Annotated in this window: 57 protein-coding genes and 1 tRNA gene; 29 read left to right on the top strand and 29 right to left on the bottom strand. The window is 72.4% G+C overall.

Annotation, left to right across the window (positions count from 1 at the left end):
- The first annotated feature begins 24 nt into the window (after positions 1-24).
- From AC162C_RS07870 to AC162C_RS07860, 3 genes are read left to right on the top strand one after another with little or no spacing between them, the layout of a single operon-like run.
- Positions 25-423: a SixA phosphatase family protein gene (locus AC162C_RS07870; RefSeq protein WP_484097069.1), complete on the top strand. Its 399-nt coding sequence runs from the start codon at positions 25-27 to the stop codon at positions 421-423.
- Between the two features lie 2 nt (positions 424-425).
- On the top strand, positions 426-1,289 hold the full coding sequence (locus AC162C_RS07865) for an ABC transporter ATP-binding protein (RefSeq protein ID WP_484097068.1): 864 nt from the start codon (positions 426-428) through the stop codon (positions 1,287-1,289).
- The gene (locus AC162C_RS07860) at positions 1,286-2,089 is read left to right on the top strand and encodes an ABC transporter permease (protein ID WP_484097067.1); all 804 of its coding nucleotides are present in this window, start codon (positions 1,286-1,288) and stop codon (positions 2,087-2,089) included. Before AC162C_RS07865 ends, AC162C_RS07860 begins: the two co-directional genes overlap by 4 nt.
- Before the next feature lie 21 nt (positions 2,090-2,110).
- Here AC162C_RS07860 and AC162C_RS07855 read toward each other — a convergent pair whose 3' ends face one another.
- A complete protein-coding gene (locus tag AC162C_RS07855) occupies positions 2,111-3,370 on the bottom strand; it encodes an MFS transporter (RefSeq protein WP_484097066.1) in 1,260 nt (419 codons plus the stop codon).
- Between the two features lie 133 nt (positions 3,371-3,503).
- Between AC162C_RS07855 and AC162C_RS07850 the strand changes: the two genes are divergently transcribed.
- Positions 3,504-3,788, top strand: a complete 285-nt coding sequence (locus AC162C_RS07850) for a GYD domain-containing protein (RefSeq protein WP_484097065.1) — start codon at positions 3,504-3,506, stop codon at positions 3,786-3,788.
- A 66-nt stretch (positions 3,789-3,854) separates the two neighbouring features.
- Here the strand turns inward: AC162C_RS07850 and AC162C_RS07845 are convergent.
- Positions 3,855-3,927 (bottom strand) — tRNA-Arg (locus AC162C_RS07845).
- Between the two features lie 124 nt (positions 3,928-4,051).
- Here AC162C_RS07845 and AC162C_RS07840 point away from each other — a divergent pair.
- The 4 genes from AC162C_RS07840 (at position 4,052) to AC162C_RS07825 (ending at position 8,762) form a co-directional block, all read left to right on the top strand.
- A complete protein-coding gene (locus tag AC162C_RS07840; RefSeq protein WP_484097064.1) occupies positions 4,052-4,927 on the top strand; it encodes an FAD binding domain-containing protein in 876 nt (291 codons plus the stop codon).
- Between the two features lie 5 nt (positions 4,928-4,932).
- Positions 4,933-5,439: a (2Fe-2S)-binding protein gene (locus AC162C_RS07835; protein WP_462974764.1), complete on the top strand. Its 507-nt coding sequence runs from the start codon at positions 4,933-4,935 to the stop codon at positions 5,437-5,439.
- Between the two features lie 4 nt (positions 5,440-5,443).
- The gene (locus AC162C_RS07830; protein WP_484097063.1) at positions 5,444-7,792 is read left to right on the top strand and encodes an aerobic carbon-monoxide dehydrogenase large subunit; all 2,349 of its coding nucleotides are present in this window, start codon (positions 5,444-5,446) and stop codon (positions 7,790-7,792) included.
- Positions 7,793-7,877: 85 nt separating this feature from the next.
- Positions 7,878-8,762, top strand: coding sequence for an XdhC family protein (locus tag AC162C_RS07825; protein ID WP_484097062.1), 885 nt, complete (start codon positions 7,878-7,880; stop codon positions 8,760-8,762).
- Here AC162C_RS07825 and AC162C_RS07820 read toward each other — a convergent pair.
- Both AC162C_RS07820 and AC162C_RS07815 read right to left on the bottom strand, forming a co-directional pair.
- Positions 8,759-9,457 carry an ABC transporter ATP-binding protein gene (locus tag AC162C_RS07820; protein WP_484097061.1) on the bottom strand — a complete coding sequence of 233 codons (699 nt, stop codon included), beginning with the start codon at positions 9,455-9,457 and terminating at the stop codon, positions 8,759-8,761. The two genes, AC162C_RS07825 and AC162C_RS07820, sit on opposite strands and share 4 nt — an antisense overlap.
- Positions 9,454-10,644, bottom strand: coding sequence for an ABC transporter permease (locus AC162C_RS07815; protein WP_484097060.1), 1,191 nt, complete (start codon positions 10,642-10,644; stop codon positions 9,454-9,456). The genes AC162C_RS07820 and AC162C_RS07815 overlap by 4 nt, the downstream gene beginning before the upstream one ends.
- A gap of 233 nt (positions 10,645-10,877) precedes the next feature.
- On the opposite strand from AC162C_RS07815, the gene AC162C_RS07810 reads away from it, so the two are divergent.
- Positions 10,878-11,240, top strand: a complete 363-nt coding sequence (locus tag AC162C_RS07810; RefSeq protein WP_484097059.1) for a putative quinol monooxygenase — start codon at positions 10,878-10,880, stop codon at positions 11,238-11,240.
- Here the strand turns inward: AC162C_RS07810 and AC162C_RS07805 are convergent.
- Positions 11,237-12,019 (bottom strand): CheR family methyltransferase, encoded by a 783-nt coding sequence (locus AC162C_RS07805; protein ID WP_484097058.1) that lies wholly within the window; start codon positions 12,017-12,019, stop codon positions 11,237-11,239. The genes AC162C_RS07810 and AC162C_RS07805 overlap by 4 nt on opposite strands.
- A gap of 79 nt (positions 12,020-12,098) precedes the next feature.
- On the opposite strand from AC162C_RS07805, the gene AC162C_RS07800 reads away from it, so the two are divergent.
- The gene (locus AC162C_RS07800) at positions 12,099-12,773 is read left to right on the top strand and encodes an endonuclease V (RefSeq protein WP_484097057.1); all 675 of its coding nucleotides are present in this window, start codon (positions 12,099-12,101) and stop codon (positions 12,771-12,773) included.
- A gap of 80 nt (positions 12,774-12,853) precedes the next feature.
- Positions 12,854-13,294, top strand: coding sequence for a YbhB/YbcL family Raf kinase inhibitor-like protein (locus AC162C_RS07795; protein WP_484097056.1), 441 nt, complete (start codon positions 12,854-12,856; stop codon positions 13,292-13,294).
- Positions 13,295-13,337: 43 nt separating this feature from the next.
- On the opposite strand, the gene AC162C_RS07790 is transcribed toward AC162C_RS07795, so the two are convergent.
- The 4 genes from AC162C_RS07790 to AC162C_RS07775 all read right to left on the bottom strand — a co-directional run bounded on the left by AC162C_RS07790 (position 13,338) and on the right by AC162C_RS07775 (position 16,415).
- The gene (locus AC162C_RS07790; RefSeq protein ID WP_484097055.1) at positions 13,338-13,820 is read right to left on the bottom strand and encodes a hypothetical protein; all 483 of its coding nucleotides are present in this window, start codon (positions 13,818-13,820) and stop codon (positions 13,338-13,340) included.
- A gap of 130 nt (positions 13,821-13,950) precedes the next feature.
- Positions 13,951-14,613, bottom strand: a complete 663-nt coding sequence (locus tag AC162C_RS07785; protein ID WP_484097054.1) for a response regulator — start codon at positions 14,611-14,613, stop codon at positions 13,951-13,953.
- The gene (locus AC162C_RS07780) at positions 14,594-15,946 is read right to left on the bottom strand and encodes a GAF domain-containing sensor histidine kinase (protein ID WP_484097053.1); all 1,353 of its coding nucleotides are present in this window, start codon (positions 15,944-15,946) and stop codon (positions 14,594-14,596) included. Before AC162C_RS07780 ends, AC162C_RS07785 begins: the two co-directional genes overlap by 20 nt.
- A 226-nt stretch (positions 15,947-16,172) precedes the next feature.
- Positions 16,173-16,415: a 4a-hydroxytetrahydrobiopterin dehydratase gene (locus AC162C_RS07775; protein ID WP_462972216.1), complete on the bottom strand. Its 243-nt coding sequence runs from the start codon at positions 16,413-16,415 to the stop codon at positions 16,173-16,175.
- 37 nt (positions 16,416-16,452) lie between these two features.
- On the opposite strand from AC162C_RS07775, the gene AC162C_RS07770 reads away from it, so the two are divergent.
- The 3 genes from AC162C_RS07770 (at position 16,453) to folE (ending at position 18,807) form a co-directional block, all read left to right on the top strand.
- Positions 16,453-17,334: a CDP-alcohol phosphatidyltransferase family protein gene (locus AC162C_RS07770; protein WP_484097052.1), complete on the top strand. Its 882-nt coding sequence runs from the start codon at positions 16,453-16,455 to the stop codon at positions 17,332-17,334.
- On the top strand, positions 17,331-18,047 hold the full coding sequence (gene tmpR / locus AC162C_RS07765; protein WP_484097051.1) for a bifunctional dihydropteridine reductase/dihydrofolate reductase TmpR: 717 nt from the start codon (positions 17,331-17,333) through the stop codon (positions 18,045-18,047). Before AC162C_RS07770 ends, tmpR begins: the two co-directional genes overlap by 4 nt.
- 109 nt (positions 18,048-18,156) lie before the next feature.
- On the top strand, positions 18,157-18,807 hold the full coding sequence (folE, locus tag AC162C_RS07760; RefSeq protein ID WP_484097050.1) for a GTP cyclohydrolase I FolE: 651 nt from the start codon (positions 18,157-18,159) through the stop codon (positions 18,805-18,807).
- Positions 18,808-18,825: 18 nt separating this feature from the next.
- Here the strand turns inward: folE and AC162C_RS07755 are convergent, their stop codons facing one another.
- Positions 18,826-19,548, bottom strand: a complete 723-nt coding sequence (locus tag AC162C_RS07755) for an SDR family NAD(P)-dependent oxidoreductase (protein WP_462972220.1) — start codon at positions 19,546-19,548, stop codon at positions 18,826-18,828.
- 155 nt (positions 19,549-19,703) lie between these two features.
- Here AC162C_RS07755 and AC162C_RS07750 point away from each other — a divergent pair, with 155 nt between their 5' ends.
- Positions 19,704-20,126, top strand: coding sequence for a DUF4234 domain-containing protein (locus AC162C_RS07750; protein WP_484097049.1), 423 nt, complete (start codon positions 19,704-19,706; stop codon positions 20,124-20,126).
- Between the two features lie 64 nt (positions 20,127-20,190).
- On the opposite strand, the gene panB is transcribed toward AC162C_RS07750, so the two are convergent.
- From panB to AC162C_RS07725, 5 genes are all read right to left on the bottom strand, one after another.
- The gene (gene panB, locus AC162C_RS07745; protein WP_484097048.1) at positions 20,191-21,054 is read right to left on the bottom strand and encodes a 3-methyl-2-oxobutanoate hydroxymethyltransferase; all 864 of its coding nucleotides are present in this window, start codon (positions 21,052-21,054) and stop codon (positions 20,191-20,193) included.
- Between the two features lie 217 nt (positions 21,055-21,271).
- Positions 21,272-22,504: an MFS transporter gene (locus AC162C_RS07740; RefSeq protein WP_484097047.1), complete on the bottom strand. Its 1,233-nt coding sequence runs from the start codon at positions 22,502-22,504 to the stop codon at positions 21,272-21,274.
- Complete coding sequence (locus AC162C_RS07735) at positions 22,501-23,649, bottom strand: NAD(P)/FAD-dependent oxidoreductase (protein WP_484097046.1); 1,149 nt, start codon at positions 23,647-23,649, stop codon at positions 22,501-22,503. Before AC162C_RS07735 ends, AC162C_RS07740 begins: the two co-directional genes overlap by 4 nt.
- A 39-nt stretch (positions 23,650-23,688) precedes the next feature.
- Positions 23,689-24,342 (bottom strand): potassium channel family protein, encoded by a 654-nt coding sequence (locus tag AC162C_RS07730; RefSeq protein WP_484097045.1) that lies wholly within the window; start codon positions 24,340-24,342, stop codon positions 23,689-23,691.
- A complete protein-coding gene (locus AC162C_RS07725) occupies positions 24,335-25,666 on the bottom strand; it encodes a TrkH family potassium uptake protein (RefSeq protein ID WP_484097044.1) in 1,332 nt (443 codons plus the stop codon). Before AC162C_RS07725 ends, AC162C_RS07730 begins: the two co-directional genes overlap by 8 nt.
- Before the next feature lie 86 nt (positions 25,667-25,752).
- Between AC162C_RS07725 and AC162C_RS07720 the strand changes: the two genes are divergently transcribed.
- The 4 genes from AC162C_RS07720 to AC162C_RS07705 all read left to right on the top strand — a co-directional run bounded on the left by AC162C_RS07720 (position 25,753) and on the right by AC162C_RS07705 (position 30,727).
- The gene (locus AC162C_RS07720) at positions 25,753-25,944 is read left to right on the top strand and encodes a hypothetical protein (protein ID WP_484097043.1); all 192 of its coding nucleotides are present in this window, start codon (positions 25,753-25,755) and stop codon (positions 25,942-25,944) included.
- A 2-nt stretch (positions 25,945-25,946) separates the two neighbouring features.
- Positions 25,947-27,191 (top strand): cation:proton antiporter, encoded by a 1,245-nt coding sequence (locus tag AC162C_RS07715; protein ID WP_484097042.1) that lies wholly within the window; start codon positions 25,947-25,949, stop codon positions 27,189-27,191.
- A gap of 396 nt (positions 27,192-27,587) precedes the next feature.
- Positions 27,588-27,962, top strand: a complete 375-nt coding sequence (locus tag AC162C_RS07710) for a hypothetical protein (RefSeq protein ID WP_484097041.1) — start codon at positions 27,588-27,590, stop codon at positions 27,960-27,962.
- Positions 27,959-30,727, top strand: coding sequence for an HYR domain-containing protein (locus AC162C_RS07705; RefSeq protein ID WP_484097040.1), 2,769 nt, complete (start codon positions 27,959-27,961; stop codon positions 30,725-30,727). The genes AC162C_RS07710 and AC162C_RS07705 overlap by 4 nt, the downstream gene beginning before the upstream one ends.
- On the opposite strand, the gene AC162C_RS07700 is transcribed toward AC162C_RS07705, so the two are convergent.
- Genes AC162C_RS07700 through AC162C_RS07685 form a run of 4 tightly spaced genes read right to left on the bottom strand, consistent with a single transcriptional unit; the run spans position 30,724 to position 33,850 of the window.
- Positions 30,724-31,176 (bottom strand): universal stress protein, encoded by a 453-nt coding sequence (locus tag AC162C_RS07700; RefSeq protein ID WP_484097039.1) that lies wholly within the window; start codon positions 31,174-31,176, stop codon positions 30,724-30,726. The two genes, AC162C_RS07705 and AC162C_RS07700, sit on opposite strands and share 4 nt — an antisense overlap.
- A gap of 46 nt (positions 31,177-31,222) precedes the next feature.
- Entirely contained in the window at positions 31,223-32,011 is a 789-nt protein-coding gene (locus tag AC162C_RS07695; RefSeq protein ID WP_484097038.1) for an ABC transporter permease, read from the bottom strand.
- Positions 32,008-32,814, bottom strand: coding sequence for an ABC transporter permease (locus tag AC162C_RS07690; RefSeq protein WP_484097037.1), 807 nt, complete (start codon positions 32,812-32,814; stop codon positions 32,008-32,010). The genes AC162C_RS07695 and AC162C_RS07690 overlap by 4 nt, the downstream gene beginning before the upstream one ends.
- Positions 32,815-32,854: 40 nt before the next feature.
- Complete coding sequence (locus AC162C_RS07685) at positions 32,855-33,850, bottom strand: ATP-binding cassette domain-containing protein (RefSeq protein ID WP_484097036.1); 996 nt, start codon at positions 33,848-33,850, stop codon at positions 32,855-32,857.
- Positions 33,851-34,075: 225 nt separating this feature from the next.
- Between AC162C_RS07685 and AC162C_RS07680 the strand changes: the two genes are divergently transcribed.
- Positions 34,076-34,366, top strand: coding sequence for a hypothetical protein (locus tag AC162C_RS07680; protein ID WP_484097035.1), 291 nt, complete (start codon positions 34,076-34,078; stop codon positions 34,364-34,366).
- 26 nt (positions 34,367-34,392) lie between these two features.
- Complete coding sequence (locus AC162C_RS07675) at positions 34,393-35,547, top strand: 4-alpha-glucanotransferase (RefSeq protein ID WP_484097034.1); 1,155 nt, start codon at positions 34,393-34,395, stop codon at positions 35,545-35,547.
- Positions 35,548-35,589: 42 nt separating this feature from the next.
- Here the strand turns inward: AC162C_RS07675 and AC162C_RS07670 are convergent, their stop codons facing one another.
- Positions 35,590-35,916 (bottom strand): hypothetical protein, encoded by a 327-nt coding sequence (locus tag AC162C_RS07670; RefSeq protein WP_484097033.1) that lies wholly within the window; start codon positions 35,914-35,916, stop codon positions 35,590-35,592.
- Positions 35,917-35,931: 15 nt separating this feature from the next.
- Between AC162C_RS07670 and coxB the strand changes: the two genes are divergently transcribed.
- The 4 genes from coxB (at position 35,932) to AC162C_RS07650 (ending at position 41,811) form a co-directional block, all read left to right on the top strand.
- Complete coding sequence (gene coxB, locus AC162C_RS07665; protein WP_484097032.1) at positions 35,932-36,939, top strand: cytochrome c oxidase subunit II; 1,008 nt, start codon at positions 35,932-35,934, stop codon at positions 36,937-36,939.
- Positions 36,923-38,560, top strand: coding sequence for a cytochrome c oxidase subunit I (gene ctaD, locus AC162C_RS07660; RefSeq protein WP_484097031.1), 1,638 nt, complete (start codon positions 36,923-36,925; stop codon positions 38,558-38,560). The genes coxB and ctaD overlap by 17 nt, the downstream gene beginning before the upstream one ends.
- Positions 38,550-39,782 (top strand): heme o synthase, encoded by a 1,233-nt coding sequence (locus AC162C_RS07655; protein WP_484097030.1) that lies wholly within the window; start codon positions 38,550-38,552, stop codon positions 39,780-39,782. Before ctaD ends, AC162C_RS07655 begins: the two co-directional genes overlap by 11 nt.
- A gap of 241 nt (positions 39,783-40,023) precedes the next feature.
- Positions 40,024-41,811, top strand: coding sequence for a hypothetical protein (locus AC162C_RS07650; RefSeq protein ID WP_484097029.1), 1,788 nt, complete (start codon positions 40,024-40,026; stop codon positions 41,809-41,811).
- Between the two features lie 65 nt (positions 41,812-41,876).
- On the opposite strand, the gene AC162C_RS07645 is transcribed toward AC162C_RS07650, so the two are convergent.
- Genes AC162C_RS07645 through AC162C_RS07625 form a run of 5 tightly spaced genes read right to left on the bottom strand, consistent with a single transcriptional unit; the run spans position 41,877 to position 47,032 of the window.
- Complete coding sequence (locus AC162C_RS07645; protein WP_484097028.1) at positions 41,877-42,989, bottom strand: ABC transporter ATP-binding protein; 1,113 nt, start codon at positions 42,987-42,989, stop codon at positions 41,877-41,879.
- On the bottom strand, positions 42,986-43,777 hold the full coding sequence (locus tag AC162C_RS07640; RefSeq protein WP_484097027.1) for an ABC transporter permease: 792 nt from the start codon (positions 43,775-43,777) through the stop codon (positions 42,986-42,988). Before AC162C_RS07640 ends, AC162C_RS07645 begins: the two co-directional genes overlap by 4 nt.
- Entirely contained in the window at positions 43,761-44,627 is an 867-nt protein-coding gene (locus AC162C_RS07635; RefSeq protein WP_484097026.1) for an ABC transporter permease, read from the bottom strand. The genes AC162C_RS07640 and AC162C_RS07635 overlap by 17 nt, the downstream gene beginning before the upstream one ends.
- Before the next feature lie 6 nt (positions 44,628-44,633).
- The gene (locus AC162C_RS07630) at positions 44,634-45,704 is read right to left on the bottom strand and encodes a polyamine ABC transporter substrate-binding protein (RefSeq protein WP_484097025.1); all 1,071 of its coding nucleotides are present in this window, start codon (positions 45,702-45,704) and stop codon (positions 44,634-44,636) included.
- Between the two features lie 35 nt (positions 45,705-45,739).
- Complete coding sequence (locus AC162C_RS07625) at positions 45,740-47,032, bottom strand: glycosyltransferase (RefSeq protein ID WP_484097024.1); 1,293 nt, start codon at positions 47,030-47,032, stop codon at positions 45,740-45,742.
- Between the two features lie 35 nt (positions 47,033-47,067).
- On the opposite strand from AC162C_RS07625, the gene AC162C_RS07620 reads away from it, so the two are divergent.
- Genes AC162C_RS07620 through AC162C_RS07610 form a run of 3 tightly spaced genes read left to right on the top strand, consistent with a single transcriptional unit; the run spans position 47,068 to position 50,186 of the window.
- Complete coding sequence (locus AC162C_RS07620; RefSeq protein ID WP_484097023.1) at positions 47,068-48,414, top strand: maltokinase N-terminal cap-like domain-containing protein; 1,347 nt, start codon at positions 47,068-47,070, stop codon at positions 48,412-48,414.
- A complete protein-coding gene (locus AC162C_RS07615; RefSeq protein WP_484097022.1) occupies positions 48,411-49,409 on the top strand; it encodes an SIS domain-containing protein in 999 nt (332 codons plus the stop codon). Before AC162C_RS07620 ends, AC162C_RS07615 begins: the two co-directional genes overlap by 4 nt.
- A 36-nt stretch (positions 49,410-49,445) precedes the next feature.
- The gene (locus tag AC162C_RS07610) at positions 49,446-50,186 is read left to right on the top strand and encodes an inositol monophosphatase family protein (protein WP_462972249.1); all 741 of its coding nucleotides are present in this window, start codon (positions 49,446-49,448) and stop codon (positions 50,184-50,186) included.
- 36 nt (positions 50,187-50,222) lie between these two features.
- On the opposite strand, the gene AC162C_RS07605 is transcribed toward AC162C_RS07610, so the two are convergent.
- Genes AC162C_RS07605 through tkt form a run of 4 tightly spaced genes read right to left on the bottom strand, consistent with a single transcriptional unit; the run spans position 50,223 to position 55,716 of the window.
- Entirely contained in the window at positions 50,223-51,065 is an 843-nt protein-coding gene (locus AC162C_RS07605; protein WP_484097021.1) for a glucose-6-phosphate dehydrogenase assembly protein OpcA, read from the bottom strand.
- Between the two features lie 16 nt (positions 51,066-51,081).
- Positions 51,082-52,590, bottom strand: coding sequence for a glucose-6-phosphate dehydrogenase (gene zwf, locus AC162C_RS07600; protein WP_484097020.1), 1,509 nt, complete (start codon positions 52,588-52,590; stop codon positions 51,082-51,084).
- Positions 52,587-53,693 (bottom strand): transaldolase, encoded by a 1,107-nt coding sequence (gene tal, locus AC162C_RS07595; RefSeq protein ID WP_484097019.1) that lies wholly within the window; start codon positions 53,691-53,693, stop codon positions 52,587-52,589. The genes zwf and tal overlap by 4 nt, the downstream gene beginning before the upstream one ends.
- Positions 53,694-53,709: 16 nt before the next feature.
- Positions 53,710-55,716 carry a transketolase gene (gene tkt / locus AC162C_RS07590; RefSeq protein WP_484097018.1) on the bottom strand — a complete coding sequence of 669 codons (2,007 nt, stop codon included), beginning with the start codon at positions 55,714-55,716 and terminating at the stop codon, positions 53,710-53,712.
- 165 nt (positions 55,717-55,881) lie between these two features.
- On the opposite strand from tkt, the gene AC162C_RS07585 reads away from it, so the two are divergent.
- Positions 55,882-56,156 (top strand): ATP-binding cassette domain-containing protein (locus AC162C_RS07585; protein WP_484097017.1); only part of this gene is annotated, 275 nt, incomplete at its 3' end.

Raw genomic sequence — 56,156 nt, 5'->3', positions numbered from 1 at the left:
GGCCCCCCGACTATGCTCGGGCGCGTGCGTCTCTACGTCTGCCGCCACGCGCACGCCGGACCGGGTGACCCCGACGACCTCCGCGAGCTCACGTCACGGGGCCGCGCGGAGGCCCGCGAGCTCGCCACCCGGCTCGGTGGCGAGCGTCGGCCGCCCGCGCTCGTGCTCACGAGCCCACTGCTCCGCGCACGCCAGACCGCGGCCGTGGTCGCCGACGCGCTGCGCGCGGAGCTGCGCGTCGAACCGCGCCTCGCGCCGGGTGCGACGGCATCCGACGTGACGGCAGTGCTCGCCGCGACCGCCGTGGACACGGTCGCGACGATCGGCCACCAGCCGGACTGCTCGGGGATCGCGCTCTCCTTCGCCGGTCGCGACCCCGGGTTTCCGACGGGCGGGATGCTGGCGCTCGACCTGGAGTCGTGAGCATGGCCCCGGCGATCAGCGTGGTCGGCCTCCGCAAGGCGTACGACGACACGGAGGCCGTCCGCGGGATCGACTTCACGGTGGAGACGGGTGAGATCTTCGGGCTCCTCGGCCCGAACGGCGCGGGGAAGACGACGACCGTCGAGGTGCTGGAGGGGTACCGACGCCGCGACGCCGGCAGCGTCGAGGTGCTCGGCTTCGACCCCGGCGCCGCGGGACGGGCGTTCAGGGAGCGAATCGGCGTCGTCCTCCAGCACGCGGAGCTGTGGCCGATGCTGACCGTGCGCGAGGTGCTGCGGACGTTCGCGGGCTACTTCCGCGAGCCACGGAGCGTCGACGAGGTCGTCGAGCTCGTCGGGCTCGGCGAGAAGGCGGGCGCACGCGTGAAGACGCTCTCCGGCGGCCAGAAGCGACGACTCGACCTCGGCGTCGCGCTCGTCGGCGACCCCGACCTCGTGTTCCTCGACGAGCCCACGACCGGGTTCGACCCCGCGGCGCGCCGTGCCGCCTGGGAGCTCGTCCGGGCCCTGCGCGCCCTCGGCAAGACCATCCTCCTCACGACGCACTACCTCGACGAGGCGCAGCAGCTGGCCGACCGCGTGGCCGTGCTCGTGGGCGGAGAGATCATCGAGTCCGGCACGCCGGCCGAGCTCGTGACCCGAGCCGCGCGGACCGAGGTGCGCTTCCGGCGCGACGGCGAGGACCACGTGATCGCGACGGCGGAGCCGACGCGCGTCGTGCACGAGCTCACCGGCGAGGCGATCGCGCGGGGCATCGAGCTCGAGCACCTGGAGGTCCGCCGCCCCACGCTCGAGGACGTGTACCTCGACCTCGTGGACGGGGACGAGGAGGGCGACCGCGAATGACCGAGGCGCCCGCGACGGCGGAGCGTCCACGGGCCGCGGTCCACCGGGGCGGTGGGCGGCTGTTCCTGCACCAGCTCCGGACCGAGCAGCTCACGTTCTGGCGCAGCCGCGAGTCGGCGGTGTTCGTCTTCGTCTTCCCGCTGTTGCTCTACGCCCTGCTCGGAGCCGTCTACAGCGACGAGATCGACGGCCTGCCCGCGGCAGACGTGCTGCTCGCGGGGATCCTCGGCTACGGATGCGCGAACACGGCGTTCGCGGGGCTCGCGATCACGCTCGTGATCCGGCGGGAGAGCGGGGTGCTGAAGCGTCTCCGCGCCACCCCGCTCCCGTCGCCGGTGTACCTGGCCGCGGTGCTCACGTCGGCGCTCGTGACGTTCGCCCTGCAGACGGTGTCGCTCGTGCTCCTGGGGTCGCTGCTCTACGGCGCGAACGTCCCCGACCGGCCGTTCTCGCTCGCCGTGGCGATCCTCGTCGGCACCGCCTGCTTCGCCTGCCTCGGGCTCGCCGCGGCCTCGCTGATCCGCTCCGCGGAGGGATCCTCCGCGGTCGTGAACGTGATCGTGCTCCCGATGGCGTTCCTCTCCGGCGCGTTCGGGCCGACCCGCGACTTCCCGTCGTGGCTGCAGGCCGTGGCCGACGTCCTCCCCCTCAAGTACCTGATCGACGTCGTCGAGGGGGTGCTCCTGCGCGGCGAGCCGGTATGGGACGATCCCAGCGCGCTCGCCGTCCTCGCGATCTGGGGTGCGGGCGGCGCGCTCCTCGCCTGGCGTCGGTTCGGCTGGGAGCCGCGCGAGCGCTGACCCCGGCACCCGGCCTCCCGATCAGGCCTCCGCCTCGGCGTCGACGGCGACGGGCAGCGCCGGTCGACGGCGGAGCGCGCCGATCCAGACGACCGGCGCGACGGCGAGGAGCGCCGCACCGAATGCGAGCGCGGGGACGCCGAGCTCGTTGAGGACGACGCCGCCGAGCAGTGCGAGGGCGGCGGCGGTCATCGCCGAGAGGAACTCGCCGAACCCGATCAGCTTGCCGCGCTCGATCGGGCGGGTGCGGTCGACGAGCTCCGCGCTCGCGGCCACGAACGAGAGGTTCCAGCCGATGCCGAGGCCGAAGAGGAGCGCGGCCGTCCCCCAGACGCTGTCGACGGCGAAGAGGAGGGCGCAGGAGGTTCCCATCACGAGCAGCCCGCCGACGAGCGCCGGAGGACGGCCGACGCGGTCGACGAGGGTACCGACGACGAGGACGAGGGCGTACATCCCCAGGACGTGGGCGCCGATGATCGGGAACACGTCGTGCTGGTCGTGGTGGTGGTGGTCGACGACGACGAAGCCCGTGAGGTTCATGACGGAGGCCATCACGGCGAAGCTCGCAATCGCTGCGATCAGCGCGGCCAGCACCCCGGGGCGCGCGACGAGCTCGCGCAGCGGTGCGGGCCGCTCCGAGACGGCGCCCTCCGGCTCGGGTGTGAGCAGCTTTGCGATCTGCAGCGGATCGGGACGCACGGCGAGCACGAGTGCGAGCCCGACGAGCATGAGGCCGGCTGCCGCGAGCCAGGGCACGGTCATCTCCCCCGGAGCCGGATGCCGGCCGGCGAAGAGCGGCCCGAACACGGCCGGGCCGAGCACCGCCCCGAAGACGGCGCCGGAGAGGACGTAGGCGATCCCCCGGGCCCGCCGCTCGGGCGGGTACATGTCGCCGCCCGCGGTGCGGACGAGGGTCACGGCGCCGGCGCCCGCCCCGATCACGACGAACCCCGCGATCACGACTGCGGTCGAGGCGATGTGGGCCCCGAGCCCGGTCAGCGTCGCGCCGACCGCTCCCACGGCGAACCCGGCGGCGATCACGGGCCGTCGGCCGAAGCGGTCCATCAGACGCCCGGCGAGCTGGGCGCAGAGACCCGAGCTCGCGAGGAAGATCGCCGGCCCGAGACCGAGCAGCCCGTGAACGCCGCTGACGAGGACGAAGGTCAACGAGGCGACGGCGGCGACGAGCTGGAGCGTCGCGGAGAGCACCGCCATCGCCATCGCGAGCAGGACGGTGTTCCTCCGAATGGGGAGCGCCTCGACTCCGACCGGCCCGCTCACGTGCGCAACAGCGTAGTCCCGAGCGGCGCGGGAGCTCCGGACAGCGGCGTGGGGCATCCGGATCCGTGGATCCACCGATGTCGCCGAGCTCGAGCCGCGGGAGGATGTCCACGAGCACCAAGGAGGTACCGCGATGCTCACCTACATCGGGCTGATCAAGCTGACGCCCGAGGGCAGGGAGCACCTGCCCGAAGCGCCCAAGTACCTCGAGAAGATCAAGAAGATCATCGAGGAGGAGGGCGGTGCGCTCGAGGACGTCTGGGCGATGATGGGACCCTGGGACTTCTTCGCGATCGTCAAGTACCCCGACAACGAGACCGCGTTCCGCGTGCTCGCGAAGATCGGGATGCTCGAGGTCGTGAAGACGGAGACGTTCCCGGCGGAGAAGATCGACGTCTTCTTCGAGACGTTCGCCTGACCGCCGCACGCGACAACACGGGGGAACGGAGCGGGGCCTCGAGGCCCCGCTCCCGGTACGCCCGGATGCCCTCGGGAGGAATCGAACCTCCGACGCCGGCCTTAGGAGAGCCGCGCTCTATCCACTGAGCTACGAGGGCCTCGCCTGCGAACGGTATCGCGTAGGCGCGGCACGTCGGGCACGGGTCTCCCACGTGAGCCGGGCGGGACGCGTGTCGTATGCTGGATCCTTCTCGCGAGAGTGATTCCAGGAGAGGAGGGTCGGTGTACCCGGCGCGATTCGACTATCTGGCACCAACGTCGCTCGAGGAAGCGATCGCCGTCCTCGGCGAGCGGGCGGGCGAGGCGAAGGTGATGGCCGGCGGGCAGAGCCTGATCCCCGTCCTCAAGCTCCGCATCGCCGAGGTGGGGACGATCGTCGACATCAACGGTGTCCCCGGGCTGGACGGCCTCGGGGAGGACGGGGGCGAGCTCCGCATCGGGGCGCTCGTCCGCCATCGCGATGCCGAGCGCTCCCCGCTCCTCACGGAGCGCTACGGAGTGATGGGGAGCACAGCCCGGCTCGTCGCCGACCCGCTCGTGCGCAATCGCGGCACGATCTGCGGGTCGCTGGCGCACGCCGACCCCCAGGGCGACTGGGGCTCGGCGATGCTGGCCGCACGCGCCGTCGTCGTCGTCCAGGGCCCGTCCGGAACCCGGTCGATCCCGGTCGAGGAACTGACGCTCGGCCCGTTCATGAGCACGCTCGCACCGGACGAGGTGATCACCGAGGTGCGCGTGCCCGATCCGGGGCCGCGAACGGGCGGCACGTACCTCAAGCTCGAGCGCAAGGTCGGCGACTTCGCGACGGCGGCCGTGGCCGTCCAGGTGACGCTCGACAACGGCCACGTCGCCCAGGTCGGGATCGGGCTCACCGGCGTCGGAGCGACGAACCTCCGTGCGACCGCCGCCGAGGACGCGCTCCGCGGGGCGGCGCCCACCGACGAGGCGATCGTCGAGGCGGCATCCCTCGCCGCCCAGGCAGCAGAGCCGGTGGCCGACCACCGAGGCAGCGTCGACTTCAAGAGGAACGTCGTCCGCGTGCTCTGCGAGCGAGGCCTTCGTACCGCGATCTCGGCCGCACAGGCCGGCCAGGAGTGATCGACATGTCCCAGCTTGTATCCCCGACGCCGGCGACCGGGCTCCACCGTGTCGAGCTGACGGTCAACGGCGAGCCGCGCACCGCGGACGTCGAGCCACGGCTGCTGCTCGCGCACTTCCTGCGGCAGACGCTCGGGCTCACCGGAACGCACATCGGCTGCGACACCACGAGCTGCGGCGCCTGCGCCGTGCTCCTGGACGGAACGCCGGTGAAGTCCTGCACCGTCCTGGCCGTCCAGGCCCAGGGCGCGGAGGTCACGACCGTGGAGGGCCTCGGCACGGCCGGGCAGCTCCACGCGATCCAGCAGGCGTTCCACGAGGAGCACGGGCTGCAGTGCGGGTTCTGCACGCCCGGGATGATGCTGACCTCGGTCGCGCTCCTCGCGGACAACCCGAGTCCGACGGACGAGGATGTCCGCTGGGCGCTCTCCGGCCAGATCTGCCGGTGCACCGGATACCAGAACATCGTCAAGGCCGTGCAGCGCGCGGCCCAGACACTGAGGGAGGCGTAGGACGATGTCGTCAACCCACGAGGTCCGTGGCGTCGGTCACTCCGTCAAGCGCAAGGAGGACCAGCGCTTCCTCCTCGGCAAGGGGCAGTACTTCGACGACATCACCCTGCCGGGGATGCTGCACATGGAGATCCTGCGCAGCCCCTTCGCCCACGCGCGCATCTCCGCGATCGACACGTCGGCCGCCGAGGCGCTGCCCGGGGTCGTCGCCGTCGTCACCGGCGAGCTGCTCGCCCAGCACAACCTCGCCTGGATGCCGACGCTGTCGGGCGACACCCAGGCGGTGCTCGCGACCGACACGGTGCGGTTCCAGGGCCAGGAGGTCGCCTGCGTGATCGCGGAGTCGCCGTACATCGCGAAGGACGCGCTCGAGCTGATCGCCGTCGAGTACGACCCGCTCGACGCGGTGACGAGCCCACAGCAGTCGTCCGCGCCGGACGCGCCGCTGATCCGGGACGAGAAGGAGGGGCAGACGTCGAACCACGTCTACCACTGGGAGGCCGGGGACAAGGACGCGACCGACGAGGCGTTCGCCGAGGCCGACCACGTCGTCTCGCTCGACACCTTCTACCCCCGCTGCCATCCGTCGCCGCTCGAGTGCTGCGGCTGCATCGCCGACGTCAACCCGGCGACGGGCAAGGCGACGATCTACCTCACCTCCCAGGCGCCGCACGCGCACCGGACGCTGTTCGCGATCGTCGCCGGGCTGCCGGAGCAGCAGATCCGGATCATCAGCCCCGACATCGGCGGCGGCTTCGGGAACAAGGTCCCGATCTACCCGGGGTACGTCGTCGCGACCGCCGCGTCGCTGCTCATCGGCCGTCCCGTGAAGTGGGTCGAGGACCGAACCGGGAACCTCATCTCGACGGGGTTCGCCCGTGACTACCACATGCACGGCGAGCTGGCCGTGAAGGAGGGGAAGATCACGGGGCTCCGGGCCTCGCTGCTCTCCGACCAGGGGGCCTTCTTCGCCGACGCGCAGCCGACGAAGTTCCGGGCCGGGCTCTTCCACATCGTCACCGGCTCCTACGACATCCCCGCGGCGCACGTCGTCGCGGACGGCTGGTACACGAACAAGGCGCCCGGCGGGGTCGCGTACCGCTGCTCCTTCCGGGTGACCGAGGCCTCGTACCTCATCGAGCGGCTCGTCGACAACGCGGCCCACGAGCTGGGCGTCGACCCGTCGCAGTTCCGGCTCGACAACTTCATCCAGCCGGAGCAGTTCCCCTACGAGTCGGCGACGGGCTTCGTCTACGACTCGGGCAACTACCCGGAGGCGATGCGGATCGCACTCGAGAAGCTCGGCTACGAGGACCTCCGCCGCGAGCAGGAAGCCGCCCGCGCCGAGGGGCGGCTGCTCGGGATCGGGCTCGCCTCGTTCACCGAGGTCGTCGGCGCCGGCCATGGCAAGGAGTACGACATCGCCGGCCTGCGCATGTTCGACTCGGCGGAGCTCAGGGTGCACCCGACCGGGAAGGCGATCCTCAAGCTGGGCGTCCGCTCCCAGGGGCAGGGGCACGAGACGACGTTCGCGCAGATCGTGGCCGAGGAGCTCGGCATCCCGGCCGAGGACGTCGAGGTGCAGGAGGGGGACACCGACAACACGCCCTACGGCCTCGGCACGTACGCGAGCCGCTCCACCCCGGTCGCCGGCGCGGCGACGACCGTGATCGCCCGGAAGCTGCGGGACAAGGGCAAGGAGATCGCGGCGCACCTCCTCGAGGCGTCGGCCTCGGACATCGAGTTCGAGGCGGGCCGCTTCTTCGTGAAGGGATCGCCGGAGCGGTCGAAGACGATCCAGGACGTCGCGTTCGCGGCCTACACGAACCTGCCGGACGGCATGGAGCCGGGCCTCGAGGGCGTCAACTACTACGACCCGCCGAACATGACATACCCCTTCGGCACGTACGCCGTCGTCGTCGAGATCGACCGCGGCACCGGGCAGTGGAAGCCGCTGAAGGTCGTGGCGGTGGACGACTGCGGCGTGCGGATCAACCCGATGATCGTCGAGGGCCAGATCATGGGCGGCCTCACCGAGGGGTACGCGATCGCGGCGATGGAGCTGATCGACTTCGACGAGGACGGCAACTGCATCGGATCGAACTTCACCGACTACCTGATCCCGACCGCGTGGGAGACGCCGGAGTTCGACCTCGGCGAGCTGACGACACCGTCGCCGCACCATCCGCTCGGCGCGAAGGGCGTCGGCGAGTCCGCGACCGTCGGCTCTCCCGCCGCGTACGTGAACGCGGTGATCGACGCGCTCTGGCACGCCGGCGTGACCAACATCGACATGCCGCTCACGCCCGACAAGGTGTGGGAGGCCCTCAACGAGGCGGGGATCGCCGAGTGACGGGAGTCCGGTCGGCGGCCTCACGCGTGCCCGCTCGACGGCGTCCGCCGAGACCGGCGGACGCCGAGACGGCACGAGGGCGCGCGTGAGGCTCGACCGCGGGGAGGTGCTCGTCGAGGCGGGCCGGCTGACTGCCGAGGGCCGGCCGTTCGCGCTCGCGACGGTCGTCTCCGTCCGGCGGCCGGCGTCGGCGCGTCGCGGTGACCGCGGAATCGTGACACAGGACGGAAGGCTCGTCGGCTGGGTCGGCGGCGCCTGCTCCGAGCCGGCGGTCGTCCGGGAGGCGTTGCGGGCGATCGCCGAGGGGACGACGCGGCTTCTCCGCATCTGCCCACCGGGAAGCTCCGATGGAGGGGAGGGTGTCGTCGTGGCCGAGAGCTCGTGCGCGTCGGAGGGGACGGTCGAGGTGCTCGTCGAGCCGCAGCTGCCCAGGCCGCTGCTCGCGGTGGTCGGGGACAGCCCGGCGGCGGTGACGCTCCGGGACCTCGCGGCCGCGATCGGCTGGCGGGTGACGGCCGACCTGGAGGACGGGGCGGAGGCCGTGGTCGTCGCGACGATGGGCCGCGGCGACGCCGACGCGCTGGATGCGGCACTCGCGACGCCCGCCGGGTACGTCGGCCTCGTCGCCAGCGCGAAGCGTGCGAGCGTCGAGCTCGCGGCGCTGCGGGAGCGAGGTCTCGACGAGGCTGCGCTCGCGCGCGTGCGCAGCCCGGCGGGGCTCGATCTCGGGCCGCTCACGCAGCCGGAGATCGCGGTCGCCGTGCTCGCCGAGCTCGTCGCCTGGCGTCACCAGCGGGAACCGGTGGGGGAGCTCCCGGTCGAGGCCGTCGACCCCGTGTGCGGCATGACGGTCGCGGTCGGTGTCGACACCCCCTCCGCGGAGCACGACGGGACGACCTACTGGTTCTGCTGCCCGGGCTGCCGCGGCCGCTTCGTGCGCGACCCGGCGAAGTTCCTCGCCGCCACCTAGTCCCGGCTCGCGGCGGGCCCGAGACGCCCGTCCTCGAGCCAGAAGGCCCGGCTCGCGATGCGCTCGAGGCGCGCGTCGTGGGAGACGGCGACGACGCCGCAGCCCTGATCGCGCGCGAGGCCGCGCAGCAGCTCCATCACCTCGAGCCCGTGGCGCGAGTCGAGGTTCGCGGTCGGCTCGTCGGCGAGCAACAGCCGCGGCCGGTTGGCGAGGGCACGCGCGATCGAGACCCGCTGCTTCTCACCCCCGGAGAGATCGCGCGTCCTGAAGTCGAGACGCTCTTCGAGCCCGGCTGCGGCGAGCAGCTCCGTCGCGCGCTCGTGGGCACGCTCCCCGCTCACGCCCGCGACGTTGAGTGCGACCTCGACGTTCTCCTGCGCCGTCAGCGTCTCCAGGAGGTTGAACGACTGGAAGACGAATCCCACGGTCTCGCGACGGAAGCGCGCGAGCTCGACCTTCCCGAGCCCCGTGACCTCGACCCCGTCCACCTCGATGCTGCCCTCGGTGGGGCGCAAGAGGCCTCCGATCATCGTCAGGAGGGTCGTCTTCCCCGATCCGGAGGGTCCCATGACGAGCGTGACCTCCCCGGCGTTCGCGTCGAGGTCGACGCGGTCGACGGCCCGGACGGCGGTGTGGCCGCTGCCGAACACCTTCACGAGCCGCTTCGCGTCGAGGAGGGGTCGCCCGCCGTTCATGCGCGGAAGACCATCGCCGGGTCGATCCGGCTGATCCGGCGCACCGGGACGAGCGCCGCGATCGCCGACACGAGCAGCGCGAGCGCGAACACCGCGGCCGCGTCGAGCGGACGGAGCTCGGTGACGAACTCGGGGACGCCGCGCCGGATCAAGGTCGCGACGAGCACAGAGGCAACGATGCCGAGCGCGGCGCCGGCCGCGCCGACGCCGAGGCTCTGGACGACGACGATCCGGTAGACGAAGCGGTCGTCGGCGCCGATCGCCTTCAGCACGCCGAAGTCACGGGCCTTCTCGATCGTCAGCGTGTAGATCGTGAGCGCGATCACCGCACCGCCGATCGCGAAGCCGATCGCGACGAGCGCCCCGACGACGGGGAGGAAGCCCTGGTTGACGAGGTCGCGCGTGGCGTTCGCGAAGTCGGCGGCGCTGTGGGCCTCGCTCCCGGGCACGGCGGCGGCGGCGGCACCGGCGACCTCGTCGAGGTCGGCGCCCGGCGCCGCCGTGACGACGTAGAAGCTGACGTAGCGATCGAGCGCGAGCAGGGACCGCGCGTCGTCGCCGTTCATGAAGGCGATCTGGAAGAGTGGGTTCCCACCGGGCTCGATCCGCTCCACGACGAGACGGCGCCCGAGCACGTCGACGGCGTCGCCGACGGAGACCCCCGCCTCGTCGGCGAAGACGCTGTCGACGACGATCGACCCCTCGGCGGGCAGGAACCGCCGCGCCTCGTCCGGCCAACGGTCGGGCGCGGGCACGTCGAGCGAGAGGAAGTAGACGTTGAGGCTCGCGTCCTCGGGGTCGAGGCTGACACGGCGGGCGTAGACGGGGACGACGGCCCGGACGCCCGGCAGGCCTGCCAACTCGTCGATCCGGTCGGCGGGGAGGAACGAGGTCGTCCGCAGCGGGTCGCTCGTCCCGGCCTGCGCGAGCCAGACGTCGCCCGGGAGCTCCTCGAAGAGCCCGCCTGCCGCGCTCCACCCCCGGTAGAGGCTCCCGACGACGAGGATCAGGAGCACCGCGAACGCGACGCCTCCGACCGACATCGCGAGGCGCGCCTTCTCGGCGAGCAGGTTGCGCCGGGCGACCGGGACGCGGCGCGCGCGTCGCGCTCCGCCCGCCCACGGGCCGCGCGCGCGCCCGCGCGAGGCGCCGGGAGCGGGGTGGTCAGTCGAGGCCCCGGCCGCCATCGAACCGGATCGGCCGTCCTCCGACGAGGCCGGCGGTGGTCGGGACGACGAACGTCATCGCACCTCCGATGATCCGCCACGGCTGCGCCAAGGGCATCGGGGGAAGGCGGAGTGGACGATTCGGGCAACTACCGAGACGACGTCGATCGTGCACGGAAGCGCGCCGCGCGGCTGTTTGTCCCTGCCACTCCGTCGAGCGACTACGGTTGCTCCAACGACCGAAGGAGGACGCGATGGAACGGCACGTGTCGTGGGTGATCGAGTTGGCCGTGAAGGACGGCGCGCTCGACAGCTTCACCGAGCTGATGCAGGAGATGGTCGCCGGAACGGACGCCGAGCCGGGAACGCTCGGCTACGAGTGGTACATCTCGGCCGACCAGGGCACCGTGCACATCGTCGAGAAGTACGTGGACTCCGAGGCGATGATCGCCCACGTCAACGGCTTCGGGGAGAGGTGGGCCGGCCGCTTCATGGCGTGCGTCGAGGTCACCCGCTGGGTCGTCTACGGTGACCCGAGCCCGGCCGCCCGGGAGCTCCTGGACGGCTTCGGGGTCGTGTACCTCGGGCCCTGGGGCGGCTTCTCGCGCCTCTCCTAGCCGGCCGACCGGTTCCTGGGCGCCGAGGTGCGGCGCCAGACGCCGCGGTCGCGAAGCCACGGCTCGAACGGGCCGGGCGGCGGCGTCTCGTGAGCGCCGACGACGAGAGCGCCGGCCGGCCGTAGGGCCCGATGCAGGTGCCCGGCGACCGCCCGTTGCACGTCGTCGGCGAAGTACGTGAAGGCGACGTTGCGGCAGAGCACGAGGTCGAAGGAGCCGCCCGGCGGGTCGTCGCGCACGTCGTGGAGCGCGAACGTCACGCGCTCCCGGTGGGCCGGGTCGAGGCGTCCGTCGGCGAATGCCTGCGCACGGAGGGCAGGAGGGAGCCCGCGGAGGCTGCTCTCGGGGTAGCGCGCGGCCCGTGCCCGTTCGAGCAGGGCGTGATCGACGTCGGTCGCGAGGATGTCGATCGCGACTCCGGCGTCGGCGGCGGCGAGCACGAGCGAGTACGGCTCCTCGCCGGATGCGCAGCCGACGCTCCACGCCCGGACCGCGGGCCCGAGAGCGGGGAGCACGACGTCGCGAAGCGTCTCGAACGCCGCGCGATCGCGCCAGAAGCGCGAGATCGTGACGCGGCAGCAGCGGTCGAGCTCGACCCACTCCTCGTCGTTGGCGTCGAGGTACGCGCGGTACGCCGCACAGTCGGGGAGGCCGAGCTCCTCGAGGCGTCGCGCGATGCGTCGGCAGACCTGGCGGCGAACCCGTCGGAAGCCCTGCCAGCGCAGGCCGAGGCGAGGCAGCGCCCACTGCAGCAGGGCCACGCACTCGTCATCCCTCATCGGACGCACCCATGAGGAGAGTGGTCGAGCACTCGCGACCGGCGTCGGTCCGCACCCGCGCAGACGGCACGATGGGAGCATGACGCACTGGCCGTCGACCGCCGACGAGCTGGTCGAGGAACAGGCCCGCCTCGCACTGGCACCCGCCGACCCGTGGGCCCCCGAGCCCGCCTGCCGCGTCGGCGGATGCTTCGTCTGCTTCCCGCGCGGGGCGCACGGAGTCGGCTGCGCGGGCGACCGTGCCTGGGCAGCCGCCGCCCTCGGCCACGACGTCACGGTGATCGTGGGAGCGGCGGGCGCCCCGTACGAGGCGGGGCTGCTCGCGCTGCGCGAGGGAGCCCTGCTCGAGCGGGCGGTGCGGGCCCTCTCGGAGGCGCCCGACGCGCTGCTCGTGAACGCGACCGGACGCGACCACCCACGGCGCGCCGGGCTCGCAGTGCACCTCGGCGCCGTCCTCGACCTGCCGACCGTCGGCGTCACGCATCGCACGCTCCTCGCCGGGGGCGGGTGGCCGCCGGACACACAGGGGGCGCGGAGCCCGTTGCTGCTCGACGGCGAGCAGGTCGGCTGGTGGCTGCGGACCAGGGTCGGTGCCCGCCCGCTCGCGGTGCACGCGGGCTGGCGGACCGATCCCGACACCGCGGCGGCGCTCGTCCTCTCGTCGACGTCGCGTGCGCGCACCCCGGAGCCGCTCCGCCGCGCGCGCCGTGCAGCACGACGGGCACGGGCGCTCGCCGGTGTCGTCGATCTGTGAGACTCGAGGTGCCCGACGAGCATCCCGCCGGCGCGGCCTCCGACACCGCGGCGGCTCGGATCGATCGAGAGGAGGCCTCCGTGATCGCCCTCACCAGCTCCGACTTCGAGGCGGGCGCGGTGATCCCCGTCCGCCACACCTGTGACGGCGACGACGTCTCCCCGGCGCTCGCGTGGAGCGGGCTTCCCGCCGGCACCGCCTCCCTCGCGCTCGAGGTCGACGACCCCGACGCGCCCGGCGGGACGTTCACCCACTGGCTCGCGTGGGGGCTCGACCCCTCGTCGGGAGCCCTGCCCGGCGGCACGCCTGCGCCGACCGAGGGTCGCAACGGCTTCGGCGGCACCGGTTACCGCGGCCCGTGCCCGCCGCGGGGCGGCCCGCACCGGTACGTGTTCCGGCTGTACGCGCTCGACACGCCGCTCGCACTCGAGGCCGGGGCCGACGCGAGCGCCTTCCGGACGGCGCTCGCAGGCCACGTGCTCGACACGGGCGAGCTCACCGGGACCTTCGGACGCGGCTGAGCGAAGCCGACCGACCGCCGCGTGACGACGCTCGTGCCGCCCGCTAGCGGACGACGACGACCATCGCCAGCGAGTTGTCGACCCCGATCGTGTCCAGCTTCGGGATCCCCTCGATCTCGGTCCGAACGGTCTTCAGACGGTACGTCCCCTTCTTCCGGAACACGACGGTCACCTTCTCGTTGATGCCCATCGCCTTCCCGAGCGAGACGGCGGGACCGGAGAGCTTCGCCAGGCGGTGCCGATCGACGTCGCGGTTGACCACCGTGAGGCGGGCGCCGCGGCGAACGACGAGCCTCGCGCCCGGGGCGCTCCTCTTCCCGAACGTCCAGACGTGGCATCCCTTCGTCACGTGAGCGATCCCGAGCACGACGCGCGACTTGGCGGTGCGGACGACGACGGGGCGCTTCATGGACGCCTTCAACGCCGCAGCCTCGTCGGCCGGGTCACCCCCGTGGGCGCCCGCGCCTGCGGCAAGGACGAGCAGCGCAGCGAACCCGACCACGGCCGACAGCAGGACGGTTCTCATGACGTGTGCTCCTTTCCGTCGAAGACGTCTACCTCCATGATCCGCGATCCTCTCGTCGACGGTATCGGCGACAGCCCGCAGGGACGACCACCCGATCGGATGGCCTGCGCCGCCCGAGCCCGCTACCCGATCAGGTAGCCCCGCTCGGGTCGGCCGGGTCGTCGTCGGCGATCCCCGCCCGGATCGCATAGGCGGCCGCCTGTGCCCGGTTCTTCAGGCGGAGCTTCGCGAGGATGTTCTTCACGTGGAAGCTCACCGTGTTCTCCGAGATCCCGAGCGCGGACGCGATCTCGCGGTTCGTCGCGCCCTCGGCGATGAGGCGGAGGACGTCCCCCTCCCGTTCCGTGAGGGCGGGCTCGTCCTGCTGGGGCTCGCTCGAGCGCTGGACGAACACGTCGACGATCCGAGCGGCATCGTTGGCCCGCAGCGTCGGCTCGCCGCGCTCGATCGCCTCCAGCGTCCGGCCGAAGTCCTCGTCCGACAGGTCCTTCAGGAGGTATCCCTCGGCGCCCTTCTGGATCGCCTCGAAGAGATCGGTGTCGTCGTCGGAGACCGTGACGATCACGACCTTGACGTCCTGGGTCAGCTCCCTGATCCGCCGTGTCGCCTCGATGCCGTCGCAGCCGGGCATCGAGAGGTCCATGAGCACGAGGTCGGGGCGAAGCTCTCGTGCGAGCGCGACGGCCTCGTCTCCGTTGCCCGCCTGACCGACGACCTCGTGACCCCATGCCTCGAGCAGGCTGGCGATCCCGGCCCGGAAGAGCGCGTGGTCGTCAGCGAGCAGAACGCGCATGCGACGCCTCCGGAGCGACGGGGACCGAGACCGTCACGGCCGTGCCCCCGCCGGTCGATGCGACCGTGAACGACCCTCCGACCGCGGCCGCCCGCTCGCCCATGGTGCGCAACCCGAGCCTCGGCCACCCCGTCGGTGTCCCGTTGCCCTCGGCGAGACCGACACCGTCGTCCTCGACCTCCACGACCAGGTCGCCGTCCGACGCCGCGAGCCGCACGGCGACCCGTGACGCCCGTGCGTGCTTGCGGACGTTCGTGAGCGCCTCCTGCACGATCCGGAGGACCTGGATCTCGACCACCTGCGGCAACCGGAGGTCGCCTACACCGTCGTCGTCCTCGAAGCTCGTCGCGATCCCGGTCATGTGCTCGAACGACTCGAGGTAGCTCGCGATCGAGGGAGCGAGGCCGGCCGGGCCGTCGGTTGCGAGACGGAGGCCGACGATCGCCTCGCGAATGTCGGTGTAGACGCCGCGGAGCGCATCGCCCATCGCGTCGAGCTCGCGCGTGGCGGCATCGGTACGGCCCGACTGCACGAGGCGCCGGACGGCGAGGGTCTGCGTATTCGCGTACCCGATGACCTGTGCGAGGCCGTCGTGGAGCTCGCGCGCGATGCGGACCCGCTCCTCGACCACCGCCTCGCCGAGCAGGTGTTCGTGGAGCTGCGCGTTCGCCACGCCGAGAGCGACGCGGTCCGCGATCCCGTCGAGCAGCTGGATGCTGCACGCGATACCGCTGGCTGACCGCGTGGTGACGTACATGGCGCCGAGCACCGAGCCGGCGTGCGCGAGTGGCACCGCACAGCACATGCCGATGGACGACGGATCGAGCCCGAGCTCGACGAGCCGCCGATCGTCCGGGCCGGCGCGGAACACGAGCGTCTCCGATGTCGTGAGGGCCGAGCGTGCGAGTGTCTTCCCCGAAGGGTCGCGCTCCGACGATCCCCCCTCACTCTCCCCGCTGCGGACCGCGAGCTCCAGGCTGTGGTCGCGCAACAACCAGACCTCGACGAGGTCGGCGTCGGCGACGTCGCGGACGATGTCGGCGGTGTGGGAGAGCGCCACGTCGAGGTCGGCCGAGTCGGACACGCCGTGCCCGACCGCGAGCAGGGTCGCGAGGTCGCGGTTCTGGTCGACGATGCGCTGCTCGAGGCGGTCGACGAGGCGGAAGACGGCGTACGAGAAGAAGCTCACCGACGCTGCCGCCCAGACCGCCGTGAGCATCACGCCCGGGAAGTCGTGCAGCTCCTTGAGCACCGTGTGCAGGAGGACGTAGAGCACCGAGACGAACGCGACGGGGGCCGCGATCGTGAGCCATCTGAGCTTCCCGATCGTCATCACTGCCGGTCTCGCGTCTCAGCGTAGCGCGGTGCGCTGTCGCTGGCGACCACGGCCGAGGGCGCCCTGCCTGCATGTGGGCGGATCGGCAGAGGCGTGGCACGGGGCGCGGGCGAGCGCTGCCGTGGGAGCGTTCGTGCCGGACGACGACGAGCCCACCCCGCCCGCGGCGATCCCCGTCGCCTCGGGCTCTGAGCGCTCGACGACGTGCCGGCGGGCCTTCGCGTCAGGCGAGCGCCGCCGAGCGGGCAGCGAGATCGCGGTCCCGGTCGGTGATCCCCCCGGCCGAGTGCGTCCACCACCGGAGGGTGACGCGCCCCCAGCCGAAGGACACGTCCGGATGGTGGTTCTCCGCCTCCGCCAGCTCGCCGACGCGGTTCACGAACGCGAGCGCGGAGGCGAAGTCGGCGAACGCGAAGTCGCGCTGCAACGCGCCGTCGACCTCGCTCCAGCCCTCGGGGACGCTCATGGAGGCAGTATGCCCGGTGACTACGATCGGGTGAGTCATGTCGGCCACCCCTTCTCGCGAGGTCGAAGCGGACCGTCCCCGGCGGATGGAGCCGGGCGGGCCCCTCGCCGCGCGCTCACGCAAGGCGCGACCGCGCCCCGAGTTGGTGGTCGAATACCTCTTCGGGCCAGTCGCGCGGCTGATCGTCGCCCTCCTCCTCCCGCTGCGCGTCCCGCCGCCCGCCGTCGTCCTCGCGAACACCGCCGCGGGCCTCGCCGCAGCGTGGGCGATCTGGCACGGCGACCTGGTCGTCGGTGCCCTGCTGCTGCAGCTGAAGACGCTGCTCGACAACGCCGACGGCCAGCTCGCGCGGGCGGCAGGACGAACATCGACTCTCGGGCGGTACCTCGACACCGAGGCCGATGCGCTCGTCAACGTCGCCGTGTTCGTCTCGCTCGCCCACGTGACGGGTCTCCCGTGGCTCGCGCTCGGCGCGTTCGTAGCGCTGACGGTCGTGCTCAGCGTCGACTTCAACCTCGAGGCGATGTACCGCGAGGCCCGCGGCGAGCAGTTCCGCCCGCCTCCGGACGAGGAGAGCGGAGGTCGCGTCGCGCGCGTGCTCGCGGCCGTGTACGACGCGGTCTTCGGCCCGCAGGACCGCGCGGTGCGGTCGCTCGCGCAGCGACGGCTCGAGCGCACGCTCCGCGGCGTCCGCGACCGCACCGTCCGCGAGCGTGCCACGCTCGCCTACCACGACGGCGCGACGGTCGCCATGCTCGTCAACCTCGGGCTGTCCACGCAGCTCGCGGTCCTCGGCCTCTGCCTCGTGCTCGACGCGCCCGCCGCCTACCTCTGGTTCGCGCTCGCATGCGGTCTTCTCGTCCCCGTCCTCTGGGCACGTCGTGAGCGGCGCGGGCGAGCCGCGCGGGTGACCCGATGAGCCGCGGCGGGGCGCTCGTCACCGGAGCGGCGCGCGGCATCGGCCGGGGAATCGCGCTCGCACTCGCTGACGAGGGCTACGACATCGCGGTGCACTTCCGGCGCTCGACTGACGACGCCGAGGCGGTCCGGGCGGAGGTCGCCGGGCGCGGACGCCGAGCGGTGACGGTGCAGGCCGACCTCACCGACGACGAGGCAGCCGTCGCCACCGTGCACGAGGCGCACGCGCTCGTCGGCCCCCTGCGCGTCCTCGTCAACAACGTCGGGAACTACCTCGTCACGCCGCTCGACGAGCTCACGATCGCGGAGTGGGACGAGATGATCGACTCCAACCTCCGCGCGACCTTCTCCACGTGTCGGACGGCACTCCCGCTGCTCCGGGCGGCGGGCGGCGGGCGGATCGTGAACCTCGGCTACGCCGGTGCCGGTGATCTCGTCGCCCGACCGAGCGTCGTCTCCTACGCGATCGCGAAGACGGGCGTGATCCTGCTCACGAAGGCGATCGCGCGAGCCGAGGCGGCACACGGGATCACGGCGAACGTCGTCGCCCCCGGGGTGATCGAGAACTCCGACAGCAAGCCGCTGGGGGAGATCCCGGCGGGCCGCGAGGGGACGATCGACGAGGTCGCCGCGGCCGTCCGCTACCTCGTCTCCCCGGCCGCCGACTACGTCACCGGGCAGGTGATCGAGCTCGCCGGAGGGTGGAACCTGTAGCGACCCCCGCCGGTCGCGGGCGGGCGCCGCAGCCCACCGAACACGGCCGGTTCGATCGGGCGGAGCCCGTGCAGGGCGGTGATGTCCATATTTTGTCTATGATCAGGGCGTGAGCTCGGCTGCCGACACCTCCTTCGAGCCGACCGTCATCGCCGGCGGCCGGACGAACCACCACTCGTCCCCGCACGCGGGTGACCGGCGCACGGTGATCGCCTCGGCGACGCGCGCGCTCCTCGAGGCGATCGGTGAGGACACGACCCGCCCCGGCCTCGAGAAGACCCCGGAGCGGGTGGCGAAGGCGTGGGAGCATCTGACCGCGGGGTACGGCCTCGAGCCCGAGGAGGTCGTCAACGGCGCCCTCTTCCCGTCGGAGTCGTCCCAGCTCGTGATCGTGCGCGACATCGAGTTCTCGTCGCTCTGCGAGCACCACCTGCTCCCCTTCACGGGTCGCGTCCACGTCGGGTACGTGCCCGGCCGCTCGATCCTCGGGTTGTCGAAGTTCGCCCGGCTCACGGACCTCTACGCGCGACGGCTGCAGGTGCAGGAGCGCCTCACGGGGCAGATCGCAGAGGCGGTGATGACCCTGCTCGAGCCCGAGGGCGTCGGCGTCGTCGTCGAGGCGGAGCACATGTGCATGGTGATGCGCGGCGTCGAGAAGCCGGGCTCCCTGACCCGCACCACCGTGCTCCTGGGCTCGTTCCGCGACGACAGGGACGTCCGCGAGCAGTTCCTCTCGGCCGTGCCGGGGCCGGGCGCCTAGCGACGCACCCCGCCGGGCTCAGGCCGCGCCGCGCAACGTCAGCCGCTGCCCGTTCATCGCGGCGGCGGCATCGGCGCTCAGGTAGGCGACGGCCTCCGCGATCTCCTCGGCAGGGGTGAACGTCGTGAAGTCCCGACCCGGGTCCTCGGCGCGCATCGCCGGGGTGACGATCGCCCCCACGACGACGAGGTTCGCGGTCGTGCCCGAGCCCCGGACGCGGTCGGCCACGGCGAGCAGCCACGCGTCGGCCGCCGCCTTCGCCGCCGCGTAGGCGGCGTTCGTGTGCGTCGGGGCCTGGGCCTGCCCCGCCGAGATCCCGACCACGCGGCCACGCCCACTCGCGAGGAGGTGGGGGAGGAAGGCCCGGGTCGTGTGCTGCACGGTGCGGACGAGCAGCTGCTCCAGCCATCCCCAGTCCTCGAGCGGCGCCTCCTCGATCGGCGTGCCGCCACGCCACCCGCCGACGAGGTGCACGAGGCCGTCGACGTGCCCGTGACGACGCGCGAGGTCGTCCGCCCACGCCCGTGTCGCCGCGTCGTCGAGGAGGTCGACGGCCGTCGCGTCGGCCGGGCCGTCGATCGCGCCCGCCAGCCGCTCGACCTCGGCGGCGCGCCGCCCTGCGAGCGAGAGCGTCGCCCCGGCACCGGCGAGTCGGTGGACGACGGTCGGCCCGAGGTTCCCCGAGGCGCCCGCGACCGCGATCACGCGGCCGTCGAGCGACCTGAGCGCGCGTTCGGTCACGGCGTGAGTCTACGCACGCACCGGCACCGGCAGCTCGCAGTCGGCGCGACCGGGGGACGGTCCGTCACCCGCCGGAGGCGCGAGACGACCCACTCCGGGCAGGGATCCCGTGCAGTCGATACGGTGGAGGGAACGCAGCGACCGAGGAGGCGAGCATGAGCACAGGCGCGAGCACCGCAGTCACCGGCCCCGTCGGACAACAGCGAGGCACCGTCTTCGTCCTGCTGATCGGGCTGATCACCTTCGGCATCTACTGGTGGTACTGGGCGTACAAGACGCAGGACGAGCTGAAGCAGCACACGGGTGACGGGCTCGGCGGCGTCCTCGGGCTCGTGATCTGGATCCTGCTCAACCCCGTGAGCGCGTTCGTGATCCCCTCGGAGGTCGGCAACACGTACGCCTCCGCGGGCCGGGAGAAGCCGATCACCGGGTGGACCGGGCTCTGGCTGTTCCCGTTCGGGGTGCTCCTGATCCCGGCGATCGTCTGGTTCGTGAAGGTGCAGGGCGCGCTCAACCGCTACTGGGAGTCGGCGACGCCCGCGCCGGAGCCGCCGGCGGCGCCCGCCTCGACGGGCTGAGGCACGCCGACAGCTGCGCGAGGCGCGTCGCGCACACCCCCGTGCTCTCGGGCACGGGCGGCCGTCAGTCGTCGGCGGAGAGCTCGCGCGTCAACTCCGCGAGCGCCTCGTCGCTCATCGCGAAGTAGTTCTCCTCCGTGGGGAACGCCCGCTCCCTCACCTCCCGGGCATAGCGCTCGAGGCCCTCGAGGATCACCGACCCCGCGTCGCCGAACACCTTCGCCATCCGCGGCTTGAACTTCGGGTAGAGCCCGAACATGTCGTGGTAGATGAGCAGCTGCCCGTGGGCGTGCGGCCCGGCGCCGAGGCTGATCACGAAGCACGTCTCGGCTCGCTCGGTGATGATCTCGCACACCTGGTCCGGCACCAGCTCGAGCAGGATCGCGAAGACGCCCGCCCGCTCCAGCGCCGCCGCGTCCTCGACGATCGTGCGCGCCTGCGACGCCGTCTTGCCCTGCAGGCGGAACCCGCCGAGGGCGCTCGAGCTCTGGGGCGTCAGCCCGAGGTGACCCATCACCGGGATCCCCGCGGCGGCGATCCCGGCCACGCGGTCGGCCATCGCCGCGCCGCCCTCGAGCTTGACCGCATCGCACCCGGCCTCTGCCATGAAGCGGCCCGCGTTGCGGATCGCCGTCTCGACGCTCGGCTGGTAGCTCATGTACGGCATGTCCCCGATCAGCCACGCGTTCGGCGAGCCTCGTCGCACGGCCTGCGCGTGGCGGATCATGTCGTCCATCGTCACGGGCAGCGTGCTGTCGTAGCCGAGCATCGTCATCCCGAGGCTGTCGCCGACCAGGATCATGTCGATCCCGGCCTGCTCCTGGAAGGTCGCCGTCGGGAAGTCGTAGCAGGTCAACATCGTGATCGGGTCGCCCCGACCCGCCTTGTCGAACAGGTCGGGGAGGCTGACCTTCTTCCGCTCCGTCATCTCTCACCTCGCACGCTCACGGCTCGATGTCCGATCCTCGCCGGCGATCTCGCTCCGGTCGGTCACGCCTCCTGCGGGATCGCGGTGTGGCGCGGAGCCGCCGTCGGACCAACGCGTCTCCGCGTGACGAGCCTAAAGCGCCGACCTCGGGGATGCCACGGGAAGCGGACGCCGCCCGGGGCGTGCGCCCGATCCCCGCTGATCCTCGGGCCCGTGCTCAGCCGCCACCCGGTGTCGCCGCCGACGCCTCGGGCGTCGGCCGCCGGATCTCCGTCGATCGCGGCGCGACGAGGCCGAGGACGACGAGACCGACCCCGCAGACGACGAGCAGCGCGTCGTACCCCTGCGTCTCGACGAGCGCGCCGAGCGCGGCGGTGCCCGCGCCGCTGCCGAGGAACAGCGAGAAGGCGAAGAGCGAGATCGCCGTGCCACGAGCCGTCGGCGCGAGCTCGGTGGCGCGGATCTGGAACGTCGAGTGGCAGAGCGAGAACCCCGCCCCGAGGGCGACGAGGGCCGGGACCACGGCTCCCCACCCGGGAGCGGCGAGGACGGCCAGGTACGCGAGGCCCATCACCACCCCGCCGCCGGCGATCAGCCGGTTCTCGCCGAACCGGCGTCCGAGCGCCGCGACCGAGCGACTCGCGACGAGGATCGCGACGCCGTCGAGGGCGAGGATCAGCCCGATCGCGTAGTAGCTGAGGCCGTAGACCTCGCGCAGGAGCGCGCCGAGGTACGCCGTGCCTCCGAAGAAGAGCGCTCCCTCGACGAGCACGGCCACGTAGAGGACGACCGCGCGCCCGTTCCCGAGAAGCCGCCGGTGCGCGGCGAAGGGGCTGCCACCGGGCCGCTCGGGCGCAGGGGTGGCGCCGCGCATCCTCCACAGCGGCACGACGAGGAGCGCCATCAGCACCCCGTCGACGACGTACATCGCGCGCCAGTCGATCACCTCCGCCATCAGCCCGCCGAGCGTCGCGCCCATCACCTGCCCCGCGGCCACCGCGCCGAGCAGCATCGCCACGGCCTGGTGGCGATCCTCGTAGGGGATGAGGTAGCCGACCGTCGCCAGCGCGAGCGGGAAGAACGCCGCGGCGACGGCGCCCGCGAGCAGCCGCATCCCGACGAGCGCCTCGAGCGTCGGGACGAACGCGGTCAGCGCGAGCACCGGCGCGAACGCGATCGCGACGGTCGCGATCACCCGCATCGGGCCGGTGCGATCCGCGAGCGGGCCCCAGGCGAGCTGGAACGTGCCGTAGGCGATCAGGTAGGCGGTCATCGCGGCACCCACGCCCGCGACCGTCGCGTCCAGGTCGCCGGCGATCTGGGGCAGCACCGTCGCGATCACGCGCGAGTCGGCCATCACGACGAACGCCAGGAGGTAGAGGAGCGGCAGCAGCCCGGGTGGCGCCCCGGCCGGCCGTCCGGCCGCGACCGGGGCCGGGCCCGACGTCACGACCCGAACCAGGCGTCGAGGCGCTCGGCCTCGAATTGCCGCTTCGCCTCGTGGTGCTCGGGCGCGGGGTCGCTCAGCTGCACCGACGGCTCCGGCTCCGCGTAGAAGTCGCCGTCGACGAGGGCGGCGGCGTGGGCGCCCAGCTCGAGGAAGCAGAAGCCGTGCCCGTCGAAGAGGTCGGGCTGCGGCGCCCCGGTGAGGTCGGCCGCGATCGCGGCGGCGACGCGGGAGCCCTCGAGCTCCGCGATCACCCCCGCCTTCGGCAGCGGCAGGCCGTTCGCGAGTCTGATCAGCGTGCAGTCGCCGACGGCGAAGACTCCGTCGTGCTCGGTGCGCAGGGTGCCCCGGTCGACCTCGATCCAGCCGCTCTCCCCGGTGAGCCCCCCGGCTACGACGACGTCGGGCACCCGGTGCGGTGGGACCGCGATCAACAGGTCGAAGGCGAGCTCGGAGCCGTCGGCGAAGAGGACCCGACCGGGCTCCACGCGCTCGGTCGCCGCACCCGTGCGGTGCGCGATCCCGCGGTCGTCGAGGCGGACGCCGAGCCACTCGGACCCGGCGCGCCCTGCGTTCGGCATCAGCATCGGTTGCAGCGTGGCGACCGCGAGCTCCGTGCGCTCCCTGAGCCCTCGCTCGCGAAGGTGCTCGTCGAGCAGCATCGCGCACTCGTAGGGTGCGGGCGGGCACGGGTACGGGGCGCCCATGATCACGATCGCGATCGTCCCTCCCTCGAAGGCGGCGACCGCGTCGCGGAGGGCGGGGACGCCGGCGACGTCCCAGACGTCGTGGCCGCGCCCGACGAGCCCGGGGACGAGGTCCGGTCGGGAGCGTGCGCCGAGCGCGACGACGAGATGATCGGCGTCGAACCGGCCCGCATCGGTCGTGGCCGCGCGCGCCGCGGGGTCGATGCCCGTGATCTCCGCCTGCACGAACGACACGCCGGCACCGTCGAGCACGGACCGGGAGCGGCGCCCCTCCGCGACCGTCCCGACGCCGACGAGCTCCCAGAGCTTGCGCAGCCCCATCGAGAAGTGCTCGGCACGATCGACCAGGACGACCTCGTGACCCTCGCCGAGCCGCTCGCGCAACCCGGTCGCAACGGCGATCCCGCCGAACCCTGCTCCGAGGACGAGCGTCCGCGTCACGTCGCCAGTCTGCCCGAGAGCGGCCGTGCGTGCCCGCCGCTAGAGCCTGGCGAACCGCTCGACGAGCTGCCTGTCGCCCGCGACGACCAGCACGTCGTGCTCGCCGACGACGGTGTCGGCGGTCGCGAACGTCCAGGCGCCGCCCTCCGGCTTCACGCAGACGACGGTCACCCCGTACCGCTTCCGCACCTCCGCCCCCTCCAGGGTCTGGCCGTGGAGCTCGCGCGGCGTTGGGCGCTCGAGGAGCGCGAAGCCCTCGTCGAGCTGGATGTAGTCGATCGTCCGCCCGACGAGCATGTGCGCGACGCGGACGCCCATGTCTCGCTCGGGGAAGACGACGCGGTGGGCGCCGACGCGCCCGAGGATGCTCCCGTGCGCGCGCGTGATCGCCTTCGCCCACACCCGGTCGATGCCGAGGTCGACGACGAGCGCCGTCGCGAGCACGCTCGACTCGATGTCCGTGCCGATCGCGACGACGGCGGTCCCGAACTCGGGGGCTCCGAGCTGCCGCATCGCGTCGGGGGAGGTGGCGTCGGCCTGCACGACGTGGGTCAGCCAATGCGAGCACTGCTGCACGAGCTCGGCGTCGCTGTCGACGCCGAGCACGCTGTAGCCGAGCTCCGTGAGCGAGCGTGCGAGCGCGCCGCCGAAGCGGCCGAGCCCGATCACGAGGACGTCGTTCTCCCTAGCCAATGAGCGGGCGCTCCTCGGGGTAGGAGAACAACCGCTCCCGCTCGCGCAGCACGAGGGCGAGGGCGACGGTGTGCGGGCCGATGCGGCCGATGAACATGAGCGCGATGAGGATACTCTCGCCGAACGCGTCGAGCTGGTCCGTGACGCCGGTCGTGAGCCCGACCGTGCCGAAGGCGGAGATCGCCTCGAACAGCGCCTGGTAGAGGTAGAGGTCGCTCGTCGCCATGAGCGCGAGCGTCGCGACGACGATCGCGTTGATCCCGACGAACGCGACGACGAGCGCCTGTCGCTGCGCGCGGGCCGACACGCGTCGCCGGAAGACGGATACGTGGCGGTCGCCGCGTGCCTCCGAGAGCACCATCAGGCCCAGGAGGGCGAACGTCGTGACCTTGATCCCTCCCGCCGTCGAGCCGCTCCCGCCGCCGATGAACATGAGGATGTCCGTGACGAGCAGCGTCTCCCCGGTCGCCTCCCCGTAGTCGATGGAGTTGAACCCCGCCGTCCTCGGCGTGATCCCGCCGAAGAGCGCGGCGAGCAGCTTGTCGGGGGTCGAGAGCGCCCCGAGCGTGCTCCCGTTGTCCCATTCGAACCCGAGCACGGCGACCGTGCCGAGCACGACGAGGACACCCGTGACGAGGAGCGTCAGCTTCGTGTGCAGGGACCAGCCGGCGGCACCCCCGCGCTCGCGGACGAGCTCGAGCACGACGGGGAACCCGATCCCGCCGAGCACGATCGCGGCGGCGACGACGAGGATCACCGTCCAGTCGTCGACGAAGCCGACGAGGCTGTCGCTCCAGAGCGAGAAGCCTGCGTTGTTGAACGCGGACACCGACGTGAAGACCCCGTCCCAGAGCGCCGAGCCGAGATCGTCGCCCCGGGCGAGGAAGCGCACGGTGAGGACCGTGGCGACCACGGTCTCCGCCGCGACGCTGAAGAGCGCCACGCCACGGAGGACGTGGCGGAGGTCCCCGGGGTCGACGCCTCCGCTCTCGGCGCTCGCGAGCAGACGGGTACGCATCCCGAGGCGGCGGGCGACGATGAGCGCGATCACCGACGTCAGGGTCATGATCCCGAACCCCCCGACCTGGATCAGCCCCAGGATCACCGCCTGCCCGAACGACGTGAACGTGCCCGGCACGTCGACCGTGACGAGACCGGTGACGCACACCGCCGAGGTCGAGGTGAAGAGCGCCGTCAGGAAGCCGACCCCGCCGGGCCCCTGCTTGGCGACCGGCAGCACGAGGAGCACGGTGCCGACTCCGATCGCGAGCGCGAACGACAGCGCGACCACACGCGACGGATGCCGCAGCAGGCGGTCCAGCACCGGAAAGGCATAGCACGCGATGCGACGCGAGGTCGCCGCTGACGCACCCCCCGACGGGCACCCTCGTCGTTCCGTAGGCTCGTGCCGTGCATCCCGCAGTCGCCGTCGTCGTCGCGGTCGCGCTCTTCGTGGGGCTCCCGCTGCTCGTGATCGGGCTCGCGGCGGTGGGCCCGGTCGGCTGGGTCGTCGCCGCAGCGGTGCTCCCGCTCGCCACGCTCGCCGTCATCCTCTGGCTCGGTCGCCCACGGCCCGGCGACGGGCAACCACCCACTATGTGAGCATGGAGCCGCGCGTCGTCATCGGGACGATGGCGCTCGTCCTCGGCGCGGGGCTCGCGGCCAGGTTCGCCGCCTCGGTGATCCGGATCCCCGAGATCGTGCTGCTGCTCGGACTGGGTGCGGCGATCGGCCCTTCCGGCGTCGGCTGGATCGACATCCCGTTCGACTCGACGGTCGCGCAGGTGCTGCTCACCCTCGCCGTGTCGTTCATCCTGTTCCGCGGCGGCCTCGACCTCTCGGTCCGCGTGCTCTCGCGCCGGGTGATCAGCCTCGGGTTGCTCGTCCTCCCCGGCGTCGTGCTGACCGCCGCCCTCACCGGGGCGGTCGCCGCCGCGGCGTTCGGTATCGAGCCGCGGGTCGGATTCCTGGTCGGGGCGGTGCTCGCACCGACGGATCCCGCGATCCTCGTCCCGCTCTTCGAGCGCCTCCGCGTGCGGCCGGGGGTGGCGCAGACGATCGTCGCCGAGTCCGCGTTCAACGACCCCACCGCGGCGGTGCTCGCCCTCGCCGTCGCCGCGTCGATCGCGACGCACGACACGTCGCTGAGCCGGCCCGCGCTCGACTTCGTCACCGATGTCGGCGTCTCGTGTGCACTCGGGATCGGGCTCGGCGTGGCAGTTGCGCTCGTCGTCTCGAGCCGCCGCACCGGCATCTGGCGCGAGTCGGCGGCGCTCGCCGTGATCACGGTCGTCGCCGCGTCCTACGCGGCGATCGACGTCGCGGGTGGGTCGGGGTTCCTCGGGGCGTTCCTCGCCGGCCTGATCGTCGGGAACATGGGCGAGATCCGGCACCGCATGCACGAGCGCCACGAGGCCGAGGTGAGGGTCGTCGCCTCTGCGCTCGCCGAGCTGTCGGCGATCTTCGTGTTCGTCCTCCTCGGTTCCGACCTCCCCTTCGCGGCGATCCGCGAGCACTGGCTGCCGGCGCTCGGGGTCGTGGGGATGCTCGTCCTCGTGGCGCGGCCGATCACCGTGCTCGCGTGCCTGCTCCCCGACCGGCGTGCGCGCTGGGCCCCGGGCGAGATCGCATTCATCGCGTGGACGAGGGAGACGGGCGTCGTCCCCGCCGCCCTCGCCGGGATCCTCGTCGCGGACGGAATCGAGGGCGCGGACATCGTCACCGTCTGCGTCGCCGTCGCCCTCGTCGTCACCGTCACGCTGCAGTCCACGACGAAGCCGTGGCTCGCGCGGCGGCTCGGCCTGGTCGACGACGAGCGACCGCTGCACGATTCCGCGCTCGCGGAGTAGACTGGGACGCACAGAGTCGTCGAGTTCAGGGGGATCCGGGTGAGCGCGGGGGCGCTCCCGCACAAGTCGCATTGGGTCGTCGTTGGCATTGCCGTGCTGGCGCTGTGGATCGCGCCGGCCTCGCTCGCCGAGGACCCGTCGCCCGACCCCGCGCCCGACCCCGTTCCGGTCGAGACCACGCCGACCACGACGCCGGCGGCCCCCAAGCCCGCGCCGAAGCCGAAGCCGGCGGCGCCGAAGCCCGCGCCGAAGCCCGCGCCGACCACGTCGACATCGAGCTCGTCGTCGTCCTCGTCGTCGTCCTCGACATCGAGCTCGTCCTCGACATCGAGCTCGTCCTCGTCGTCGCGCCCCTCGACGACGACCGTACCGTCCACACCGAAGCCGAAGCCCGCGGTGACGAAGCCGAAGCCCGCGGCGACGAAGCCGAAGCCCGCGGCGACGAAGCCGAAGCCCGCGGCGACCACGCCGAAGCCCGCTCCGGTGCCGGCCGAGCCACGTGCGACCTCGGGCGACCCGTCGCCGGCGGTCGTCACGTTGTCGGGGTCGTCGGGCGCGAGCGACGACGCGGTGCTCTCCGGGCCGCTGCTCGTGCTCGTCCTCGCCGTCCCCGGCGTGATGCTGCTGCTGTCGATGATGCCCACCCACACGGTCGCCGCCGCGGGCGCCGTGGGGCGCGCCGTCGTCCACGGCCGGGTCGCGCTCGCCGCCCTCGCGCTCGCGGTCTGGCTGGGCGTCCTGATCTCGATGCTGCTCGGAGGTGACATGTGAGACGCCCGCGTCTCGTCCGGATCGTTCTCCTCACGGTGCTCGCCGTGAGCCTCGTGCTCGTTCCCGTCGTCGCTGCCGACCCACCGACGGTGTCGATCACCGGCGGCCCGAGCGGAACCGTGCCCACCTCCTCGGCGACGTTCACGTTCGACGTCACGGACGATCCGGTCGGGCCCACTACCGTCGAGTGCTCGCTCGACGGCGGCACGTTTGCCGCGTGCTCGTCCGGCGTCGGCTACTCGGGGCTCGCCGACGGCGGGCACTCGTTCGTCGTCCGCGTCACCAACGACGACGGGAGCACCTCCGCATCGAGGGACTGGACGGTCGACACCACCGGGCCGAGCACGTCGATCACCTCTGCGCCGCCGAGCCTCACGAACGACAAGAACGCCTCCTTCTCCTTCTCCGCCTCCGGCGCGGCATCGTACGAGTGCAAGCTCGACGGCGGCGGCTTCGAAGGGTGCACGTCCGGCAAGAACTACAACAACCTCGGCGACGGCGGCCACACGTTCACCGTCCACGCGATCGACGCCGTCGGCAACACCGGCCCCGACGCCTCGTACACGTGGACGATCGACACGGCGGCCCCGACGACGACGATCACTTCCGGGCCCTCCGGCACGACCGGGCCGGACGGCAACGTCTTCACCTTCTCCGCGACCGAGTCGGCGACGTTCGGATGCCGCCTCGACGGCGGCACGTTCTCCCCGTGCTCGTCGGGGGTCTCCTACTCGGGCCTCGCGAGCGGGAGCCACACGTTCTCCGTCCGGGCGACCGATGCCGCCGGCAACGTCGGCGCCGACGTGTCGCGGACCTGGACGGTCGACGCCTCGCCGCCCGACACGACGATCACCGGGGGGCCGACGGAGGGATCCGTGATCAACGACCCGACGCCGACCTTCACCTTCAGCGCGACCGAGACCCCTTCGACGTTCCAGTGCAGCGTCGACGGCGCCGGCTTCTCCGCCTGCTCGTCGCCGACGACACCGTCGCTCGCGGACGGGGCACACAGCTTCGCGGTGCGCGCGGTCGACGGGATCGGCAACGTCGACCCGACCCCGGCGACCCGGTCGTTCACCGTGGACACGACCGGGCCGACGACGACGATCACCTCGGGCCCGTCCGGCACGGTCGGCGCGACGAGCGCGACGTTCGCGTTCAGCGCCTCCGAGGGCGGGGTCACGTTCGCGTGCCAGATCGACGGTGGTGCCTTCGCCACCTGCACGTCGCCTCGCACGTACACAGGGCTCGCGAGCGGGGGCCACACGTTCTCCGTCCGGGCGACCGATGCCGCCGGCAACGTCGGGACGACGGCGAGCACGAGCTGGACCGTCGACGCGACGCCGCCTGAGACGTCGCTCTCCGGCGCGCCGACGGGGACGGTCGCGACGAACGCGGCGACGATCGGCTTCTCGGCGAGCGAGCCGTCGACCTTCGAGTGCAGCCTCGACGGCGCGGGCTTCGCCTCCTGCACGTCGCCCGTCGCGCTCACGGATCTCGCCGACGGCGCCCACACCTTCAGCGTGCGGGCGACCGACGGCGCGGGGAACACCGACCCGAGCCCCGCCACCGCGAGCTGGGCCGTGGACACGACGCCTCCCGTGATCACCACCCCCGGCGCGCTGGCGATCGAGGCGAACGGCCCTGCCGGCTCCAAGGTCACCTACTCGGTGACCGCGTCCGACGGGGGCGTCGCCCTGCTCCCCGGTGCGGTCTCCTGTGCTCCCGCCTCGGGATCCCTGTTCCCGCTCGGCGAGACGACCGTCACCTGCCAGGCCGCCGACGCGATCGGCAACGTCGGCAGCGAGAGCTTCGTCGTCACGGTCGCCGACACGACCGCGCCGACGCTGAACGCGGCCGACGCGACGTTCGCCGCGACGAGCGCCGCCGGCATCAGCCGTAACGCGCCGCCCGTCGCCGCGTACCTCAGAGGCTTCACGGCGTTCGACCTCGTCGGCGTCATCTCGATCCGCTCGACCGCGCCGGAGGTCTTCCCCGTCGGGGAGACGAAGATCACCGTCACCGCGGCCGACGCGGCCGGGAACCAGACGCAGAAGACCGTGACCGTCACGGTGCTCCCGCCCGGGTCGACGCCGCCGCCGCCGCCCGACCAGAAGCCCCCCGCGGACGTGACGCGCGTGCGCGCGGTCGCGGGCGACCACACGGTCACCCTGTCGTGGGTCAACCCGGCGCAGGACGTCGCGCTCGTCGAGATCCGGATGGCGACCGCCGGCGGACCGCAGGTGGGCCGGGTCGTCTACCGGGGGCTCCGCTCGCCGCAGGTGATCAAGAGGCTCCGCAACGACGTCGAGCACCGCTTCGTGCTGACGAGCGTCGACGCCGCAGGGAACCGCTCCGAGGGGATCGTCGCCCTCGCCACGCCGAAGGCGCTCCTGCTCGCCGCCCCCAAGCCCGGCGCGCGTGTGACCAAGGCCCCGCTGCTGCGCTGGGCCCCGGTCGGCGGCGCCTCGTACTTCAACGTGCAGCTCTACAAGGGGAAGGTCAAGGTCCTGTCGGTCTGGCCGACGAAGGCGCGCTTCAAGATGAAGCTGCGGTGGGTCTACGAGAAGAAGAAGCGGGCGCTGACCCCCGGCAAGTACACGTGGTACGTCTGGCCCGGGCTCGGGTCGCGCGCCGAGGCGCGGTACGGGCCGCTGCTGGGCCGGAGCACGTTCGTCTACGCGAAGCCGAAGAAGAAGCTCGCGGCGAAGAAACCGGCGAAGAAGCAGCCCGCGAAGACGACGGGCTCGTCGTCGAAGGGCTAGTACGCGCCGCGGACGATGACGACCGGGCAGTGGGCGTGCTGCGCCACGTGCTGTGACACGGACCCGAGCAGCGCGCCCCTGATCCCCCCGCGGCCGCGCGAGCCGACGACCACGAGCTCCGCCCCGGTCGAGGCGTCCACGAGCACGTCCCCGGGGGCGCCCTCGACGAGCTTGCGGTCGACCTCGCCCGCGGCGTCGCCGAGCGTCGCCTCGAGCGCCTCGTCGAGCGCGCGCTCCGCAGCCTGGCGCTCGAGGGTGAGGTCGTCCATGAGATCCGTGGCAGCGACGGGGATCATCCCCGGCTCCGCGACCGCCGTCGGAGGGACGAACACCCACGCGTGCACGGCGACCACGTTCGCGCCCCGGACACGCGCCTCGTCGACCGCCCAGCGCAGCGCCGCCGCCCCGTGCTCGGACCCGTCCACTCCGACGACGATGCGACTCGCCACGGCGCAAGCCTAGACGATCGACCACGCGCGCTCGCGCGCCCGTCGTCTAGCCGGCCGTCTCCGCCTGGCGGAGGCCTCGTAGCGCCCAGACGACGAAGGCCGCGACGAGCACCGCGGCGACCGCGAACGCGAGTGCGACCCCCGTCGGATCGCCGGAGATGAGGCTCCGCGCCGCCTCGAGGATGTACGTGACGGGATTGACGGTCGCCACCGCCTCGATCCATCCGGTGAGCAGGTCGAGCGGGACGTAGACCGGGGCGAAGAACAGCAGCAGGAACACCGGCATCTGCATCAGCGGGCCGGCCTGGATCGTGCGGAACCGCATCGCGATGCCGGCGGACCACGAGAACCCGATCACGTTGACGAGCAGCGCGAGCGTGTAGAGACCGACGATGTCGACCGGCCCGCCGCTCACGCGCATCCCGAACACGAGCGCGATCACCGTGAGCATCACGGCGACCATCGCCCAGCGGACGACGGCCGCGAGGCCGTACCCGAGCACGATCCCCTTGCGGTTGGGAGCGCCGAGCAGCAGCCGCTTGGCGAACCCGCCCTCGAAGTCCCGTGCGATGCCGAAGCCCGTGAACACGCCGCCGAACGCCGCCGACTGGAGCAGCACGAACGCGAACTGGAACGCCGTGTAGCCGTCCGGGAAGTCGAAGCCGGGGACGTTCTGCACCTGGTTCAGGCCGCCGGCGAAGGCGACGAGGAAGAACAGGGGGAACATGAGGGTCGGGAGCACGAGCGACGGCGTGCGCACGACGTTGTGCACCGTCCGCCAGGCGACGCCCCGCGCGACGTCGAGGGTCGACCCGGAGGCCCGGGTCGCGCTCACGTGCGCGTCAACCTCTTCGTCAGCGCCCACGAGGAGAGCGTGAGCGAGACGATCGCGATCGCGATCGCGACCCCGAAGCCGAGTGCGAGCGCACGGGCGTCCCAGCCGGTGATGATGAGGCTGCGGACGCACTCGATCAGGTACGAGACGGGGTTCAGGCTCGCCGCGATCCGGAACCAGTCGATCGTCATCAAGTCGCGAGGCGCGTTCATCGACGAGATGAAGAGGAACACGAACATCACGGGGAAGAGCCCCTGCACGGCCTCGCCCGAGCCCGTGCGGAGCGCGAAGAGCGAGCCGAGCGCGCCGAAGCCCAGCGAGACGAAGAGCGCGAACACGAGCAGCACCACGACACCGGCGGGGCCGGAGGCGAACTCGACGCCGACCAGCAGCCCCACGGCGACGTAGAACGCAGCCTGGACGAGCCCGAGGAGCACGATCCCGCTCAGCTGCCCGACGAGCAGGGCCGATCCGCGGAGCGGCGTGAGCGAGAGACGGCTCAGGAACCCGGTCTGGATGTCGCGGGCGAGGTCGGTGCCGGCGTTCATCGTCGAGAAGAGCGCCCCCTGGATGAACGGCACCGCCAATGCGAACGCGAGGAACGAGTCGGTCGGGAACCCGGGGAGCTGGGTCGAGGGACGGAGGCCGGCCGAGTTGACGGCGAGCAGGGCGAGGGGGAAGACGAGCGGTGTGACCACCATCGCGGGCTGCCGGAGCGAGCGCCGCACCGACCTGCCCGCGACGGCGCCGACCTGGGTCGCGAGCGCGGTCACGGACGTCCCGCCCGCGGGCGCGGACGGCACGCAGGCGCAGGCGGTCGTCGACGGGTGGGCCCGGAGGCGCTCATCCGACGACGTCCTCGACCTCGACCCCGTGGTCGATCTCGGCCTCCTCCGCCGCCCCCTCGAGCGTACGCCCGGTCTTCGCGAGGAAGACGTCGTCGAGCGTCGGGGCGCGGAGCTCGATGTCGTCCACGACGATGCCGCTCGTGTCGAGTGCACGCACGATGTCGGTGAGCCCGATACCGGCACGCAGCCGGACGGCGACGTCCTCCTCGGTGACGAGCGGGTCGCCGTAGCCCTCGAGGATCGACTCGGTGCGCTCGCGCATCTCCGGGTCGCACGGGATCACGTGCACGCTCGGCCGGCCGATCTCCGCCTTGAGCGCCCCGGGGGAGCCCTCCGCGACGATCCGGCCGTGGTGGATGATCCCGACGCGGTCGGCGAGCACGTCGGCCTCCTCGAGGTACTGGGTGGTGAGGAAGACGGTCACCCCGTCGTGACGCGCGAGTCGTGAGACCTCCTCCCACAACGCGGTCCGGCTCTGTGGGTCGAGCCCGGTCGTCGGCTCGTCGAGGAAGAGGATGCGGGGCCGGTGCACGAGCGCCAGCGCCAGGTCGAGTCGCCGCTTCATGCCCCCCGAGTAGCCGCCCACCTTGCGATCGGCGGCCTGCGTCAACCCGACCCGCTCGAGGAGCTCGTCGGTGCGCTGGACGCGGTCGCTCTTCGGCAGGCCCTGCAGCATCGTCTGGAGACGCATGTGGTCGCGTGCCGTCAACAGCGGGTCGAGCGCGGCCTCCTGGAGCGCGGCGCCGATCACGGATCGCACGCGCGGGCCCTCGGCGACGACGTCGAAGCCGCCGACGCGCGCGGTGCCGGACGTGGGCGGGAGGAGGGTCGTGAGCATCAGCACGGTCGTCGACTTGCCCGCGCCGTTCGGGCCGAGGAAGCCGTAGATCTCGCCGGGCGCGACGAACAGGTCGATCCCGTCCACCGCGCGTGGCCCCTTGCGGAACTCCCGCACGAGCTGCTCCGCCTCGACGCTGTTCGTTCTCCCCATGGCGACCTGCAGGTAACCACATCGACCGGGAGTGCCGCCGCCCGCCCGTCGCGGCGTCGTGGCGATCCGCTCCACGGTGTGGCGTGAAGCCGGCGATCGCTCCCCCGGCGTCGGGCCGGGCACCGACCGACCACTCGACAGGCCGTGGGTCGCGTCGCTCCGCGAGCGGCTCACGCTGACGCCCGGGCGCCACGCCGCGCGCTCGGTGACGCCGGGGCCGACCTGGTGCTCGCGGTCGTCGAGGCGCAGCGGCGCGGCACAGGCGCTCCGTGGCTGCGGTCACGGCTCGCGGCAGGAGGGTGCGCGCTCTTCGGCGAGGCGATCGGAGGCGACGACCCCGGATGCGACGCGCCCGAGGCGCGCGCAGCGCCCGCGCGGCCGATCGCACACGCCGCCGACACCGGCTTCGAGGTCGTGAGCGGCGAGCTCTCGACCGCGGCCGGGATCGGGCCCGGACGATCCTGGGCGGCGGGCCCGGCGGGCGCCGCCGGCCGGCTCGTGCTGCGCCTGCGCTGAGCGGACGGAGCCGGTAGAACCCGCCCGTGCGGTTCGAGCGCTCCTTCGGCGTGCAGCTCCATCCGACGTCGCTCCCCGGCGGTCGCCTGGGCCCCGACGCGTACGCGTTCGTGGAGTGGCTCGCCGCGGCCGGCGCCTCGTGGTGGCAGGTGCTGCCGCTCGGGCCGCCCGACGCGCTCCGATCCCCGTACTCGTCGAGCTCCGCGTTCGCCGCCTGGCGCGGGCTGCTCGCCGACCCGGAAGCGCCTGTGTCGAGGGGCGACGTCGACGCGTTCCGCCGCGCCCACGAGCCGTGGGCCTCCGACTGGGAGGCGTTCGCGGGGGCCGGGGCGCTCGAGGACCAGGTGCGCTTCGAGCGCGAGTGGACGGCGCTCCGTCGCTTCGCCCGCGAGCACGGGGTGCGACTGATCGGCGACGTGCCGATCTACGTCGCCCCGGGCAGCTGCGACCACCTCGCGTACCCGGACGCGTTCGGCTCCCCCGACCGGGTCGCCGGGGCGCCGCCGGACGCGCTGAACGAGGAGGGACAGGTGTGGGGCAACCCGCTCTACGCATGGGACGCCCTCGCCCGGACCGGCTATGCCTGGTGGGTGGAGCGGATGCGGCGGGTTCTCGAGACGGTCGACGCCGTGCGCCTCGATCACTTTCGCGGCTTCGTCGCCTACTGGGCGGTCCCCGCGGGCGCCGAGACGGCACGGGAGGGGTCGTGGGAGCCGGGGCCCGGCCGAGCGCTCTTCGACGCGCTCGAGCGCGCGCTCGGCCCACTCCCCGTGATCGTCGAGGACCTCGGGCTGATCACCCCGGACGTCGACGCCCTGCGCGACGAGCTCGGCCTGCCCGGCATGGCGGTGCTGATCTGGGCGTTCGACGACGGCGACCGCCACCGGATCGAGAGCCTCCGGGAGGAGACCGTCCTGTACACGTCGACGCACGACACCGAGACGCTCGCCGGTCGCTTCGGGCACGATCGGACGTGGGAGCTGCTCGAACTCGCCTTCGGCGCCCGCGCGTCGCTCGTCGTCGTCCCGGCACAGGACGTGCTGGGGCTCGGGAACGAGGCGCGCATGAACCGTCCGGGCACGACCGAGGGGAACTGGTCGTGGCGCCTGCGCCCCGGGGAGCTCGACGCGGCGCTGGCCGAGCGCATGCGCCGGCTCGCCACCGCTGCCGGGCGGGGCTGATCGCCCCTCCCATCCGGCGGCGCGCGCCGCGAGGAAGGCGTGTCAGCCGGGCTCGCCGCTCTCGGCTGACGCCACGTCGATCGGGAGCTTGGAGGCGACGACACGGCGCCCGTCGCGCACGTAGACGACGTCGACCGAGTCGTTGCGCTTGTAGCTCCCGGCCACGCCGAGCACCATCGACGTCCACCGGCCCACCCCGAGCTTGCCTTCCTCGCGCAACTCCTCGTCGAACACGAGCGCCCCGCCGCGCACCACGAAGTCACGCCCCTCGACCCTGCGGACACCGTTGACGTACACCTCGAACGGCCGGGAGACGTCGCCGGGGAGGCGGACGAGGGTTGAACGGTGCGCGGCGCCGGTCACGTTCATAGAATGACACCCTCCGTGGGTCCCAGGCCGCTCCTCATCCTCGGCACGCTCGTCGCACTGCTCGCGCCTCCGGCCGCTGCCCTCGCCGGGAACGGCGGCTTCGGCCCGCAGTCGCCCGCCTCCCCGAACGCGGAGGGGATCGCGACGAGCTTCTGGTTCATCACGGCACTCGTGCTCGGCATCTTCCTGATCGTCGAGACGCTGCTCGTCGTGTTCGTGGTGCGCTTCAGACGACGCCGGCGGCCCCGCACGACCGACGGCCCGCAGATCCACGGCTCCAACCGGCTCGAGCTGGCGTGGACGGCCGGGCCCGTGGTCGTGCTCTTCGCGATCGCCGTCTTCGTGTTCGTGAAGCTCCCCGGTATCGCGAACGCACCCGACGCAACGGCCTCCGGTGGGGCGCTCGAGATCGAGGTCGTCGGCCAGCAGTTCTTCTGGGAGTTCCGGTACCCGAACGGCGCGGTCTCGATCGACACGCTGCGCGCCCCTGCCGGGAGGACCGTCGAGCTCAGCGTGACCGCGCCCGACTGGGACGTGATCCACTCCTGGTGGATCCCGCGGCTCGGCGGCAAGATCGACGCGATCCCCGGACGGGTGAACACGACGTGGTTCGAGGTCGAGGAGCCCGGCTACTACCCGGGGCAGTGCGCCGAGCTCTGCGGGCTCTTCCACGCGAAGATGCTGATGGGCGTCGAGGTGATGTCGGCAGGCGAGTTCGACGAGTGGCTGACCGCCGCCGGCGAAGCACAGCGGGACGGCGACCCGGCCCTGGGGCAGGAGCTGTGGGAGGGTGTCTGCGCGAAGTGCCACGGGGCGCTCGGCCCGGACGGCGCCGCGGGCGGCTACGGGCCGAAGCTGGCGGCCACGACCCTGGCGGACGTCAACACGCTGGAGAACGTGATCCGCAACGGCCGGGCGCTGCCCGGCCGCAAGGTGATGCCGCCGGTCGGTCGCGACTGGACCGACCAGCAGCTCGAGTCCCTCTACGCGTACCTGGAGGACGAGCTTGGCGACCAGAGCTGAGGCGTCCGCGGCGCCGCACTGGCACCGGGGCAAGGTGGCGAGCTGGCTCGTCACCGTCGACCACAAGCGGATCGGGATCCTGTACATCGCCACGGCCGGGCTGTTCTTCCTGCTCGCCGGGGTGCTCGCCCTGCTGATCCGGATCCAGCTCGCACGGCCCGACCAGTCGATCCTCACGGGCGACAGCTACAACGAGGTCGTCACGATGCACGGGACGGCGATGGTGTTCTTCGTCGTCGTGCCGATCCTCGCCGGGCTGGGCAACTTCCTCGTGCCGCTGATGATCGGGGCCCCGGACATGGCGTTCCCGCGCCTGAACGCCTTCTCCTACTGGATGTTCGCGGCGGGAGGGCTCGTCTTCGCCCTCTCGTTCTTCGCCCAGGGCGGGGCCGCACGCACGGGCTGGACCGCCTACCCGCCGCTCTCGGTGCTGTCGCCGGGGAACGGGCAGGACCTCTGGATCCTCTCGCTCCACATCCTCACCGTCTCCTCGCTCGCCGGCGCGATCAACTTCATCGTCACGATCCACAACATGCGCACTCCGGGCATGTCGTGGATGCGCATGCCGCTCTTCGTGTGGTCGATCGAGCTCTACGCGTGGCTGCTCCTCCTGGTGCTCCCCGCGCTCTCCGCGGGGCTCACCCTGCTCCTGCTGGAGCGCCGCTTCCCCGGCACCTTCAACTTCTTCGTACCCGGCGACGGCGGCAGCCCGGTCCTGTACCAGCACGTGTTCTGGTTCTTCGGGCACCCCGAGGTCTACATCATGATCCTCCCGGCGATGGGGATCATCTCGGAGATCCTCCCGGTGTTCAGCCGCAAGCCGATCTTCGGCTACAAGGCGATCGCGCTGTCGACCGTCGCGATCGGGTTCTTCTCCCTCCTCGTGTGGGCCCACCACATGTTCACGGTCGGCCTCTCGAACTACCTCAACGCGTGGTTCATGGTCGTGTCGATGGTGATCGCCGTCCCGACGGGGATGAAGATCTTCAACTGGCTGGCGACGCTGTGGCGCGGGAACATCAGCCTCGACACCCCGATGTGGTTCGCGATCGGCTTCCTCTCGATCTTCACGATCGGCGGTCTCTCCGGCATCTACCTCGCCGCGTTCCCCGTCGACTGGCAGGTGCACGACACCTACTTCGTCGTCGCCCACTTCCACTACGTGCTCTTCGGAGGCTCGTTGTTCGCGATCCTGGGCGGCCTCTGGTACTGGTGGCCGAAGCTGTTCGGGCGGTTCCTCTCCGAGCGCCTCGGCAAGCTCACCTTCGCGGTCCTCTTCGTCGGGTTCAACGTCGCCTTCTTCCCGCAGCACCTCCTGGGGCTCCTCGGCATGCCGCGACGCATCTACACGTACCAGCAGGGCGGCCTCTGGGAGACGTACAACATGATCTCGTCCGTCGGCTCGTACCTGATGGGCGTCGGCGTGCTCGTCTTCATCGTCGCCGTCGTGCACAGCCGGAAGGGGCGGCGCGCCGGCAACGACCCGTGGCGCGCCGACACGCTCGAGTGGTACACGACGTCGCCGCCGCCTCCGCACAACTTCGACTCCGTCCCGTACGTGACGAGCGCACGGCCGCTCTACGACCTGCGGCGCCAGCAGAAGGAGCGCAATGCTCCCTGAGCGCACCACCGCCGTGGCCCCCGGCCCCGTGCTCCGGGCGATCGCCCTGCTCGGCGCGGCCGCGACCGCGGTGGTCGTCGTGAGCGCGGTCGTCGAGCTCGGCCACACCCACTGGGGGGCCGCGCTCGTCGCGCTGCCGCTCCTCGTCGCCGTGCTCGTCACCGCACGGCTCGCGTACCCGCAGCTGGTCCCAAGCGCGGCGGCGTCGCTGACGCTGATGGTCGCGGCGATCGGCAGCGGCGGCATCGTGGCCGCGACCGGCGAGGCGAGATGGGCCGTGGCGATGCACGTGCTGCTCGCAGCCGGATCGTTCGCGACCACCCTCGTCACGTTCGTCCTCTCCCTCCGGGGGGAGGCGGTCCCGTTCGGGCCCTGGCGCGACTACGTCACGCTCACGAAGCCGACGATCATGGCGCTGCTGGTGCTCACGGGCGCGGCCGGGATGTTCGTCGGCGCCGGAGGCTGGCCCGGCGCCGCCGACCTCGTGGTGATGCTCGTCGGGCTCGCGCTCGCCTGCGGTGGCGCGAGCGCGATCAACCACGTGATGGACGCCGACATCGATCGCCTGATGGGCACGCGCACGCGCAGCCGACCCGTCGCGTCCGGCCGGGTCGCGCCGACGCGGGCGCTCGAGTTCGGGATCGGCCTCTCGGCCCTGTCGTTCGCCCTCCTCGCGGCGAGGCTGAACGTGCTCACGGCGCTGCTCGCCCTCGCCGGCGGCCTCTTCTACGTCGTCGTCTACACCGGCTGGCTGAAGCGGTCGTCCGACCAGAACATCGTGATCGGAGGCGCCGCGGGCGCGATCCCGCCCCTCGTCGGCTACGCGGCGGCCACCGGCGACCTCGGCTGGCCCGCGCTCGCGCTGTTCGTGATCGTGTTCCTCTGGACGCCGCCGCACTTCTGGGCGCTGGCGCTGATGATCAAGGACCACTACGCGAAGGCGAACGTCCCGATGCTCCCCGTCTCCCGTGGCGACGGCGAGACCCGGCGGCAGATCTTCCTCTACTCGCTCGTGCTGGTCGCGTTCACGATCGCCGCCGGGGTCTGGCTCGGGCCGCTGTACACGATCGCCGCCGCCGTCCTCGGCGGCTGGCTGCTCGTGCTCGCGTGGCGCCTGCGGCGCGACCACACGCGCCACAGCGCCGCTCTCCTGTTCCACTACTCTCTCGCGTACCTCGCCGTGCTGTTCGTCGCCGCGGCGGTCGACCCCCTGGTGGTGTAGCCGATGCTCGATCCCGACCTCGAGCGGAAGAACATGCGTCTCGGCCTCGCCCTCTTCGGGCTGTTCGTGCTGCTCTTCGTCGGCACCGCGGTCGTCTCGCTGATCTACCTGGCCCTCGACTAGCCACGCCGGTCGGCCGGGCCGACCGCGTTCGCCGATCGATCGCGGCAGGCTCGGCGTCGCGCCGTCACCCATTCGGGGGAAGGCTCGATCGGAGGTTGCTGCCGACAAGAGAGAAGCCATGCGCACACTCCGCCTTCTCTCCGTCTGCCTCGTTTCGATCGGGGCCCTGCTCATCCCCTCGACCGCCATCGCCAAGCAGTCCAAGCCCACGCCACCGAAGAACCTCCGCGGCTTCCTCGTGAAGCCGAGCGAACGCGTGGTCCACGTCTTCCCGCGCACACCGGCGTTCACCTGGCGCCCGGTTCGGGGCGCGCTCTGCTACGAGTTCGAGCTCGCGACGAGCAAGACGTTCACCGAGAGCTCGCTCGTGTGGTCGAACGTCCGCTACGGCGTGAAGCCGGGGGCAAGCTGCCGGGCAGTGCCCGCGAGCTCGCCCGCGCCGTCCGACGCCGCCGAGGCGAGCGCCTCGACCTCCCCGGGCGACGCCGCGAAGCCCACAGGCGACCCGGCCGTGAGCACCATGATCGCACCGCTCCGCGTGCCCGCCGTCTCCGTCGACGTGGCGCTCCCCTGGTTCACCGGCAACCCGTACGCGCTCCATGCCCGCGTCCGCGCGGTCACGAGCCGCGGGCCGACGGGGTGGAGCAAGCCGTTCGGCTTCAACATGCGCTGGCCGAGCGTCCCGAGGCCGAAGGCGGCCGCCCCGGGCCTCGCCCGCTGGACTCCCGTCGCCGGCGCGACCGCGTACCAGGTCTGGTACCCGGATGCGAGCAAGGTCTTCACGACGACGACCAACACGGCCGACCAGCGCGAGTTCTACACCTGGAAGTTCGACGCGGGCTGGTGGGCCGGCGTGCGCTACCGCGTGCGCGCCGTGCGGCAGGTGTTCGGCGACGTGCCGAACGGCCTCAAGCCCGTCTCGTACGGCCCCTGGAGCCCCGTCTACTCGGCGTTCAACCCCGGCAAGTCGACCGGCCCCCTGGCCCTTGCGTTCGCGACCTCGGATCGCGTCAGCGGCGCCAGCCCGAAGAGGGCGCACCAGCTGATGCCGGCGTTCGTCTTCCGCGGGAACCAGTCGCTCGACGGCCGCGCGTTCGACCTCTTCCGCATGTACGCCTTCACCGACCGCGACTGCGTCAACGTCGTCTACCGCGGCGCCGTGGTCGGCAGCCCGGCGTACGCGCCACGGGCGACCGGGCCGCTCGCGCTCCCCTTCTCCGACGACGAGATCGACAAGGCCGTCTCGCGGTACCTCGGCGACGCCAAGGACGAGGGCGACACGCGCAGCAACGACGGCGCGAAGGTCGTGACGAGCGAGGCCGTCGAGGCGACGACGGGAGCGGAGGGCTCCTCGGAGGGCTTCGAGCTCCTCACCGGCGCGAAGGTCGACCTCCCGGACGTCGACTTCCCGAGCACCCGCTACTTCTGGACGGTCGTCCCGGTGGCGCTGCTCGAGGACGCCGACGGGAAGCGGTACTACAAGGACATGGACCTTCCGCAGGACGCGTGCAAGGCAGGCCGCGTGCTCAGCTTCGGCAAGGAGAGCGACCCCGTGGTCACCGGCGCCCGGTACGTGTCCGGCCTCACGCCGAGCGGCCGGCTGCTCGCCTCCAGGGGCGGCAAGAAGCGGCCCGTCGTGTACTCGACGCCGCTCGTGGCGTGGCTGCCGGCACTCGGTGCGACGGCCTACGAGGTGCAGTGGTCGCGCACGCGCTACCCGTGGCGGGCGCAGGGCTCGAAGCAGACGTACTCGACGTCGGCGGTGCTCGACCTCGCTCCCGGCACCTGGTTCTACCGCGTCCGCGGGCTCAACCAGCTCCAGGTGCGCAAGCCCGAGATGGCATGGTCGGTGCCCGTGCAGGTGAAGGTCGCGAAGCCGACGTACCGGCTGGTCGCCTCCCGCTGACGCCGGCCTTCCGGACGGAACCGGCCTGGGCCGGGGCGTGACGCCCCGGCCCGCGCACGGTCCGGTCAGGGACGCCCGGGAACGACGACGCCGGCCTCCGGCGCCCAGCCGACGAGGACGCGGGACCCCGTCTCCGGCGCCGACGCGACCCGGGCCTCGCCCTCGAGGCGGACGTGCAGCGTCCCTCCGCGGTCGAGCTGGACGACGACCTTGCGCGCAACGCCGAGGTACACGGTCTCGGCCACGATCCCGGACAGGACGTTCGCCCCGGAGGGGACGGCGGCACCGCCCCCTGCTGCCGGGATCAGCACCATGCGCTCCGGGCGGACGACGATCGTCGCCTCGTCGCCCGCCGTGAGGCCGAGGCCGTCGACGACGGCGGCAGGGACGGCCCAGGCGGCGTCCCCGTCGCGGAGCGTGACCGCAGCCTCGGTGCGCTCGATCGTGCCCGTGAAGAGGTTCGAGTCGCCGAGGAAGCGGGCGACGAACGGCGACTGCGGGCTCTCGTACAGGCCCTCCGGCGTGTCCACCTGGACGATGCGCCCGTCCTCCATGACGGCGATCCGATCCGCCATCGTCAGCGCCTCCTCCTGGTCGTGGGTGACGACGACGAACGTGATCCCGACGGAGTGCTGGAGCAGCTTGAGCTCGATCTGCATCTCCGCGCGGATCTGACGGTCGAGGGCGGACAGCGGCTCGTCGAGCAGGAGCACGCGCGGTCGCTTCACGAGCGCCCGCGCGAGCGCGACCCGCTGCTTCTGCCCGCCCGAGAGCTGCGCGGGGCGCCGGGTCTCGAGGCCCCGGAGCCGGACGAGCTCCAGCGCCTCGTGCGCACGCGCGAGTGCCTCGCGCTTGGGGACGCGCTCCATCCGCAGGCCGTAGGCGACGTTCTTCTCGACCGTCATGTGGGGGAAGAGCGCGTACGACTGGAACATCATGTTCAGGGGGCGGCGATACGGCTTCGTGCGCGTGAGGTCGGCGCCGTCGAGCAGGATCCGCCCGGCGTCGGGCCGCTCGAAGCCGGCGAGCATCCGCAGCAGCGTGGTCTTGCCGCAGCCGCTCGGGCCGAGGAGGCCGAAGAACTCGTTCTCGCGGATCGTGAGCGTGACGTCGTCGACGGCGGTCACCGCGCCGAAGCGCTTCGTCACCCCGTCGATTCGGATCAGGCCCTCGCTCACGTCGCCTCCCTGCCCCGCAATCGCGCGGACGTGAGCACGAGCACGAAGCTGACCGCGAGCACGATCGCGGCGAGCGCGTTCACCACCGGCGTGACGCCGAAGCGGATCATCGAGTAGATCTGGATCGGCAGCGTGATCGCCGTCCCCGCGGTGAAGAACGCGATCACGAACTCGTCGAACGAGAGCGTGAACACGATCAGGGCGCCCGCGATCACGCCGGGCGCGATCTGGGGCAGCGTCACCGAGAGGAACGCCCGCAGCTCGTTGGCGCCGAGATCGAGCGACGCCTCCACCGTCGAGCGGTCGAAGTGCGTGAGCCGCGTGCGCACGACGATCGCGACGAAGGCGATGCCGAACGTCGCATGCGCGAGCACGATCGACCACAGGCCGAGCTCACGCCCCAGCTTCTGGGTGAACACGAGGTTGTAGGCGGAGAGGAGCGCGATCGCGAGCACGATGTCGGGGATGATCATCGGCACGAACACGAAGCCGTCGAGGAAGCGAGAGCGCAGCCGCTGGAGCCCGAACGCGAGCGGCGTGCCGACGAGAACGGCGATCCCCGTCGCGGCGAGCCCGACGACGAGGCTCGACTTCGCGGCGTCGATGATCTCCTCGTCGTGGACGAGCTCGGCGTACCACTTCGTCGAGAAGCCGCCCCACGCGGTCGGCAGCCCCGACTCGTTGAACGAGAGGCCGACGAGGACGGCGATCGGCAGGTAGAGGAACGCGAGCGCGAGCGCGAAGACCGTCCCGAGCGCGACGCTGCCGGCTCTAGGTCGCACCCGCACCAGCCTCCCGTCGCGCCTCTCGCCCGGCGATCCACGCCTGCAGGAGGACGAGTGCGATCAGCATCACGATCAGCGACACGGCGAGCGTGGCCCCGAAGGGCCAGTCTCGGGCGCGGAGGAACTGGGACTGCACGAGCGTGCCGACCATCTGCCTGCGTCCGCCGCCGAGGAGGTCGGGGATGATGAAGTTCCCCAGTGCGGGCACGAAGACGAAGACGCACCCGGCCGCGATACCGGGCGCCGTGAGCGGCAGCGTCACCGTGAAGAACCGCCGCACGGCGTTCGCACCGAGGTCCTGCGCCGCCTCCCCGAGCTCCGGCCCCAGGCGCTCGAGCGAGGCGTAGATCGGGAGCACCATCAAGGGGAGGTACGAGTAGGTCATCCCGAGCACGATCGCGAACTCGTTGTAGAGCAGGCGCACCGGATCGCCCACGAGCCCGAGGCCGCGCAGCACCCGGTTTGCGAGCCCCTCGTCGTTGAGGATCACGATCCACGCGTACGTCCGGATCAGGAGGCTCGTCCAGAAGGGGAGGATGACGAGGACGAGCAGCGGCACCTGCCAGCGGCGCGACCGGGTCGCGATGAAGGCCGCGACCGGGTAGCCGATAAGGAGCGCGACGAGCGTCGACTCGGCGGCGACCCGGAGCGAGAACCAGAGGATGCTCCGGTACAGCGGGTCCCAGGCACGCTGGTAGTTCTCCCAGGTGAAGTCGTAGACGACGCCGCCGAAGTCCCCCCGCCGGAAGAAGCTGTAGGCGAGGACGAGGCCGACCGGCAGCACGAGCAGCCCCGCCCACCAGAGGAGGGCGGGGCTGATCGAGAGCGCGCTAGCTCCGCGGCTGCGCCTCACCCACGGCTAGCCGACGATCTCGGAGACCGTGCGGCTCCAGAGCGGCTGCGCCTTGCCGAGGTCGCGCTCGGTCTCGTACGTGAGGAGCTTCTTCGGCGGGATCGCGAGGTTCGGATACTGCTTCGCGAGGGACTTCCGCACCTTCGCCATCGCCTTCGCGTTCGGCGTCTTGTAGAGCACGAGCTCGGTGACGGACGTGCCGACGTCGGGACGGAGCACGAAGTTGATGAACTTGTGCGCCGCCTCCTTCTCCTTCGACTTCTCGAGCACCACCATCGTGTCGACCCAGACGTCGGAGCCCTCCTTGGGCACGACGAACTTGATCTTCGGGTTCTCGGCGATGCCGTAGTTGCACCAGCCGTCCCATGCCTCGACGAGGTGCGCCTCACCCGACACGAGCTTCGAGTAGAAGGTCGTGTCGTCGTAGGAGAGCAGGCTCTTCTTCGTCTCCTTGAGTAGCGCGGCCGCCTTCTGCAGCTGCTTCGGGTTCACGGTGTTGATCGAGAAGCCGAGCACCTTGAGGGCGGGCAGCAGCAGCCAGCGGTCGGTCTGGAGCATCGTCACCTTGCCCACGAGCGACGACTTCGGCCGCAGCAGGTCCCACCAGCTCTTCGGCGTCGACGTGAGGTCGCTGCGCCAGCAGAGGCCCGTCGTGCCCCACGTGTAGGGAACCGAGTTGCGGAGCCCCTTGTCGTACGACAGCCGGTTCGCGGCGGGGTACAGGTTCTTCATGTTGGGGATCAGCTTGCGGTCGATGCGCGCCGCCCAGCCGCGCTTCTTCAACGACTCGGCGAAGGGGCTGGAGACGAACACGAGGTCGAAGCCGCCGCCGTTCGCGGCCTCGAGCTTGCCCATGATGTCCTCGTTCGTCGTGTGCTTGGAGAGCTTCACCTTGATCCCGGTCGCCTTCTCGAAGCGCGGGATCAGGTCCTCGGGCATGTAGGCATCCCAGTTCGAGATCTTGATCGTCGTCGCCGACGTCCGCGCGGTCGCCGTGCCCACGACGACGGCCGCGGCGCCGACCAGCAGGGCCGCGAGGACGATCAGCCGTGCCTTCCGACGGTGTGGAACCCCCATGCGCGTGCTCCTTCCTCTCGTTGTCGTTCTCGTTGTCATCGGGTGACGGGCGCGCGCTCGTGCGCGAGCCGTTCGATCAGGTCTGCGGCCGTCCGACGGCCTTCGGCGGACTGCACCCTCCGCGACACGCGCTCGAGCCGTTCGCGGAGGGCGGTGTCGGCGAGCAGCCGCTCGACCGCCCCGAGCAGGTCCTCGTCCTCGAACGCGTACGTGGGCAGCCGGACGCCGAAGCCGGTCTCGTCGACCCGCTGCGCGTTGTCGTACTGGTCCCAGAACAGCGGCAGCGCGATCATCGGCTTCCCGTAGTGCCACGACTCGGTCGTCGTGTTGTTGCCCGCGTGGGTGATCACGAGGTCGACGTGCGGGAGGATCGCCGGCTGCGGGAGGAACTCCCGGCCCCACATGTTGTCGGCGAGCTCGTACTCGGCGTGCTGCGGCCCCTTCGAGACGATGAACCGGTGCGGCGAGCGCGAGAGCACGTCGACGAGGCGCCGCATGAGCTCGACGTCCGCCGACCCGAGGCTCCCGAGCGACAGGTAGACGAGCGAGCCGTCCGGCCGCTCGAGCTCGGCCGGCAGCGCGAACGGCTCCGTGACCTCGCGCACGCACGAGTCGACCCGATGCCACGTGGGGGCGAGCGGCCGCGTCCGCGCGTAGTCGGCCTCCTCGGGGTAGAGGTACAGGTTCAGGTACGGCGACTCGTGGATCAGCTCGCCGGACGGGAGCGGCGGCGCGCCCCGCTCCTCGCAGAACGCCGAGAACGACCCGTGGAGCTCGTCGATCGCCCGGAGGTACTCGGCCCCGAACGCGTCCCAGCCGGAGCGGTCGGCCGCGGGGTACCCCGAGAACACCGGCGGGACGTCGTCGTCCTTCAGCTCGAGCGGGTTGCAGGACACGATCCGGGCCCACGGCCGCCGGGCGGCCTCGATCGCGGGGAAGCACACGACGTTGTCCTCGACGATCACGTCCGGCTCGAGCTCGTCGAAGATCTCCCGCAGCCGGTCGTCGACGTAGCGCGCGCCGTCGCAGAGCGCTCCGAACGTCGGGACGATGAACTCGGACAGCTGCTCGATCGTCGGCTTGCGGAAGACGGGGGCGGTCTCGCGGATGAAGTCCTTCCAGAACTGCCCGGGCTCCTCCTCGGTCTCGGGCGCGGGCCCCAGTCGCATCAGCCGCTCCTCGAACCCCTGGGCCTCGAGGGCGCCGGCGAAGGACTCCTCGATCACGAAGACGACGCGGTGGCCGCGCTCGCGCAGCACCTGCCCGATCGCGACGCAGTTGTTCGTGGGCCCGTACGCCCCTTCCGGAAAGAACACGATCGTCGCCATGCGCTCCGCCTCGCTCCTCCTATGATCCCCGCGCGATGGGTGACCACGCTACGGAATCGGGCCGCTCCGCGCAACCGGCCGGCGCCGCCGCGGTGCTCGATCCGGCCGCGATCTCCTCAGCGCGCTGGTTCGCCGGCAAGGGACGGGAGATCGCGGACGCGACCCCGGCGGACGCGCTCGCCGTCCCCGGCGGCGACGGGGCGTCGCTGCTCCTCGTCGACGTCACGTCCACGGCCGGTGACGTCGACCGGTACCTGGTGCCGGTATCGCGGGACGGCGCGCTGCTCGAGGCGGAGGCGTGCGAGCACGCGCTGTGGCCGGCGCTCGCGCACTGCATCACGTCGGGAGGACGCATCGAGGGCGTCGCCGGGGCGGCCGAGGCCCGTCCCGGAACGGACGCGATCGTGGTGCCGCCCGGCGCGCGGGGGCTGACGACCGACCAGTCGAACACGTCCGTCGTGCTCGGCGAGTCGCTCGTCCTCAAGTGCTACCGGCGGCTGGAGCCGGGCACGCACCCGGAGCCGGAGGTGCTCGCCGCCCTCTCCGGCATCGACTGCGGTGTCGCCCCGTCGTCTGCCGGGTCGCTCGTCTACCGCGACCGCGAGGGTCGGGAGACCGACCTCGCACTCCTCTACGGCTACGTCGACGGCACGCCGGTCGGCTGGGAGGCGATCATCGCCTCGCTCACGGCGAGGCTCGGGTCGCCCGACGCGGAGGCGCTCGTCGAGGAGGCGGGAGCGCTCGCCGCGGCTGCCGCCGCGCTCCACGTCGCGCTCGGCGAGGCGCTCGGGGTCGTCCGGGCGTCGGCAGACGACGCGGCACGCCTCGAGGACGACGCGCTCCGACAGCTCGACGAGGCCCTCGCAGTGCTCGCTCCCGACGATCCGCTCCACGCGCTGTCACCGCACGCCCGCCGACGGCTGCAGGGCCTCCGACGCCTGGCCGGAGCACCGCTGACACGGGTGCACGGCGACCTGCACGTCGCCCAGTTCGTCCGCTCCCCGCACGGTCTCGTCGCGGTCGACTTCGAGGGCGAGCCGGGCCGCCCGCTCGAGCAGCGCCGGCTCCGGACGTCGCCGTTGCGCGACCTCGCCTGCCTCCTGCTCTCCCTCGACCACGTCGCCGTGGCGGCGGCGCGCCGACACGCGTTCGAGCCGGCGATGCTCGCCGCGGCGCAGGCGTGGAGCACGGCCGCACGCGAGCACGCGCTCGAGCGCTACGCCGCGGCGACGGCCGGGATCGGGCTCGTCGTCGACCGCGACCTCCTGCGCGCGTTCGAGGTCGAGAAGGAGTGCCGGGAGCTGCTCTACGCTGCGACCGTGCTCCCCGAATGGCTCTACGCGCCGCAGGCGACGCTCCGCCGCCTCCTCGGGGGCACATGAACCCCGACGGCTTCCTCGAGGACGTCCTCTCGGCACCCGACCGTCTCGCGGCCACGCTCGACGCCTACGACGGCCCCGGCTCGCCGCTCGACGACGTCGAACGCGAGCTGCCGCGCGTCGGACAGGTCGTCTTCGTCGGGATGGGGAGCTCGCGCTTCGCCGCCCTCCCGGTGGCCGCACGGCTCCGCGCATCCGGGCTCTCGGCGGTCGCCGAGCTCGCGTCGACCGAGCTCCCGACGAGGCCGTCGAGCAGCACCCTCGCGGTCGCGATCTCGGCCTCCGGGCGCACGCCCGAGACGGTGGACGCGCTGACCCGCCATCGGCGCGGGGGCCTGCCCACGGTGGCGGTCACGAACGACCCGGGGTCGCCGCTCGCCGACGCCGCCGACGTCGTGCTCCCGCTCCACTCCGGTGCCGAGCAGGGCGGCGTCGCGTGCGTCACGTTCCAGGCGACGCTCGCCGTCCTGCTCCTGCTCGCCGGCAGGCTCGGCGGCGGGCCGCGCCCCGACGACCTCCGGCCGGCGATCGGCGCGGCGGCCTCCCTCCGGGAGGGGCGGGCCGCGTGGGTCGACCGGGCGCTCGAGCACCTCGAGGGAGCGCACACCGTGTACGCGGTCGCCCCCTCGGCGCGGATCTCGTCCGCGCTGCAGTCCGCGCTGATGTTCCGCGAGGGGCCGCGGGTGCCGGCCGACGCCGCAGAGACGGGCGACTGGCTGCACGTCGACGTCTACCTCGCGAAGCGCCCCGGCTACCGGGCGCTGCTCTTCACCGGCTCGCGCTTCGACGGGGAGCTGATGGGATGGGCGAAGCGCCGTGCGAGCACGGTGCTCGCCGTCGGCGGGCCGCTCGAGGGCACGGCCATGCGCGTTCCCGTCCCCGGGGCGGACGACGAGCTGGTGGCGCTCCTCGTCGAGACGGGAGTCGCCGAGCTCGTCGCCGCCGAGTGGTGGCGGAGGCTCGTCGCAGCGGACGCGCCGATCACCCGTCCGGAGTGAGCCACGGGTGGCCGGAAGCGACTACGGTTCCGGGTGATGAGCCCCGATCTCTCGTTGGCCCTCGAACTGGCCGACATCGCCGATGCGATCTCGCTCCGCCGGTTCCGCGCGAGCGACCTCCAGGTCGAGACGAAGCCCGACCTGACCCCGGTGACGGAGGCCGACCGCGAGGTCGAGGCCGCGATCCGCGAGCGGCTCGCGCGCGAGCGCCCCGACGACGCCGTGCTCGGCGAGGAGCTGGGCGAGACGGCCGGCGGGGCCCGGTGCTGGATCATCGACCCGATCGACGGCACGAGGAACTACACGCGTGGCGTGCCGGTGTGGGCGACGCTCATCGCCCTCCTCGTCGACGGCGAGGCGCAGCTCGGCATCGTCTCGGCCCCGGCGCTCCGTCGCCGCTGGCACGCGGAGCGGGGCGGCGGCGCCTGGGCGGACGACGACCGCGTGCGCGTCTCGTCGGTGCGTCGTGTCGACGACGCCGTGCTCTCGTTCGCCCTCGAGCAGGGGGTGCCGTCCCTCGCCACCCAGAGCTGGCACGCCCGCGCCTTCGGCGACTTCTGGGCCCACATGCTCGTCGCCGAGGGGGCGGTGGACGGCGCGATCGACGCGATCGGCGTCTCCGTCTGGGACCTCGCGCCCGTGCAGGTGATCGTCGAGGAGGCGGGCGGGACGTTCACGGACTTCACGGGTGAGCGTCGGCTCGACGGCGGCTCCGCGATCACGTCGAACGGGCATCTCCACCCGGCGCTGCTCGCCGCCGTCGCCGAGACGGGCTGAGGCACCCGCCGTGCCCGGCCCGGGAGCCGGGGGACGTCACAGGGCGCGGCGAACGGCTGCCTCGTAGACCGGGTCGCGCCCGAGCACCTCGAGCTCGGCGGAGAGCCAGTCGCTCGGGCTCGCCTCGGCTCCCAGGGGACGGTCGACGGCGTCCCCGTCGACGGCGACCGACTCGATCGACGGCGCCGGGCGGTGCACGAGGCCGACCCGGCGTCGGAGCCGGGAGCGCAGCCAGCCGACGAGGAGGAGCGCGTCGGCGCGGGGCCCGACGACGCGCAACGTGCTGATCGAGCGGATCTCGGGCCACCGCTCGGCGAGCCGGGCGCGCCAGGGGAGCCCCCGGCGGTAGGCGATGTCCGACACCGCGACACGGTCGAACAGCGGCAGCAACCCCCGGTAGGGGCGTGGCAGGCCGCGCCACTCGGCCGAGTCGACGACGAGCCGGTCGACGACGCCGACGATCTCGTCGAGCGCGGTCGAGTCGAAGTCCGGCCGGCCCCGCCAGCGGCAGAACACGGGCAGGTCGGAGACGAGGAGCGGGAGGACGATCGACGCCGGGTGCTTCGCGACGCGGCCGCGCAGGCGCACCTCGACGATCTCGGACGTCACCTCCGTCGCCATCCCCGCGAGCTCGAACTCACGGACATCCACCGTGGCGGCGACGCCGTCCCGTCGTCGGGGCTCGGGGACGAGCAGGATCGTCCGCGCGGGGTGGCGCTCCTCCATGCCCGCGAGCGTGGCCCGGGCCTGGGCGAGCCAGCGGGGCGGCACCCACGCGAGGTGGGTCATCGTGCTCGTGCGCAGCTCGGGGGGGTGGCCGTCGGCGCGGGCGCAGCGCAGGCGGGCCAGCTCGCGCTCGATGTCGGCCGCGACGCTCACCGAGCCGGCCGCCCGCTCAGTGCCGCCTCCAGGAGCGGCCGTCGAGATGCACGAGGTCGTCGGCGGCTGCCGGGCCCCACGTGCCGGCGGCGTAGTTCGGGAGCGTCGGCGCGTGTCGGCGCCAGCCCCCGACGATCGCGTCGACGAGCTTCCACTGCTCCTCCACCTCGTCCGAGCGGGTGAAGAGCGTCGCGTCGCCGAGCATCGCGTCGAGGACGAGCCGCTCGTACGCCTCGGGCACGCCCTCGCGGAACGCGCCGCCGTACAGGAAGTCCATGTGCACAGTGCGGATCTGCATGCCCGCGCCCGGCACCTTCGCGCCGATCGCGAGCGAGATCCCCTCGTTCGGCTGGATGTGGACGAGCAGGACGTTGGGCCGCAGGCCGTCGCCCGCGAGCTCCGCGAACGGCGGGTGGGGCGCCCGCTGGAACTGGATCGCGATCGTCGTCTCGCGGCGCGCGAGGCGCTTGCCGGCCCGGACGTAGAACGGCGTCCCCGCCCACCGCCAGTTGTCGACCGACAGCTTCGCGGCGACGTAGGTCTCGGTCTGCGAGTCCGGCGCGACCCCGGGCTCCTCGCGGTAGGACGGCACCTCCTCGCCCTCGACCCAGCCGCGCCCGTACTGCCCGCGGACGACGGACGCGGGGCCGGGCGTCGCGAGCGCGCGGAGGACCTTCACCTTCTCGTTGCGGACGGCGTCGGCGGTGAAGTCGATCGGCGGCTCCATCGCCGTCAGGGCGACGAGCTGCAGCAGGTGGTTCTGGAAGATGTCGCGGATCGCGCCCGCCTGCTCGTAGAAGCCCGAGCGCCCCTCGATGCCGATCGACTCGGCGACCGTGATCTGCACGTGGTCGATGAACTGCCGGTTCCAGATCGGCTCGAAGATGCCGTTCGCGAACCGCAGTGCGAGCATGTTCTGGACGGTCTCCTTGCCGAGGTAGTGGTCGATCCGGAACACCTCGTCCTCCGCGAACCAGCGCTTGAGGATGCCGTCCAGCTCGAACGCGGACGCCTGGTCGCGCCCGAACGGCTTCTCGACGATCAGCCGCGTCCACCCGTCCCCGGCGCGGCGCCGCTCCCCGATCTCGCGGACGACGGTCTCGAACGCGACGGGGGGCACGGCGAGGTAGTGCAGCCGGTTGCGCCCCGCGCCGTGGTCGCGCTCGAGCCGGTCGAGCGCATCGGTCACCCGGTCCTCGCCGCGGTCGTCCGCGAAGTCGTTCGGGACGTAGCGGATGCCGGCGGCGAGCGACTCCCAGACGTCGGTGCGGTAGGGATCGCGGGCGTGCTCCTTCACGGCCCGGCGCATCGCCGAGGCGAACTGCCGCGTCGACTGCTCGGTGCGGGCGACGCCCACGATCGCGAAGCGCTCCGGCAGCAGGCGACGGTAGGCGAGCGCGTAGAGCGACGGGAACAGCTTGCGGCTCGTGAGGTCGCCGGACGCTCCGAAGATCACGAGTGCGCACGGATCGGGCCGGGGCCGGAGCCCGAGGCCCTCGAGGAGCGGGTTCGACCGCGGGCTCACGCGGCGCGGAGCGCCCGCGTCTTCGTCTCGATCCCGTCCAGCAGCTCGGAGAAGGAGTCGGCGAACTTCTGGACGCCCTCGACCTCGAGCACGGAGACGACGTCGTCGTAGTCGATCCCGGCGTCGGCGAGCTCGTCGAGGAGCCCGCGTGCCTCCTCGACGCTCTCGAGCAGCGTGTCGCCCCTGACCTCTCCGTGCTCCTGGAAGGCGAGCACGGTCTCCAACGGGAGCGTGTTCACGGTCTCCGGGCCGATCAGCTCCTCGACGTAGAGGACGTCGCTGTACGCCGGGTTCTTCGTCGAGGTCGACGCCCACAGGCAGCGCTGGGGACGGGCCCCCTTCTCGGCGAGGAACTCCCACCGCTCGCCCGCGAACACCGTGCGCCAGTGCGCGTACGCGAGCTTCGCGTTCGCGACGGCGAGACGCCCCGCGAGGTCGTCGTGGCCGAGCACATCGAGGCGGGCGTCGGTCTCGGTGTCGACCCGCGAGACGAAGAAGCTCGCGACGGACGAGACGGCCGCCGGGTCACCGCCGGCCGCAACGAGACGCTCGACGCCGCGCACGTACGTCTCGGCGACCGCCGCGTAGCGCTCGAGCGAGAAGATCAGCGTGACGTTGATCGACCGGCCCTTGGCGATGCAGTCCTCGACCGCGCCGAGCCCGATCTCGGTCGCCGGGATCTTCACGTAGAGGTTCGGGCGCTCGACCTCCGCGTGCAGCCGCATCGCCTGGGCGTACGTCGCCTCGCGGTCGTACGCGAGCGACGGGTCGACCTCGAGCGAGACCCACCCGTCGACGCCGCCCGTCCGCTCCCACACGGGGTGCAGCACGTCGCAGGCGCCGCGGATGTCCTCGCGGGCGAGCGCGAAGAAGAGCGCCACGGGATCGTCGACCGAGCCCAAGAGCTCGCGCAGCTGCGCGTCGTAGAGCTCACCCTCCGCGAGCGCCTTCTGGAAGATCGTCGGGTTCGAGGTGACGCCGGTGACCGCGTCGTGGGCGACGAGGCGGGCCAGCTCGCCCGAGGCGAGCAGCTCCCTCGACAGCGTGTCGATCCACACGCTGACGCCGCGCTCGCTCAGCCGGTGCAGGCGGGTTCCAGCCATCGCTCCTCCGCGCCGCTCACCCTACCCGCACGAGCACACCCTGCGCTGCCGCGGCGACCGCAGCCGCGGTGAGGCCGAGCTCTTCGAAGACGCGCTCGGCGGGCGCCGACGCGCCGAAGCGGTCGATCCCGACCGCGACCCCGTGCCGGCCGATCCACCGCTCCCAGCCGAGGGTGACCCCGGCCTCGACGGACACCCGCGCCTCCACGGCCGGAGGCAGGACGTCGTCCTTGTACTCGTCGGGCTGCGCCTCGAAGAGCTCCCAGCACGGCATCGAGACGACCCTCGCGTTGGCGTCGAGCTCCCGCGCGGCGTCGAGCGCCACGTGCACCTCCGACCCCGTTGCGATCAGGATCACCTCCGGCTCACCGCTCCCCGCCTGCCACAGCGTGTACGCCCCCCGGAGGGCGCCGTCCGCCGGTGCCGTCGCGTCCCGGTCGAGCGTCGGCACCTTCTGTCGCGTGAGCGCGAGCGCGACGGGCCCGTCGCCCCGCTCGAGCGCGATCCGCCAGGCGATGGAGGTCTCGTTCGCGTCGGCGGGGCGCACGTACCAGAGGTTCGGGATCGTGCGGAGCGCCATGTGGTGCTCCACGGGCTGGTGCGTCGGGCCGTCCTCACCGACGCCCACCGAGTCGTGCGTCCAGACCCAGGCGACGGGAAGGCCCATCAGGGCGGAGAGCCGGACGGACGGCCGCATGTAGTCCGAGAAGACGAGGAACGTGGACCCGTACGGACGGACCATCGACGGTTCGAGCGCGATCCCGTTGACGATCGCCCCCATCGCGTGCTCGCGGATCCCGAACGCGATGTTCCGGCCGGCGTGGGTCGCGGCGAAGACCCCGCCGCCCTCGAACTCCGTCTTCGTGGACTCCGCAAGGTCGGCCGAGCCGCCGATCATCGTCGGCGTGTAGGGCTGCAGCGCCTGCATCACCCGCCGGCCGGCGTCGCGCGTCGCCATGCCCGCGTCGGACGAGAACGTCGGCAGCGCCTCCCGCCACCCGTCGCGCGGCGTCCCCGCGAGATCGAGCTCGCGCTCGCGGGCGAGCTCCGGGTACGCCTCCGCCCAGGCCGCCAGCCGGTCCTCCCAGGAGCGCTGCGCCGCGGCGCCGCGCTCCCGGACGACGGCCATGTGCTCGCGCACGGCGTCCGGGACGGCGAACGTCGCTTCGGGGTCGAGGCCCATCGCCTCCTTCGCGGCCGCCACCTCCGCCTCGCCGAGCGGCGCGCCGTGGGCCTTCGACGTGTCGACGGCGTGCGGCGCGGGATGGGCGATGTGACTGCGCACGACCACGAGGGACGGCCGTCGCGTCTCCGTGCGCGCCTCGTCGAGCGCGGCCCGCAGCGCGTCGAGGTCCTCCACGTCCTCGACGTGGGCGACGTGCCAGCCGTAGGCGGCGAATCGGGCGCCCACGTCCTCCGTGTCGAACGAGATCGCCGTCGACCCGTCGATCGTGATCCGGTTGCGGTCGTACACGTAGACGAGCCGGCCGAGCCCGAGGTGCCCGGCGATCGAGGCCGCCTCGTGGGACACGCCCTCCATCAGATCGCCGTCCGAGCAGATCGCGTACACCCACGAGTCGGCGATCTCGTTCCGCGGCCGGTCGTAGCGCTCGGCCAGGTAGCGCAGGGCGATCGCGAGCCCGACGCCGTTGGCGAACCCCTGCCCGAGCGGCCCCGTCGTCGTCTCGACGCCCGGGGTGTGCCCGAGCTCCGGGTGCCCGGGCGTGCGCGACCCCCACTGGCGGAACTGCTGCAGGTCGTCGATCCCGAGCTCGTAGCCCGAGAGGTGGAGGGCGGCGTACTGGAGCATGCACGCGTGGCCGGCCGAGAGGATGAAGCGGTCGCGCGCGGGCCACGCCGGGTCGGCCGGGTTGTGGCGCATCACGTCGCGGTACAGCAGGTAGGCGACCGGTGCGAGCGCCATCGCGGTGCCGGGGTGCCCGGCGTTCGCGCGCTGCACGGCATCCATCGCGAGCGCGCGGATCGTGTCGATCGTGAGCCGGACGGGATCGCGGGCGGGCACGCCGCGAGCATAGTCGGCCGTGACGTCGGGCCCGCCGGTGGACGGTCGACGGTGGCGCCCGCAAGCCCGGACAGCGGTGCGCGGGTGCGACGGGCCTGCAGGGGGCGCTGCCGCGACGGGGCGGACAGGCCCCCGCCGGCCTGCGCCGTCCGCGATGCTTCCGGGATGGCCGTGCTGATCGCATCCGGTCTCGGTGTCGAGATCGCGGGCGCACCGCTCTTCGACGGGGTGTCGTTCACGCTGCGCCGACGGGACCGGCTCGCGCTCGCCGGGTCGAACGGGGCGGGGAAGACGACGCTGCTCCGGACGATCTCGGGAATGATCGAGTTCTACGACGGAGACATCATCGACGGCGACGTCAAGGTGGACGGCGCGTCGGTCAAGGGGGCCGACGCGACCGCGATCATGAAGAAGCACCGGGTGACCTACGTGATGGAGGA

It is taken from the genome of Gaiella sp., assembly GCF_057140465.1.
This window is presented reverse-complemented; position numbering and strand designations above follow the sequence as displayed.

Bases quoted from the DNA above. Each gene is read 5' to 3' on its own strand.
- AC162C_RS07865 (WP_484097068.1), top strand. From the start codon at position 426: ATGGCCCCGGCGATCAGCGTGGTCGGCCTCCGCAAGGCGTACGACGAC.
- AC162C_RS07860 (WP_484097067.1), top strand. From the start codon at position 1,286: ATGACCGAGGCGCCCGCGACGGCGGAGCGTCCACGGGCCGCGGTCCAC.
- AC162C_RS07850 (WP_484097065.1), top strand. From the start codon at position 3,504: ATGCTCACCTACATCGGGCTGATCAAGCTGACGCCCGAGGGCAGGGAG.
- AC162C_RS07835 (WP_462974764.1), top strand. From the start codon at position 4,933: ATGTCCCAGCTTGTATCCCCGACGCCGGCGACCGGGCTCCACCGTGTC.
- AC162C_RS07830 (WP_484097063.1), top strand. From the start codon at position 5,444: ATGTCGTCAACCCACGAGGTCCGTGGCGTCGGTCACTCCGTCAAGCGC.
- AC162C_RS07820 (WP_484097061.1), bottom strand. From the start codon at position 9,457: ATGAACGGCGGGCGACCCCTCCTCGACGCGAAGCGGCTCGTGAAGGTG.
- AC162C_RS07815 (WP_484097060.1), bottom strand. From the start codon at position 10,644: ATGGCGGCCGGGGCCTCGACTGACCACCCCGCTCCCGGCGCCTCGCGC.
- AC162C_RS07810 (WP_484097059.1), top strand. From the start codon at position 10,878: ATGGAACGGCACGTGTCGTGGGTGATCGAGTTGGCCGTGAAGGACGGC.
- AC162C_RS07805 (WP_484097058.1), bottom strand. From the start codon at position 12,019: ATGAGGGATGACGAGTGCGTGGCCCTGCTGCAGTGGGCGCTGCCTCGC.
- AC162C_RS07800 (WP_484097057.1), top strand. From the start codon at position 12,099: ATGACGCACTGGCCGTCGACCGCCGACGAGCTGGTCGAGGAACAGGCC.
- AC162C_RS07790 (WP_484097055.1), bottom strand. From the start codon at position 13,820: ATGAGAACCGTCCTGCTGTCGGCCGTGGTCGGGTTCGCTGCGCTGCTC.
- AC162C_RS07785 (WP_484097054.1), bottom strand. From the start codon at position 14,613: ATGCGCGTTCTGCTCGCTGACGACCACGCGCTCTTCCGGGCCGGGATC.
- AC162C_RS07780 (WP_484097053.1), bottom strand. From the start codon at position 15,946: ATGACGATCGGGAAGCTCAGATGGCTCACGATCGCGGCCCCCGTCGCG.
- AC162C_RS07775 (WP_462972216.1), bottom strand. From the start codon at position 16,415: ATGAGCGTCCCCGAGGGCTGGAGCGAGGTCGACGGCGCGTTGCAGCGC.
- AC162C_RS07770 (WP_484097052.1), top strand. From the start codon at position 16,453: ATGTCGGCCACCCCTTCTCGCGAGGTCGAAGCGGACCGTCCCCGGCGG.
- tmpR (WP_484097051.1), top strand. From the start codon at position 17,331: ATGAGCCGCGGCGGGGCGCTCGTCACCGGAGCGGCGCGCGGCATCGGC.
- AC162C_RS07750 (WP_484097049.1), top strand. From the start codon at position 19,704: ATGAGCACAGGCGCGAGCACCGCAGTCACCGGCCCCGTCGGACAACAG.
- panB (WP_484097048.1), bottom strand. From the start codon at position 21,054: ATGACGGAGCGGAAGAAGGTCAGCCTCCCCGACCTGTTCGACAAGGCG.
- AC162C_RS07715 (WP_484097042.1), top strand. From the start codon at position 25,947: ATGGAGCCGCGCGTCGTCATCGGGACGATGGCGCTCGTCCTCGGCGCG.
- AC162C_RS07685 (WP_484097036.1), bottom strand. From the start codon at position 33,850: ATGGGGAGAACGAACAGCGTCGAGGCGGAGCAGCTCGTGCGGGAGTTC.
- AC162C_RS07670 (WP_484097033.1), bottom strand. From the start codon at position 35,916: ATGAACGTGACCGGCGCCGCGCACCGTTCAACCCTCGTCCGCCTCCCC.
- AC162C_RS07655 (WP_484097030.1), top strand. From the start codon at position 38,550: ATGCTCCCTGAGCGCACCACCGCCGTGGCCCCCGGCCCCGTGCTCCGG.
- AC162C_RS07650 (WP_484097029.1), top strand. From the start codon at position 40,024: ATGCGCACACTCCGCCTTCTCTCCGTCTGCCTCGTTTCGATCGGGGCC.
- AC162C_RS07630 (WP_484097025.1), bottom strand. From the start codon at position 45,704: ATGGGGGTTCCACACCGTCGGAAGGCACGGCTGATCGTCCTCGCGGCC.
- AC162C_RS07625 (WP_484097024.1), bottom strand. From the start codon at position 47,032: ATGGCGACGATCGTGTTCTTTCCGGAAGGGGCGTACGGGCCCACGAAC.
- AC162C_RS07620 (WP_484097023.1), top strand. From the start codon at position 47,068: ATGGGTGACCACGCTACGGAATCGGGCCGCTCCGCGCAACCGGCCGGC.
- AC162C_RS07615 (WP_484097022.1), top strand. From the start codon at position 48,411: ATGAACCCCGACGGCTTCCTCGAGGACGTCCTCTCGGCACCCGACCGT.
- AC162C_RS07610 (WP_462972249.1), top strand. From the start codon at position 49,446: ATGAGCCCCGATCTCTCGTTGGCCCTCGAACTGGCCGACATCGCCGAT.
- tal (WP_484097019.1), bottom strand. From the start codon at position 53,693: ATGGCTGGAACCCGCCTGCACCGGCTGAGCGAGCGCGGCGTCAGCGTG.